Raw genomic sequence first — 57,671 nt, 5'->3', positions numbered from 1 at the left:
ATTAGAAAGGTTTGAGATAATAAATATTAACGATGGAGAAAAGTACAATTATTTAAGCAACAATGATCTTGTTATAGATGATGAGGGAAATTTCAAGTTGCTTATTATAAATAATAATCAAAGTAAGTTTAGCTTTTTTAATAATAGTGAATTTTTAGAAATACCTTGGGAATATGTCAAAAAGATTGGGGTAAGAACTATAATAGTAGATATAGAGGATAATTTAATGAAAAGAAATAAACTTTAAACATTCAAGGGGGATGAAAAATGAAAGTACTGATTCAAAAATTTGGAGGAACATCTGTATCAACTAAGGAAAGAAGAACTAGGGTAGTAGAAAAAGTTAAAAAAGCTATTGAAGATGGGTTTATGCCTGTAGTTGTTGTATCGGCTATGGGAAGAAAGGGTGAACCTTATGCAACGGATACGTTGTTATCTTTAATAGACAATGAATTTAAAAATACTAATCTGCAATCTGCAGACTTATTACTAAGCTGTGGAGAAATCATAAGTTCTGTAATTATGAGCAATGAGCTTTTTGATTCTAATATAAAAGCACTACCTTTAACAGGAGGTCAGGCTGGTATAATTACAAATGAAAATTTTGGTGATGCAGAAATATTAGAGGTAAAGACTGACAATATAACTAAAATACTAAGAGATGGAATTGTACCGGTAGTAACTGGGTTCCAAGGATGTACAGATAAAGGGTGCTTTACAACTTTAGGAAGAGGTGCTAGTGATTTCACAGCTGCAGTGTTAGGTGTTGCTCTTAAGGCTAAAGAAATACAGATATATACTGATGTTGATGGTATAATGACGGCAGATCCTAGAATAGTTAAGAGTGCGAATTTAATAGACACAATTAGCTATAACGAGGTGTTCCAATTTGCAGATCAAGGAGCCAAGGTAATACACCCAAGAGCTGTAGAAGTAGCAATGAGGGGAAATATTCCTTTAGTTATAAAGAACACCATGTCAGAATCTAAGGGAACTCTTATAAATAGTATAGGAGATGAAAAATCAAATTCAATTCTTACAGGAATAACTCATATGGGAAATAGAGTTCAAATAAATATATTAAGACAAAATAATAAGGACAATGAAAATGTCGATAAGTTACTTGATATATTAGCAGAAAATCATGTGAGTTTAGATCTTATAAATATATTTCCTAGGCAACAAGTCTTCACAATAGATAATAAAGACTTTAAACAGGTTGATGACATAATGAAAAAGTTAAATATAATTTATGAGAGTATAAGTAATTGTAGTAAGTTATCTATAATTGGATCCAGAATGAAGGGTATACCAGGAGTTATGGCTAAAATCTTAAAGTCTTTAAAAGATGAAAATATAGAGGTTTTACAAACTGCAGATTCTCATACAACAATATGGTGTTTAATATATAGTGATTCTATAGAGAAAGCTATAAATGTTATTCATAAAAGTTTTATGCCATAGTATAATACTCTTACTATATGAACAAACTAAGTTTATATAGGAGGGGTAATTATGTGTAATGATTCAAATAGAGAAAGAGATGAAGAGAATAATAAAGAAAATCAGGAGTTAAAGTCAATAAAAGAATTAGGAACAACTAATTTGGTGGATAATGATAGTGATAAAATACAAATTTTGCCTATTATAGGACAAATAGAAGGGCATATAGTATTGCCACCTCAAAGTAAAACTACAAAGTATGAGCATATAATACCTCAACTTGTAGCTATGGAACAAAGTAAAAGGGTAAAAGGTATTTTAATTATGTTAAATACTGTTGGGGGAGATATAGAAGCTGGGCTTGCTATTTCAGAGATGATAAGAAGTTTAAGCAAACCTACGGTATCGTTAGTTATTGGTGGTGGCCACTCAATAGGAGTTCCTCTTGCTACAGCTGCTAGATATTCATTTATATCTCCATCTGCTACCATGATTGTACATCCTATAAGGATGAATGGACTTGTGGTTGGTGCACCTCAAACTTTTGCATATTTTAATAAAATGCAAGAAAGAATAGATGAATTTATAGTGAGAACTTCAAAAATAAATAGAAATAGACTAAAAAATCTTATGATGCAAACTGATGAATTAATGAATGATACAGGAACAATACTTATTGGAGAAGATGCTGTAAAAGAAGGTCTTATAGATGAAGTTGGTGGAGTAAAAGAAGCTTTAAATAAGCTCAATGAATTTATAGAAGATATAAATCAAAATTAAACCATAGGCTTAACCTATGGTTTAATTTTGTCACAAATAAAAAAGGATATTATTTCAACATGTAGAAATAATTAAGGGTGAGGTGAAGATTGTGGTAAAGAAAAAGAAAAAAAAACCTTCATCTAATTCATTAATTGAAAACAATGAAATAAGAGGCATTTTTGCTATAGCATTAGGAATAATATTTTCTATTGCTATGTTTCATAGTAGTGGAGGGTCTTTAATAGTTTTTATAAGGGGAGTACTAATTGCTTTAATAGGAATTGGTGGATATTTAATTCCATTTTACTTGATTTTTTATGGATTTGCCCTTATTACTAAGAAAAAATTAAGCAACATTATTGATAATAGATTTTATTTTATGGTTGGAATTCTTATAAATACACTTGCATTTATACAGTTAATTAATAATGATTTATATTTTTATGATGGATTTTCAAGAGGATTAAGTATATTGGTAAAGGGACAAGAAACATTTCATGGTGGAATTTTAGGAATGATTATAAGTTATCCAATATATAAATTATTAGGAGTAGCAGCATCTTATGTACTTTATATTGCAGTATATATAGTAGCACTGATAATAGTATTTGATTTTTCACTGTATGATATAGGAAGTAACTTTAAAAGCAAAGTTAATTCCAATATTGGAGAAAGAAAATCAGGGCTCGGAAAAAATAAGGGTGACGTCAAACCTGTTATAGAAGCAGAAAATAATAATTTGCAAAAAGAAGATTTTTTAAATGGTGTAAATAATAAAATAAAAATATTGGATTTTATGAAAAACTCAAGCATTCTAGATGAGGAAGCTTTGGATAAAAAAGAAGAAAGTCCAGAAATGATTATTGACGGTAATAATTCAAATAATGAGAGTAAAAGATCCAATAAGAAAAAAGGAAATATTGAAGAATCTATAAAGGAAGAAATAAGTCATGAACTTAATTCTAAATTAGTGACTAATAATTTTGATGAAATTGAATATAAAATGCCAAGTTTAGAATTTTTGAATGAAAATACAATGGCTCAAATGAACAAAGAAGACAAAAAAGAGCTATTAACTAATGCTTCCAAACTAGAGGAAACATTGAATTGTTTTGGTGTTGAAGCCAAAGTATTACAAGTTATAAAAGGACCATCTGTTACTAGATTTGAACTACAGCCGAGTGCAGGAGTTAAAGTTAGTAAAATAGTAAACTTATCAGATGATATAGCGCTTAGTCTTGCAGCTAGAGGGGTTAGAATAGAAGCTCCTATTCCGGGTAAGTCAGCAGTGGGTATAGAAGTTCCTAATAAAGAATTAACACCGGTATTTCTAAGAGAAGTAATTCAAAGTGAAGAATTTGAAAATACTAAAAAAAACTTAGCTTTTTCTCTTGGAAAAGATATTGGCGGAAAATGTGTTGTTGCAGATCTTACTAAAATGCCTCATTTGTTAATTGCAGGGGCTACAGGTTCAGGTAAAAGTGTATGCATAAATACCTTAGTTATAAGTATCTTATATAAGTATTCACCAGAAGAAGTAAAATTATTAATGATTGACCCTAAAGTTGTTGAATTAAATGTGTACAATGGAATACCCCATCTTTTAATCCCTGTTGTTACAGATCCTAAAAAAGCTGCAGCTGCTTTAAATTGGGCTGTAAATGAAATGACAAGAAGATATAAGTTATTTGCAGATAATGGGGTTAGAAATGTAGAAGGATTTAATGATTTGTACGAAAAGGGGAAAATAGATGAAAAGTTACCTTGGATAGTTATAGTAGTAGATGAACTTGCAGACCTTATGATGGTGTGTCCTCGCGATGTAGAAGAGTATATAGCTAGACTTGCTCAAATGGCAAGAGCAGCTGGCATGCATCTTGTTATAGCTACTCAAAGGCCATCGGTAGATGTAATAACAGGAGTAATAAAAGCAAACATACCATCAAGAATATCCTTTGCAGTGTCATCTCAGGTGGATTCTAGAACAATAATAGATTCTGCAGGAGCAGAAAAACTCTTAGGTAAAGGTGACATGTTGTTCTATCCAGTAGGGCAATCAAAACCAGTTAGAATCCAAGGGGCATTTATATCAGAAGAAGAAGTAGAGAAGGTTGTTGATTTTATAAAAGTACAACAAGATCAGTGTCAATATGAGGAAGAAATTATTGAACATATAAATAATGAATCTATGTCAACTGCAAAAGGAAATGACAGTGAAGGGGGAGACGCTTTGATTGACGAAGCAGTTAAGGTAGTCGTAGAGTCTGGGCAAGCCTCTACATCATTACTTCAAAGAAGACTTAGAATAGGGTTTAATAGAGCTGCAAGAATAATGGAAGAGTTAGAGGAGATGCAAATAATTTCTCCTAGAGATGGTAGTAAACCAAGGCAAGTACTAATATCTAAAGATGAAATAAATGAAAATTATAATTAAAATACTTGTTTTAATTAAGAAAGAGATATAAAATTAATGTGTATATTTTTTAGACGTAGGAGGAAGAAAATTGGCTAAGTACAAAGTAGGAATTATAAGCTTAGGTTGCGATAAGAACAGGATAGATACAGAAATAATTTTAGCTAAATTAGAAAACAGTTATGAAATCACAAACAATCCAGAGGAAGCAGATATTTTAATTGTAAACACATGTGGATTCATAGAGAGTTCAAAACAGGAATCAATAGATACGATAATGGATATGGGAGAATATAAGAAAAAACATAATTGCAAAATATTGGTTGCTACAGGGTGTTTAACTCAGAGATATGGAAAAGAGCTTATAGAACTTATGCCAGAAATAGATATACTTTTAGGAGTTAATGACTATACAGACCTTATAAAGCACATAGATAAATTCCTTGTAGATAAGGAGAAAATAGTTAAGTGCGAGTATAGTAATGAAAGTATAAACGAAGGAAAAAGGGTTATAACAACTGATAAACATAGTGCATACATAAGAATAGCAGAAGGGTGCAATAATTTCTGCACTTATTGCATAATACCTAAAATAAGAGGTAAATTTAGAAGTAGAAAACTAGAAAACATAGTAAATGAAGCGAAAGCTCTTTCAGAAAATGGAGTAGAAGAATTAATACTAGTTGCTCAGGATACAACTATATATGGTGAAGATTTATATGGTGAAAAATCCTTAGTGAAATTAATACAAGAATTAAGTAAAATAGATAAGTTAAAATGGGTTAGAATATTATATTGTTATCCAGAAGAAATAAATGACGAACTTATAGAAGAGATGGCGACTAATGACAAAGTATGCAACTATTTAGACATACCAATTCAGCATATAAGTGATAATATACTAAAAAGAATGGCTAGAAAAACTAATAAAGAAACAATAGTAAATACTATAAAAAAACTAAGAAATAGAATGCCGGACATGGTTTTAAGAACTTCTTTAATAGTAGGTTTTCCAGGGGAAACAGAAGAGGATTTTAACGAGTTAAAAGAATTTGTTAAAGAATACAAACTTGATAATTTAGGAGTTTTTACTTATTCACAAGAAGAAGGAACACCTGCTTCAACAATGGAAAATCAGGTAGAAGAGAATATAAAGAAAAAAAGACAAAGGGAGCTAATGATAATACAACAAGATTTGTGTAAATGCCTAAATAAAGAAAAAGTTAACAAGGTATATGAGGTTTTAGTTGATAAAGAAAATGATCAGTACTATGTTGGAAGAACAAAAGGTATGGCTCCAGAAATTGATGGATTAGTTTATATTGAAAAGACCACTAAGATGAACAAAGGAGATTTTGTTAAGATTAAAGTTAATAAAGCCTTAGAATATGATTTAATAGGGGTTGTTGAAGATGAACTTAGCTAATAAACTTACAATTTTAAGAATTTTTTTAGTCCCAGTATTTTTAGTTTTTATAGCTGTAAAGGGTATACCATATGGAACATTTATAGCTACAGCAATATTTATATTAGCGGCATCAACAGATAAGCTAGATGGATATATAGCTAGAAGTAGGAATCAAGTTACAACATTTGGCAAAATAATGGATCCATTGGCGGATAAATTATTAGTTACTGCGGCACTTGTATCCTTAGTAGAATTTCAAATAATACCAGGATGGGCTGCGGTTATAATAATTGCACGTGAATTTGCAGTTAGTGGACTTAGAACTGTAGCTGCATCAGAAGGAATAGTTATAGCTGCAAGTTGGTGGGGCAAATTAAAAACAGTAATTCAAATAGTAGCTATAATATTATTGCTATTTAAAGTTAATATTATAACTACATATGGATGGAGTCAAACAATTGGAGATAACATGTTCTTAGGTACTTTCTTTGACGTGGTTCCCGAAATTGTCTTATATATTGCTGTTGTAATAACTTTAATATCAGGTATAGACTATTTTGTTAAAAATAAAGAAACACTTATAGTAGATAAATAAGTTTAAATATTAAACTTAGGGATATAATTAAATATATAAACAATATAAAAGTTCCTATTAATAGGGACTTTTATATTATTGATAGCAATTGCAAATAGAACAATACACTTATATAGTATTTTAAAATACATATGTATGCATGCTTATATGTATTTAAATCATTACTATTTTATATTGACTAAAATATACACTTAGTATATAATTGAGATAGAACAAACGTTCGGAGAGGTGGTAGCCAAATGGCAGTAGATACAGATAAATTAAAGGCTTTAGAATCCGCTATGGGTCAGATTGAAAAGCAATTTGGTAAGGGTTCTATTATGAAACTTGGAGAAAATAGTATTTTAAAATTAGATTCTATTTCAACGGGCTGCTTAGACCTAGACATTGCATTAGGAATAGGCGGGGTACCTACAGGAAGAATTATAGAAATATACGGACCAGAATCATCAGGTAAGACAACAGTAGCATTACATATAATTGCTGAAGCACAAAAAAATGGCGGAGTAGCAGCATTTATAGATGCAGAGCATGCACTTGATCCAAGTTATGCAAAAAAACTTGGTGTAGATATAGATAACATAATAGTATCTCAACCAGATACTGGAGAACAAGCGTTGGAAATAGTAGAAGCATTAGTTAGAAGTGGAGCTGTTGATGTTATAGTTGTTGACTCAGTTGCAGCACTAGTTCCTAGAGCAGAGATAGAAGGAGAAATGGGAGATGCTCATGTAGGCTTACAAGCAAGGCTTATGTCTCAAGCTCTAAGAAAATTAGCAGGAACAATAAGTAAATCTAACAGTTGTGCTATATTTATAAACCAACTAAGAGAAAAAGTTGGAGTTATGTTTGGAAATCCAGAAACAACTCCAGGAGGAAGAGCACTAAAGTTTTATTCATCAGTTAGAATGGATGTAAGAAGAATTGATTCAATAAAGCAAGGTGATGAGTTCTTAGGAAATAGAACAAGAGTCAAAGTTATAAAAAACAAAGTAGCACCTCCTTTTAAACAAGCGGAATTTGATATAATGTATAATGAAGGAATATCAAGAGAAGGAAATATAATTGATGTTGGTGTAAAAGAAGAAATAGTTCAAAAAAGTGGAGCTTGGTTCTCATACAATGATATAAGATTAGGACAAGGAAGAGAAAATGCTAAACAATATCTAAAGGACAATCCGACGGTTGCAAAAGAAATAGATAGATTAATAAGAGAAAAGCATAATCTCCCAGTTGCTAAAGAGGTTGTAGCCAAAGAAGAGAAAAAAGATAGCAAGAAATAATTGAAAGATAGAACTAAGAAGTCCTTAGTTCTATTTTTGTTTGAATTATGAATAGGTTTTCTTTAAATTTAAAAATTAAAAGAAATATTATTTGTTTTTGGGGTTTGATAGGTTTAAACCTTGACATAAATATAAAATAAATATAAAATAAATATAAAATATATGCAAATACTGGTTTGTAATATTGAGTAAAATTAATTTTATTCTCCTTTGACTTTAACTAAGGTATAGTTTCCCTAAAAGTGGAGGAGGTGTTATTGTGAAGTATATTATACCAGTAATTATTGTAATATTAGCAATCATTGTGCTATTATTTGTATATCTTCAACTGCAAAAGAAAATGAAGATATCTCAAAATAAGATATTAGAGGCAGAAAATGAAACAAAGGCCATCTTAGAAGGAGCCAAAAAACAATCAGAAGCATTAAAAAAAGAGTCAATATTAGAGGCGAAAGAAGAGGTCCATAGACTTAGAAGTGATTTCGATAAGGAAATAAGAGAACGTAGAAATGAAATTCAAAGAATGGAAAGAAGACTTATTCAAAGAGAAGAATCCTTAGATAAAAAAGGTGATGTCTTAGAGAAGAAAGAAGAAAATCTTAGTGAAAAGCTAAAAAATATTGAAGCTTTAGAAGACAATGTAAAAGAGTTATATTCAAAACAAAGAGAAGAATTAGAAAGAATTTCTGGATTAACTTCTGAAGAAGCTAAACAAATATTGCTAGATGAAGTTAATAAAGAAATTAAACATGAAGCAGCAATGATGATTAAAGAAGTTGAGACTAAAGCTCGTGAAGAAGCAGATAAGAGAGCAAAAGAAGTAATAACAAATGCTATTCAAAGATGTGCTGCTGATCATGTATCTGAATCTACAGTTCATGTTGTAGCTCTTCCTAATGACGAAATGAAGGGAAGAATTATAGGTAGAGAAGGTAGAAATATCAGAACATTAGAAACCTTAACAGGAGTTGATTTAATAATAGATGATACTCCAGAGGCTGTAATACTTTCAAGCTTTGATCCTATAAGGAGAGAAGTTGCTAGAATTGCTCTTGAAAGATTAATTGTTGATGGTAGAATACATCCAGCTAGGATCGAAGAGATGGTAGATAGAGCAAAGAAAGATGTAGAAAATGACATAAAAGAAGAAGGCGAGCAAGCCACTTTTGAAACAGGGGTTCATGGTCTACATATAGAACTTGTAAAACTTCTTGGAAGACTAAAGTACAGAACAAGTTACGGTCAAAACGTATTAAAACATTCAATGGAAGTTTCATACTTAGCAGGGCTTATGGCATCAGAATTAGGATTAGATGTTGCTACAGCTAAGAGAGCAGGATTACTTCATGATATAGGAAAGGCATTAGATCATGAAGTAGAAGGACCACATGCTATAATAGGATCAGAAATTGCAAAAAGATATCATGAATCTGCAGTTATAGTTAATGCTATAGGAGCTCATCATGGTGATATGGAAATGATTTCTATGGAAGCAGTGTTAGTTCAAGCGGCTGATGCTATTTCAGCAGCAAGACCAGGAGCTAGAAGAGAAACTTTAGAAGCTTACATTAAGCGTCTAGAGAAACTTGAAGAAATTGCAACTTCTTATGAAGGCGTAGACAAGTGTTTTGCAATACAAGCTGGAAGAGAAGTAAGAATAATGGTTAAACCTGATCAAGTTGATGATGCTGGAGCTATAGAGTTAGCTAGAAGTATGGTTAAAAACATAGAAAACGAATTAGAGTATCCAGGACAGATTAAAGTTAATGTCATAAGAGAAACTCGTGCTGTTGACTATGCAAAGTAAATAAGATTTTATAAAATACATTTTGTTATGCAAAATGTATTTTATTTTTGTTGAAATTTATAAAAGGAATTTTGAAAACCTTTGTAGAATATATATATGTAGTAGTAATAAAAAAAATATATATATTTAGTTAAATATTAAACTATAATTGTATTAAGTAGGGGGTAAAAAACATGGAAGTATTAAAAGTTTCAACAAAATCAAATCCGAATTCAGTGGCGGGGGCTTTGGCAGCAATTTTAAAAGAAAGAAATATAGTTGAGATACAAGCAATAGGAGCAGGTGCTATCAACCAAGCAGTTAAAGCGGTTGCTATAGCTAGGGGATTTGTTGCTCCAAGTGGAAAAGATATAGTTTGTGTTCCTGCATTCGCTGACGTTGAAATAGATGGTGAAGAAAGAACAGCTATAAAGTTAATAGTTCAACCAAGATAAGATATAAAAAAGGCTTGATTAAAATCAAGTCTTTTTATTTGTATTTCTAAGTTAAGGCATCTTCAAAAAATAATAGACCATTATTCTTGTCTATTTGGCATAATACTTCATGGTCAAAAGTCACCCATAGCACTAATATGAATGACTTTTAAATCTTTGTCTTATACCAAATGTACTTGGAATCTGTGTCAAATTATTTTTCAGATGCCTAATAATAACTAAATTTTAATTTAGAAATACAAATAAAATATGTATAAATTAATTATGTGAAATAATGTTTAGTGGATACAATATATTAAAGGTTTAGAGTAAAAAGGATAAATGTTATATTAAAAGTGTGAACTTTATCTTGTATTTTTATGAATAATAGTTATAATAGTATAAAATAAAAAAAATTTATTTTATACTATAGTTGTGTATTAATTAATGCAATATATTATTATTATACAATTTTAAAGGAAGCATTATATATTTATGAAATAAATAGGTGAAAGCCTTTAGTTATAGGGGGAGAATTATGGAATTATCAAAAAAAGCTACAAAAATATCACCATCTTTAACTTTAGCAATAACAGCTAAAGCAAAACAAATGAAAGCTGATGGAATAGATGTAATTGGATTTGGTGCTGGGGAGCCTGATTTTAACACTCCAGAAAATATACAAAAGGCGGCTATAAAAGCTATACAAGAAGGTTTGACTAGATATACTGCGGCATCAGGAATAATAGAGCTTAAAGATGCTATTATAACTAAGTTTAAAAATGATAATAATTTAAGTTATGGTAGAAATCAAATTATAGTATCTACAGGAGCAAAACAATGTTTGGCTAATGTGTTTAAAGCTATATTAAATCCAGGAGATGAGGTTTTAGTTCCTGTACCTTATTGGGTAAGTTACCCTGAACTTATAAAGTTAAGCGATGGAAATCCTGTTTTTGTTAATTGTAAAGAGGAAAATAATTTTAAATATACAGTTGAGGACTTAGAAAAGGCTTTAACTGTAAAAACTAAAGCAATTATAATTAATAGTCCTAATAATCCAACAGGTACAATATATAATAAGCAGGAATTAATAGAAATTGCTAATTTTGCACAAAAACATGATTTGATAATAATATCAGATGAAATATATGAAAAATTAATATATGGGAACAATACTCATATAAGTATTGCTTCTCTAAATGAAGATTCATACAAGCGAACAATTGTAATCAATGGAGTATCTAAAGCATATGCCATGACTGGATGGAGAATTGGTTATGCAGCAGGAGATGAAAAAATAATAAAACTTATGTCTAATATACAAAGCCATACTACTTCTAATCCTAACTCTATAGCACAATATGCATCTGTAGAAGCATTAAATGGCGATAAGACTAAAGTAGAAGAAATGATACTAGAATTTAAGAAGAGAAGAGAATTTATGGTTAAGAGAGTTGAGGAAATAGGAACTCTTACTTGTATAAAACCAGATGGTGCATTTTATGTTATGATAAATATAAAATCTTTAATAGGTAAATCTTTTAATGGAAAGAATATAGTAGGATCTGTAGATTTTTCATCCTTGCTTTTAGAAGAAGAAAAAGTAGCTGTAATACCGGGAATTGCATTTGGATTAGATGAGTACATTAGATTATCTTATGCTACATCACTAAAAAACATTGAAGAAGGTTTAAGTAGAATAGAAAATTTTATAAAAAAATTATCATAATTTAAATAAAGGTTTAAGTTATGATAAAAAATGTTGAATTAAGTCAAAAAAATGTTATAATTAAATAGTTAATAAAAATTAAACATTAAAGAGGTGGAAGTAATGGTATCTAAAGAGGTTATAGTAAAAAATTCAACTGGTTTACATGCTAGACCAGCTACTTTACTAGTAAAGAAAGCATCTGCTTTCAAGTCAGATATAAGCTTAGAGTTCAATGGGAAAAAAGCTAACGTAAAAAGTTTAATAGGTGTTTTATCTTTAGGAGTAACTAAAGATGCAAACGTAACAGTTACTGCTTCAGGAGATGACGAAACTTTAGCTGTTGAAGAAATAGTTAAGTTAATAGCTTCATTAGAAGAGTAATATAATTATTTAAATAAAAATCAAAGGTCACTTATTTTTAAGTGGCCTTTGATTTTTATTATTTCTTTTGAAGTTTTTGTCTGCTTCTAAGCATTAAAATTAATAAGTATATTGCAGCAACACCAACTAAAATGTATATTACTCGTTGTAATGTAGGTATTGAGTGAAATAAAAGACCTACAAGGTCAACATTAAGTAGCCCTATAATCCCCCAATTAAGAGCTCCTATAAGTACTAAGACCATGGCTAATTTGTCTAATGCATTTAGTTTGTACATTTTACATCCTCCCATAAAGATAAAATCATTTTAATAAATTATATTAAAATCTTTTAAAAATATACCTGATATTTTATTTATGTTATGATATAATACGAATAAAGATTAAAAATAAAATTATAATATTCGCGTAGGAGGCTTTTAATGAGAAATACATATAACACACCTTTAAATAGTAGATATGCATCTAAAGAAATGAGTTACATATTTTCAGATAATATGAAATTCACTACATGGAGAAAACTATGGGTAGCATTAGCAGAAGGCGAAATGGAATTAGGGCTTAATATCACCAAAGAACAAGTAGATGAACTTAAGGCCCACATAGAAGATATAAACTATGAAGAGGCAATAGCTAAGGAGAAGGAAGTAAGACATGATGTTATGAGCCATGTGTATGCGTATGGTCTTCAGTGTCCTAATGCTAAAGGAATAATACATTTAGGTGCTACATCTTGTTATGTAGGTGATAATACAGATGTTATAGTAATGAGAGATGCCTTACTTTTAATAAAGAAAAAAATAGTTAATACGATAAAATTACTAAGTGATTTTGCTTTAAAATATAAAGACATGGCTACATTGGGATTTACTCATTTTCAACCAGCACAGCTTACAACTGTGGGAAAAAGAGCAACTCTTTGGATTCAAGATTTAGTTATGGATATAGAAAATATAGATTTCTTAATAAGCACATTAAAATTAAGAGGTGTTAAAGGAACTACTGGAACTCAAGCAAGTTTCATGAATCTTTTTGAAGATAACGAGGAAAAGGTTAAAGAATTGGATAAAAAAGTAGCGGAAAAAATGGGTTTTGAAAAAAGCTATGGAGTTACAGGTCAAACTTATCCAAGAAAATTAGATTCAATAATACTAAACACTTTATCTGAAATAGCTCAAAGTGCTTACAAATTTTCAAATGATTTAAGACTTCTTCAAAGTATGAAAGAAGTTGAAGAACCATTTGAAAAAAATCAAATAGGATCTTCAGCTATGGCATATAAAAGAAATCCTATGAGATCAGAAAGAATGGGAGCTTTAGCTAGATATGTTATAGTTGATGCTTTAAATCCAGCAATAACAGCATCTACACAATGGTTTGAAAGAACATTGGATGATTCAGCAAATAAAAGAATCGCTGTAGCAGAAGCATTCCTTGCTTTAGATGGAGTTTTAAACCTTTATATGAATATATCAGAAAATATGGTTGTGTATGATAAGGTTATAAAATCACATGTTCTTAGAGAACTACCTTTTATGGCTACAGAAAACATAATGATGGAATCTGTAAAAAGAGGTGGAGATAGACAAGAGCTTCATGAAAGTATAAGAATACATTCAATGGCTGCTGCACAAAGAGTTAAGGGTGAAGGATTAGAAAATGATTTAATAGATAGAATAATAAATGATAAGAGCTTCAAATTATCAAAGGAAGAAATATTATCAATAATAGATCCTAATGAATTTGTTGGAAGAGCTCCAAGTCAAGTTATTGAATTTATAAATGAATATGTTAATCCTATACTTGAAAACAATAAAGAAGCATTAGAAGTAAAAGTCGAGATAACTGTTTAATAAAAAAAGAACTGCTAAATGCAGTTCTTTTTTGTTAAATATTATTAAGATTTATCATATCGTCCATATTGTATAATTTAGGAGCTTTTCCAACTATAAATTGAGAGGCTTTTAATGCACCATGAGCAAAAACATCTCTTGAAATAGCTTTGTGAGTAAGTTCTAAAACTTCTCCAGAGCCTGCAAAAATAACTTCATGATCTCCAACTATATTTCCGCCTCTAATAGCATGAATTCCAATTTCCTTCTTTTCACGCTTTTTTATGCTATCTCTTCCATATATAAATTCTGTTTCAGAATTTAATGAATCTTTTATAGAATTAGCTAGTAGTAGAGCTGTACCACTAGGAGCATCAATTTTTTGATTGTGATGTTTTTCAATTATTTCTATATCAAAATTCTCATAAAGAAAAGGAGACGCTTTTTTTAGTAGAGCATTTAAAACATTTATACCTATACTCATATTAGCAGATTTAAATATAGCAATTTTCTTTGAGCAGTCATCTATATATTTTAACTGGTCATCAGAAAAACCGGTGCTACATAATACTATAGGAGCATTTTTTTTTATTGAATAACTCATTAAATCATTAAGAGCATCCGGTCTTGAAAAATCTATTATAGCATCTATTTGTTCATTGCACTGATCTATAGAAGTATATACAGGATAAGTGCTAAGAGATTCTCCACTTTTATCTATTCCAGCCACTATAGATAAATCTTTAAAAGATTTTGTACATTCAGTAACAACTTTTCCCATTTTCCCATTACATCCATTTAATAAAATATTAATCATATCGTTATCCACCTTAAATTAAATCATTATTCTTAAGTTCTTGTTTCAAAAATGCCAGATTGTTGGGTGCCATTTCGCATAAAGGTAATCTTAAGTGACCAACCTTTTGTCCCATAAGGTTTAAAGCTGTTTTAACAGGTATAGGATTTGTTTCAACAAATAATGCTTCACATAAGGAAAGCAATGAAAGTTGAAGGTTCAAAGCTTCTTTAACTTTACCTTCAAAAAACAATTGGCAAATTTCATGAGTTTCTTTTGGTTTTACATTTGCTAAAACAGATATAACACCTGCACCACCAAGTGAAAGTATAGGAATGATTTGGTCATCATTTCCAGAGTATATATCTATTTTATCCTTACATAAATTTTTCATTTTAGCAATTTGAGATATATCGCCTGAAGCCTCTTTTATAGCAACAACATTTTTTAATTCAGCAAGCTTTACTAAAGTTGATGGTTTTATATTCATACCAGTTCTTCCAGGTACATTGTAAAGTATTATAGGAGTGTTAACTTCACTATCTATAGCTTTATAATGTTCTATAAGTCCCTTTTCACTAGTTTTATTATAGTAAGGTGTTATTAATAATAATCCATCAACATCAATAGATTCAGCCCATTTGCTCATGGATATAGAAACTGCTGTATTATTACAGCCTGTTCCCGCTATTACAGGTATTCTTTTCTTTACTTTGTTAACTGTAAATCTTATTGTTTCTTTTTTCTCATCTTCGGTCATGGTAGAAGCTTCTCCAGTTGTACCGCAAACGATTATGGCATCAGTACCTTCTTTTATATGCCATTCTATTAATTCTCCTAGTTTTTCAAAATCCACACCCTTTTGGTTAAAAGGTGTTATTATTGCGACACCTGATCCCTTAAATAATGTCATATAGATACCTCCAATAATTAATTCTAGATACTTACATTATATAATGTGTAAAAGAAAAAATATATATAATTTATGAAAAATAATTTTTTGGAAATACTATAGATATTAAAGATAAAAAGGGGAGAGTAAATATGGGAAAAACACCATTGAAAAAGGTTATAAAAGCTAAAATAAAGGCAAATAAGGAACTAACTCCAGAAGAGTCTATGAGAGAAAAATTAAAATATGAAATAGCTGATGAATTAGGATTAAAGGACAAAGTAGATGAGCTAGGGTGGGGCGGACTTACAGCTGAAGAGACAGGCAGAATTGGCGGGATGATGACTAAAAAGAAAAAAACACTGCATCTTCCTAAAAATGAAGAAATTTTAAGCAAAATAAGAAAATCATAGTTGACTATGCTTTAAAAAGTTTATAATATAAATGGAGAGTGTAAATCCACTATAGGGGGATGGAAATGGAAAGTTATTCAAAATTATCTTCTATATATGATGAGTTAATATATGAAGATATAAATTATAATGATTTTTATAATAAAATAATGGAAAGTTGTAAAGAACATGACATTAAGTTTAATAATTATTTAGATTTAGCTTGTGGTACTGGAAATCTATCTAAAATTGTGTGTAAGCATTTTAAAAACACTTATTTAGTAGATTTGTCAGAAGAAATGCTTATGATTGCATCTGATAAACTTAGAAAACAAAAAAATAATGCAAAAGTTATATGCCAAGATATGAGTAAACTTATTTTAAATAATAGATTTGATTTGATAACATGTTGTTTAGATTCAACCAATTATTTAATAGAGGATGATGATATTAAGAATTATTTTTTATCAGTATATAATCATTTAAATGATGATGGAATATTTATATTTGATATAAATTCCTATTATAAATTAAGTGAGGTTCTAGGTAATAACATATTTACATATAATAGTGAAGACGTGTTTTATACATGGGAAAATATTTTTGAAGATGACATTTTAGAAATGAACCTAACTTTCTTTATAAAAGAAGGTGAAAGTTATGAACGATTTGATGAACAACATTTTGAAAGAGCATATAATGAAAAATATTTAGAAAAGTTATTAACTAGTACGGGATTTAAAATAGTGAGCAAGTTAGATAATTATAATAAAGATACTATAAAAGAGTCTACTGAGAGGATAACCTATGTAGTCAAAAAAGTAGATTAGTTGGAGGAGTCATTTTATGAAGGATAAATTAATAAGAGGAACAGCAAAAGACGGACAGGTAAGATTTATAGCAGCTAGCACAACAGAATTAGTTAATAAGGCTATGGGATTACATAATTGTAGCGCTACTTCAGGGGCAGCCCTTGGAAGGCTTTTAACAGGGGCTAGCTTAATGGGAAGCATGCTTAAAAACGATAAAGATACTTTAACTCTTCAAATGAATGGAGGGGGACCGGCAAAATCTTTAGTAGCAACCTCTTATTCTGATGGAAGTGTTAAGGGGTATATATCCAATCCATTTGTTGATATACCCCTAAATTCTAAGGGAAAATTAGATGTAGGTGGAGCAGTAGGTAAGAATGGAACTTTATATGTTATAAAAGATATGGGATTAAAGGATCCGTATATAGGACAAGTGCCGATATATACAGGGGAAATAGCTGAAGATTTAGCTTACTATTTTACAGTATCAGAACAGACACCTTCAGCAGTAGCACTTGGTGTTCTTGTGGATACAGATCTATCTGCTAAAGCTGCTGGTGGATTTATAATACAAATGATGCCAGATGCAGATCCACTTTTAGCAGACCTGATAACTTATAGATTAGAAGATATACCATCTATTACAGATATGTTATCAAAAGGTATGACTATAGAACAGGTTATAGAAGAAGTATTTGATGGAATGGATGCTAAAATCATGGAAGAGCTTACGCCAATATATACTTGTAATTGCTCAAAGGAAAGAGTAGAGAGAGCTTTTTTAAGTATAGGAGAAAAGGACTTAAGAGAATTATATGAGGATGGAAAAACAGAAGAATTAAAATGTCATTTCTGTAATACTACATATAAATTTACTCATGAAGAAATAGGTGAACTTTTAAAAAGTTTAACTCAAGAGTAAATATTAAAAATCAGGTTTAATATATATTATATATAAACCTGACTTTTTCATTAAAAAGTATTGACAAAATCCTAAAGATATAATACAATATTAAATGTAAGTTAGTTATGGCCCAGTGGCTCAGTTGGTTAGAGTGCCGGCCTGTCACGCCGGAGGTCGAGGGTTCGAGTCCCTTCTGGGTCGCCATAACTTACGGCTCGATAGCTCAGTCGGTAGAGCAGAGGACTGAAAATCCTCGTGTCGCTGGTTCGATTCCTGCTCGAGCCACCAATTTAATAATGGCGCTATAGCCAAGTGGTAAGGCACGGGTCTGCAACACCCTCATCCCCAGTTCAAATCTGGGTGGCGCCTCCAGAAGCATCTAATTTTTTAGATGCTTTTTTGTTTTGTGTAATATATAAGTAGGGTGATTAAATTATAAGTTTTCATTTAAAGAATTAATTAATACATTAAACTAGTTTAATATAAGAGGATTTATAGCTAAGAAAAGGGCTATGTTTACAAGTGAAAAAAGTTGAGCAATAAAGATTATTATTTGTTGACAAAAATATATTGTCAATATATAATAGTTTGCATAGGAACGATATAGTTTGCATGCGAACAATGTGGGGGTGTACTGTGGAGTTTTTCGTAAAATACAAAATTAAGGTTGATAAAAAAACTTTAATATTATTAGCAGGTTGTGTATGGATATTTGCAGGTTCAAAACTATTATCTTTGGGATATAAAGATTTTATGGGAAGTATAGATAGAAATGTTTATTTTCTAGGTATTTCAATAGGAGTATTTTTAATGTTTTACAATTCTATATTTAAAAAAATGGTTAAAAAACATACTGAAAGAATTTTAAATAGTAAGATCAAAAAACATTGTGTTTTTTCTTTCTTTGATGTAAAAGGGTATATAATTATGACTTTTATGATAACTATGGGGATATTTGTTAGGTCATCACATTTATTTGAACCTATATATCTGGGATCGTTTTATATAGGTCTTGGATTTTCGTTATTATTATCAGGTGCAATATTTTTATTTACAGCTATAAATTTTCAAAATAGGAAAATTAATTATATTATAAAATAAATTTATTGAGGATTTATATAAGTGTATTTATTATTAGTTTAATATAAATTTATTTAAATCAAATAAAAGGTTATGTCAGTATTAACGGGGGGAGAGAAGTATATGAGTAAATTTGAATCTTTTGAAATAGCTATGTTAATTAAGGAAGTGTATTCAAGCACTATGAATATAGTAAGTAACAGTTTAAAGGATAGTGGACTAACTCATCAGCAAATAATGATTATAAAGTTAGTAGCACATAATAAAGAAGTTAATCTTTCTAGGCTATGTGAAGAGATGTCTTTATCCAAAGGAACTGTATCAGGGATAGTTCAAAGATTAGAGGATATAGGTTATATAGAGAAAGTTAAGTATGAGAATGATAAAAGAAATACTTATGTAAGATTTTCAAAAAGAGGATTAGAATTTGCAAATGAATTTAGAAATAAGATTAATGAAAGTTTTGATAAGATATTTGAAAATTTTACTGAAGAAGAGGTTAAGGAAGTTAAAGAAGGTTTATTAAAACTAAAGAAAAAGATAAAGGAGAATGAGAACAAATGAATGGAGAATTAATTTTTGCGATTATTATAATTACTCTAGCATTAGTATTTTATACAATAGGAGTATGGGGAGAAAGAAAAAGCAATACACTAAAAAAATCTCATGTAATTACGTTTTGGTTAGGGTTGTTATGTGATACAATAGGAACACTAACTATGGGAAAGATAGCAAGAGAAGGGATTAATCAAATTTCAGCTACGTCTCAAATGATACATGGAGTAACAGGGATTTTGGCAATAGCATTAATGATATTTCATGCTATTTGGGCAACTTGGGTTTTATATAAGAATGATACTAATAAAAAACAGACATTCCATAAGTTTAGTATTACTGTGTGGGGAATATGGTTAGTACCATATTTTATAGGTATGATAATAGGTATGATGAAATAAAAACAGGATTCCGTAAAGGAATCCTGTTTTTTTATTTACAGGTCATTATATCTAATATTAATTTATCAGTTTCATTCATACCTTTAGTGCCTATTATAGCAAGGTTTTGAATTGTTTTTTCTATATCATTATCTATTATACCATCAGTACAACCTATCTCTATTTCTTCTATTGCAAGTAGAGCTGATTGAACAGCTGCACTTACACCAGTAGATACTTTTAAGGCGCATCCAGTTTTGGCACCATCACAAATCATTCCAACTATATTTCCGGCCATATTTTTTATTGCATAATTTACATTCTTTAAGCTTCCGCCTAGTAAATAAGCTATTCCACAGCTAGCTCCAGAAGAAGCTACAACACAACCACATAAGGCAGATAACCTTCCAAGATATGCTTTTATATGTATAGCTACTAAATTAGCTAAAATTAAAGCTCTTGCTAATTTTTCTTCATCTGTGTTTAAATGTTCAGCTACTGCAATAACTGGCATCATTACAGTTATGCCTTGATTACCACTTCCAGAGTTGCTCATAACAGGAAGCATAGATCCAGCCATCCTAGCATCAGAAGCAGCAGCTGTATATGCCATGGCGTAATTTTGAAGATCCTTACTTAATAATCCTTTTTCAATATTATTCATAAGAGTCTTACCAACTTTTAAGCCGTAATTATTATTAAGTCCCTCAAAGGATATTTCTTTATTCATTTTAGCCCCCTCTAAAATGAATTTTATATCATTAAAATCAGCTGTAGTTGCAAAATTATATATTTCTTCTACTGTGGCGAAAACACCAGGGTTTTCATTTGTATCACTGCATATTAGTTCTTCTTGGGATAAATCAAGAAGAATAGAATCATTTAATTGTACAAAAACTATATTAGCGTGTTTATCTTTTATAATAACACGTGATGTATTTTCACCATCAAAAATTTCAGCTTCTATATACAATTTATTAGGAACATCTTTAACAGCAACGGAAACCTTATTTTCCTTTACAAATTGTTTTGATTCATCAATTTGTTTTGTATTTATATCTTTTAAGACTTCAAGTTCAGCATCGGAATTACCACCGATGGCTCCTAGAGCAGCTGCAATATGGAGCCCTACCATGCCTGTACCAGGTATTCCAACTCCCATGCCGTTTTTTAGAATGTTAGCGCTTACAAAAATATTTATTTTTTTTATATCATTTTTAATTAGGCTGCTAGCTTTACTACTGGCAAGAGCAACAGCTATGGGCTCAGTGCACCCAAGTGCTGGAACTACTTCACTTTTAATTAGATTTAAAAAGAAATCTTTGTCTTTAATATTCAACTTAATCAACCCCTTAAATTCAATGCTTCTTTAAGAAACAAATTGAGATAAAAAATTACCCTAATTAATAATACTCTTATTTTATACATTAAATCAATCGTTTGTAGGAATACTATTATAAAGTTAAATTTAGATTATAACCTTGTAAAGTAGATTAAGAAACTAATATATTTTTAATTAAAGTGATAATAAATACAGTTTTAAAGAATAGTTATTATCAATTTAAATATCAATGCACATTAAGCTACCTCTATCAATTAATTTGCCTTTTCGTAGATAAACTGGTTCTACATTATGTTTTTCTAAAAACTTTATCACTTTTGTTCCTTGAGTATAACAATTTAAGTCTCCAAAAAAGGCCATCTTATTTGGAGAAACAAGACCACAACATCCGCCTATAAAACCATGGTCAAGTCCAGGAAGTACAATATCACCATATGGTACATATAATAAATCCATAGAGTAGTTTTTTAAAGAATTAACTATAGATTTATCGCTGGTTATTAATGCATTGTTGGATACTATTGCTGTAGAACATTTTGTATATCCTTGTTTTGTATTTATTAAAGTTTTGTGATTTACAAGTTTTAATAAATTTTTATCTGTATATTTTAAGTTATGAAGAAATAAATTATCTAAATTTACAGCATTCAACATAATATCCCAAGGGTATTTGGAAGTTAATATGTTTTCAGAATAGATGATTTTAATGTTTAGGTTCTTTAATTTATCTATAATTTTCGGGGATATATTTTTATGAACAATTATTTGTTTTGAATCTAAGATATTTAATTGTATATCTGGGTGACCGTTTATAGCATCATATACATCACAACATTTAGGAACGATAATTGGTGAAATTTCAAGTTTTTCAAGAGAAATTAATTCCTCATCAGAAATTCTATAATCTACAAATGCATATTTCATTTTTAATACCTCATAATTATAAAAAAATTAATATATTAAATGTTTCAGTAAATATAATAGAATATTTACTTTAATATATAAAAATATTATAGCAAATATTAGAATAATTTATATGGAAAATATTAAACTGCAGGTGTCGATATTTGTTAAATTTTTTTTGTATATCACAGAAGTTAAAACACATACTATGTTTAGGAAGGGAGTGAGAGAAATGCTACTATTAAAAATCGTTTATGAAGGGGAATTAATAGTTGTAGAGGAACTCCAGCAGTTGAAGCAATATTTTAAAAGAAAAAATATAACATTAGGTATTTCTGAAAGCATTGAAGGTACAACTCACTTCATAAAAGTTTTATGCGATAACGAAATATATGATGATAAAATCAAAAATTCTGTTGATTTAAATGTAAGTAAGATACTATATAAAATAATTGTAGATGTTTTCAAACAAAAGGAAATGTATGGATTTTTAACAGACACTTACTTTTTTTTAAGAAGTGATGAACTTCCTGATGTAAGTGAAAGGATAATTAATGCTTTAACAGGAGATGAAAAAATACAAGATGATGCCTCTATATATTGTATGAATAGAAGAAATAATATAATAAGCAAAATAAAGGAGTGTATAGAAGAAAATAAAGAAATAAATATATCAGGGTTTATAACATTTAGAATGAAGTATTTAATAGAGGATTTTGAAGCTATTGTAGATAAGGTGGTAGAAAAATATTTAGTAGAAAAAGAATATAATGAATTTGTAAAGCTTCTTAAATATTTTGTGGAAGTTCAAGAGAGTAAAATAGATGAGGTAAATATAATAGCGGATAATAAGGGCGAGTATCATATAAAAGATAAAGATGGAAAAGATATTTTAGCTGAGTTTGTAGAAGAACTTGTTGATTGTAAGCTTGGAATGGTTGGAATCAATATAGAAGATGTTATAGTAAGTGGACTTATAACTAATGCACCTAAAATAGTAAAAATTCATGGAGAACAAAATTTTGTAAATAAAGAAATTTTAGAAACTATAAAAAATGTGTTTGCAAATAGAGTGGTTTTCTGTAATAATTGTTTTATGTGCTCACAAAATAATATTTGTGAAGGTATAAGAAACAAAAAAAATGATATAATAAAAGTATGAAAAAAAATTGACAAGTATAAAAGTCTATGATAAGATAAATCTTGTGTTAAATAACTAAGCAGAAACAAGCCGTTTCTCCCCTTACAGTAATTGCTAGTATGGGAATTCTCTAAGACACTTTATTTTCACAATGTGATTATTTTTAGAGATAATATAAATGAGACGGCATAAGCCGTCTCTTTTTTTATATTATATATATTTACATAGACTTAGTGGCTTTTATGCTTAACCGGAGGTGAAGAACATTAGTAAAGATGTATTGTTAAACGAGCAAATAAGAGCAAAAGAACTTAGAGTTATATCTGACTCTAATGAGCAATTGGGACTTATGTCATCAAGAGAAGCTCTTAGTATTGCAGAAGAAAGAGAAATGGATTTAGTTCTAATTTCTCCAAATGCAAAACCACCAGTTTGCAAAATAATGGACTACGGTAAATTTGTTTATGAGCAATCAAAGAGAGAAAAAGAAGCTAAGAAAAAGCAAAAGGTTGTAAATCTTAAAGAAATAAGATTTAGTCCGAGTATAGAAGAACATGATATTTCAATTAAAGCTAATAATGCAAGAAAGTTCTTAAATGAAGGTGACAAGGTTAAAGTCACTGTAAGGTTTAGAGGAAGAGAAGCAGACTATTCCTTTATAGGACACAAAATTCTTGAGAAATTTGTATTAAAAGTAGAAGACATTTGTGTTGTAGAAAAGCCAGCAAGATTAGAAGGAAGAAATATGATAATGATTTTGGCTCCAAAAAAAGCTTAAACTTGAGAGGAGGATTTTATTATGCCAAAAATGAAAACTCACAGAGGTGCTGCAAAAAGATTTAAAAAGACTGGAACAGGAATGTTCAAAAGAGCAAAGGCATTCAAAAGCCATATATTAACAAAGAAAAGCTCTAAGAGAAAAAGAAACTTAAGAAAAACAGCTTACGTTTCAACTACACAAGAAAAAACAATGAGAAAATTATTACCATATCTATAAGAGATACGAATAGGAGGTCTACGTAATGGCAAGAGTTAAGAGAGCAAAAAACGCACGTAAGAATCATAAGAAGGTTTTAAAGCTTGCTAAAGGATACTACGGCGGAAAAAGCAAGTTATTCAGAACAGCTAACGAGGCTGTTATGAGAGCATTAAGAAATGCATATGTAGGAAGAAAATTAAAGAAGAGAGATTTCAGAAGACTATGGATAGCTAGAATAAATGCAGCTTCAAGAATAAATGGATTAAGCTATTCTAAGTTCATGAACGGATTAAAAGTTGCAGGAATAGATATAAACAGAAAAATGTTATCAGAGATAGCAATAAATGATCCAAAAGCATTTACAGCATTAGTTGAAACAGCTAAAAATGCAATAAATGCATAATTAAAAAATAAAAATGCGACTTTAGTCGCATTTTTATTTTTAATTTTTATATAAATAACATATAATATAATTATAAACAAATATTTACCTTTGAGGTGATATCATGCAATATAATTTATCAAAAAAATTAAAGCTTAATGCTGTTCAAATATTAGCATTGGGTTTTGCTGCTGTTATTTTAACAGGAGCCATATTATTAACATTACCTATAGCATCTAAAAGCGGACAAAGAACTGGCTTTATAGATGCTCTCTTTACATCTACATCTGCAACATGTGTTACGGGACTTATTACTTTAGATACCGGAACATATTGGACTTATTTTGGAAAAACTGTAATAATATCACTAATACAAATAGGTGGATTAGGATTTATGTCTTTTGCTACATTATTTGCATTATTATTAGGTAAGAAAATAACACTAAAGGAAAGATTGATATTACAAGAAGCTTTGAATACTTTTAATATACAAGGGCTTGTAAGACTTATGAAGTATATACTAGGCTTTACTTTTTCAGTAGAGTTTTTAGGTGCAGTATTATTATCAACTCAATTCATTCCTGAATTTGGTGTTATGAAGGGTATTTATTATAGCTTATTCCACTCAATATCTGCCTTTTGTAATGCTGGTTTTGACTTAATAGGTAACTTTTCAAGCTTAACATCTTATGCAGATAACTCAGTTATAATACTTACAATAGGAAGTCTTATAATTATAGGTGGTATGGGATTTTCAGTTTGGTCAGAAATTTATCATTGTAAAAGTATAAAAAGACTTTCATTACATTCAAAAATAGTAATATCTATGACTTTAGGATTAGTAGTTGGAGGAGCAATATTAATGTTTTTATTTGAACATAGTAATGCGGCAACTATAAAAGATATGAGTATGAAAGGGCAGGCATTATCATCATATTTTGCTTCTGTGAGTCCTAGAACAGCAGGATTCAACTCAATATCTACATCAGATATGACTATGGCAGGAAGATTTTTAACAATAATTTTAATGTTTATAGGTGGATCACCAGGTTCTACAGCAGGTGGTATAAAAACAACTACAGCAGGAATACTTATTATGACAGTAGTTTCAGTAATAAAAGGTAAAGAAGATACTGAACTATTTAAAAAAAGAATAAATAAGGATATAATATATAGAGCATTCACAGTGGTAACATTAGGTGGATTAATTGTAGTTGTTATGACAATGCTTTTATCAATTACAGAAGTAGGAATGAAGTTTGAAGAATTAGTTTACGAAGTTACTTCAGCCTTTGCTACAGTTGGATTAACCCTTGGAATTACTACTAAGCTTTCTGCAATTGGAAAGGTCCTTGTAGCATTTACAATGTATTTGGGAAGAGTGGGACCATTGACAGTAGTACTTGCATTAACAACAAGGAAGAAAAACAAGTCTATAAGATATCCAGAAGGAAAAATTTTGGTGGGTTAGGAGTGTAATTATGGCTAGAAAACAATTTGTTGTAATTGGATTAGGAAGATTTGGAATATCCGTTGCTAAAACTTTATATGAGTCAGGACATGAAGTTTTAGCCATTGATAAAAACGAAGATTTAATTCAGGAAGTATCTGATAATGTAACGCATGCAGTTCAAATGGATGCAACAGATGAAAATGCATTAAGAACTATAGGAATAAGAAATTTTGATGTTGCAGTTATAACTATAGGATCTAATATACAGTCTAGTGTTATGGTTGCTTTAATTGTAAAAGAACTAGGTGTAAAATATATAATAGCTAAGGCACATAATGACTTACATGCAAAAGTTTTATATAAAATAGGGGCAGATAGAGTAGTTCAGCCAGAAAAAGATATGGGTGTTAGAGTTGGACATAATTTAGTATCCTCTAATATACTTGATTATATAGAATTGTCTCCAGATTATAGTATTATAGAAATTGAAGCACCTCAAATGTGGTGGGGAAAATCCATTAAAGAGTTAAATGTTAGATCAAATTATGGAATAAATATTATGGCAATAAAAAAAGATAATGAAGTTAATATATCTCCGGATGCAGAGGATATAATTGAGAAAAACTTTATAATAGTATCCATTGGATCAATAGATGATTTAAGTAGATTAGAAACTATGATATCTAAATAGAGGTGTAAAGTTTGGATGTAATTAGAATTGAAAGTAAAGAAAATGCTTTTATAAAAGAATTAAAAAAATTAAAAGAAAAGAAATATAGAAAACAAAAGAATCAATTTATAGTAGAAGGTATAAGAAGTGTGAATGAAGTATTAAATTCTTCTTACGAAATAGAGTATCTATTATATAGTGATAAGTTTGAGGATAAGATAGATGCACTTTTAAAAAATGAAAAAATTAAAAATGTACAATTTTACAACGTAACAAATGATGTTTTAAAACTTCTTTGTAGTACTGAAACGCCTCAGGGAGTAGTGGCTATTGTAAATATAAAAAAATTTAACATAGTTGATGAATTAAATGGTTTTTATGTTTTAGTAGATAAGGTGCAAGACCCAGGCAATATAGGTGCAATTATAAGATCAGCACATGCTAGTGGAGCAAAAGGTGTTATACTTACAAAGGGAACAGTAGATGTATTTAATGACAAAGCCTTTAGAAGTACTATGGGATCCGTATTTCACATACCTATTATAGAAGATGATGGAGTTTTCATTAAAAAATTAAAGAATAATAAGTTTAAATTTGTAGTAAGCTCACTTCAAACTGATAAAAACTTTTTTGATGTTAATTTAAAAGATAATTTAGTAATATGTGTAGGAAATGAAGGTAATGGTATAAGCAAGGAGATTTATGATTTAGCAGATATAAAGGTGAAAATTCCTATGCCAGGTGGAGCTGAATCTTTAAATGTAGCAGTAGCATCTACAGTAATGATGTTTGAGATAGTTAGGCAAAATATGATATAATATGTTGAAATTATATTAATAAATATGTATAATGAATAATAAATGAATATTTAAATGCAATGAAAGAGAGAGTAAATATAAAATTTTTATTAAGGGAGAAAAGATCTTAGACTGAAAGTCTTTTTATAAAAATTTATGTTGAAGTTCACTCCGGAGCACTATTGGTGAAGTTTTATTAGCCTTTAGCGGTGAAAATCGTTAATTTTACTAAGAGAATCTTAAATCTTTGATATTTAAGATTAATTAGGGTGGTACCACGGATAATTCCGTCCCTTTATAGGGACGGTTTTTTTTATTTGCATAGAACGAATCTTCATTCAAATGATGTTTTTTCACCATATGAATGTTAGATAAGTTAATAAAAGCAATTTATTAAATTTACATAGTAATTATATACTGTAGATTATTACTGTGGTAAATCTAAAAATGAAAGGAGTAAATTCTATGAAAGAGCAATTAGAATTAATTAAAGAAAATGCTTTAAGTGAAATTAAAAATTGCAAAACAAGTTCCGAATTAGAAACTGTAAGAGTAAAGTTTCTAGGTAAAAAAGGAGAGGTAACTCTAATACTTAGAGGTATGGGAGCACTTTCTAAAGAAGAAAGACCAGTTGTTGGGAAATTAGTGAATGAAGTTAGAGAAGATATAGAAACGGCTTTAGATGAAAGCTTAAAAACAATAAAACAACAAGAAAAGAATGAAAAGCTTAAAAATGAAGTAATAGATATATCAATGCCAGGAAGAAAGCAAAAAATAGGGAAAAGACATCCTATGGAGCTAACTTTAAATAGAATGAAAGAAATATTTATAGAAATGGGTTTTGCAATAGAAGAAGGACCAGAGGTTGAGAAAGATTATTACAACTTCGAAGCATTAAACATACCTAAGAACCATCCAGCAAGAAGTGAACAGGATACGTTTTACATAAATGATAATATAGTACTAAGAACCCAAACTTCACCTGTTCAAGCTAGAGTAATGGAAAAACAACAACCGCCAATAAAAATGATATCTCCTGGAAAGGTGTATCGTTCAGATGCCGTTGATGCAACACATTCACCAATATTTTATCAAATGGAAGGTCTTGTTATTGATAAAGGGGTTACATTTGCAGATCTTAAAGGAACACTAGAGTTATTTGCAAAAAAAATGTTTGGAGATAAGGTTGAAACTAAATTTAGACCTCATCACTTTCCATTTACAGAACCATCAGCAGAAATGGATGCTACTTGCTTTGTGTGTAAGGGCGAAGGATGTAGGGTTTGTAAAAATAGCGGATGGATAGAATTATTAGGTTGTGGAATGGTTCATCCTGATGTTTTAAGAAAATGTGGAATAGACCCAGAAGTTTACTCAGGCTTTGCTTTTGGTTTTGGTGTAGATAGAATGGTTATGTTAAGTTATGGAATAGATGATATTAGATTATTATATGAAAGTGATATGAGATTCTTAAATCAGTTCTAGGAGGTAAGAAAGTATGAAAGTACCAGTTAAATGGCTTAAAGATTATGTTGATTTTAATATACAAGTAAATGAATTATCAGATGCACTTACTTTATCAGGATCTAAAGTTGAAGAAATAATAACTTCAGGAGACGAAATAGTAAATGTAGTTACTGCAAAAATAGAGAGTATAGAGCAGCACCCAGATGCAGAAAAGCTAGTTGTATGTCAGCTTAATGTTGGCAAAGAAGAGTTGGTTCAAATAGTTACTGGAGCTAAGAACATGAAAGAAGGGGACATTGTACCAGCGGCATTACATGGTGCAGTTTTGGCTGAGGGACTTAAGATTAAAAAAGGTAAATTACGTGGAGTACCATCAAATGGAATGATGTGTTCAGAAGAAGAACTTGGAATTGCTGGAGATGAGCAAGTTCACGGACTTATGATTCTTCCAGAGGATACTAAAGTTGGAATAGACATAAAAGAAGCTTTAGGATTAAATAAAGCTACAATAGATTTTGAGATAACTTCTAATAGACCCGATTGCTTAGGGGTAGTTGGAATTGCAAGAGAAACTGCTGCAACATTAAAAACTTCATATAAGATGCCAGAAACAAACTACGTTCCAAGCTGTAATGATTCTATAGAAACTTTAATAAAAGTTGATATTAAGGATGAGTTATGTAAGAGATATATGGCAAGAGGAGTTAAAAATGTAAAAATAGCTCCTTCACCAGCATGGATGCAAGAATATTTAATGGATGCTGGAGTTAGACCAATAAATAATATAGTTGATATTACAAACTTTGTAATGTTAGAGTTAGGTCAACCTATGCATGCCTTTGATAAAAGAGAAATCTCTACAAACAATATAGTTATAGAAAGAGCAGAAGATGGAGAAAAGTTTACAACTCTTGATGAGGTGGAAAGAACTTTAACAAATGAAGTTTTAACTATTAGAGATGGAAATACAACTATAGGATTAGCTGGAATAATGGGCGGGCTAAACTCAGAAATAAAAGATGACACAGCTGAAGTTGTATTTGAAAGTGCTAATTTTGAGGGAACAAACATAAGAATTAATTCTAAAAATTTAGGATTAAGAACAGAGTCATCTTCAAGATTTGAAAAAGAAATAGATCCTAATCTTACTAAATTAGCAATAGATAGAGCTTGTTACCTTGTAGAACTATTACGTTGTGGTAATGTTATGGAAGGCACTATAGATATTTACAATGAAGTTAAAAAAGAAGGAAATATCTTAGTTGATTCAAATTGGGTTAATAAATTTTTAGGAACTGATTTATCTAAAGAAGAAATGAAAAAATGTTTAGATAGTTTAGATCTTAAGACAGAAATTCAAGAGGAAATTTTAAACATAACAGTTCCTACCTTTAGAATAGATATTGCTATAAAAGAAGACATAGCGGAAGAGATAGCTAGAATACACGGATATGACAATATACCAACTACTATATCAAAAGCAATAGGTCTTAAGGGTGCTAAAAATGATAAACTTAAAAATGATGATTTAATTGTAGAAACTATGATTAGCTCAGGACTTAATCAATCAATAAGTTATTCATTTGTAAGCCCTAAATCTTTTGATAATGTAAATATACCAAAAGATAGCTGTCTTAGAAATGCTATAGCAATAAGAAATCCACTAGGAGAAGATTATAGCTTGATGAGAACATCTACTATAGCTTCTATGATGGAAAGTTTAGCTAGAAATTATTCAAGAAACAATGAAGAAGCTAGATTATTTGAAATAGGAAAAATATATATTTCTAAAAAAGAGGATTGCCTTCCAGAAGAAAGAAATATTTTAACTATTGGATTATATGGGGACATAGATTATTTAGATATAAAGGGTATTATAGAGGAAACCGTAGAAGCATTTGGGATAAACAATGGATCATATAAGAGACAAAGTGAAAATGTTTCATTCCACCCAGGCAAAACAGCAGATTTATATATAAATAAAGAAGTAGTTGGAACATTTGGAGAGATACATCCAGATGTATGTGAAAACTATGGAATAGATGTTCCATGTTTTATGGCTGAAATAAACTTAGACTTATTATATAAAAGGGCTAATTTAGTTAAAAAATATAAAGCACTTCCTAAGTTCCCAGCAGTAACAAGAGACATAGCTATTCTTGTAAATGATGAAATACTTGTACAAGAAATAGAAGAAGCTATAAGAAAAACTGGTGGAAACATAGTTGAGCAAGTTAAGCTTTTCGATGTATACAAAGGAAAACAAATACCAGAAGGAAAGAAAAGTGTAGCATATGCTATATTCTATAGAGATGAAAATAAGACATTAACTGACAAAGAAGTTAATAAGGTGCATGACAAGATATTAAGGGCTTTAGAATATAAATTAGGTGCTGAACTTAGATAATTTAACTTGTTTTCTATTAGGAAAATATATGTTAAAATATAGATAACTATATTTTGCATATATTTTCTTGTTATTATATAAAATTATTAAAATATTTAATCAGTATTATTAAATTTTTTGATTTTATATTATAATTTATTATAGATAGAGAAAGTTAAATTAAGAGGGTGTAATAATAATGAATAAAGTAACTGTTAAAATAAATGGGATAGATTACAATCTTAAGGGTGACGAAAGTGCAGATTATTTAACGGAAATAGCTGGATACGTAGATAAAAAGCTTAAAAATTTAATAGATAGTAATAAAAAACTTAGTACGTCATCGGCAGCAATACTTACAGCAATGAATTCAGCAGATGAAATGTTTAAAGAAAAAGAAGATGCAAAAGAAATAAAAAATCAATTTGCACTTCTTAAAAGTCAAATATCTTATTTGGAGAAACATAATAAAGAACTTGACGATAAGGTTTCAGATTTGGACAACCAAATAAAAAATCAAGAAGGAAATATAAATAATGAACTTCAAATTAAAATAAGTAAACTAAATGAAGAGTTAAATAACAAAGAGAATATACTAAATAGTTTAAATAAAGAGAAAGACTCTATAGAAGAAGATCTAAAAAGAAAAATAAAGATTTTAGAAGATGAAAAAATTGAAAGTGAAAAACATAATAATAAGATATTAGAGGGAAATAATAATGAAATTTTCAGCTTAAATGAAAAACTTGAAGAGTTGAAACAATATTATATAAATAAAATAGAACTCTTAGAACAAAATCACAAAGAAGAGATATGTAAAGTTAATAAGAATAATGAAGAATTAGATACTATGTTAATTCATATTAAAAAAGAAGACAATGAATTAAAAGAAAAAGCTATGCAATATAAGAATGAATTAATTTTAAAAGAGAAGGACGAATTAGAATTTAAGAAACAAATCTCAGATTTAGAAATTAAATTTAAAGATTATGAGGAAAATAACAAATTTAAGGAAGCGTCTGAAAAATTAAGCAAGGAAAATAATTCATTCAAAGAAAAAATAGAAAATTTAAATAAGGAAATAGAGTTACTTACTATTGAGGCAAAGAAATATAAAGAATTAAATAAAAAAATTATAGCAAGAAATGAAGAACGCTCATTTAGAGAAAGAAGTAACTTTTATAAGCTTAAGGCTTACGAAGATAAATATACAAACTTGGTAGAAAAGCTTGTTGAAAATCAAATTAAATATATATGTTTAAAAGAGGGAATAGAATATAAATGTCCTATCAATATTTTAAACTCATTAGGTGAAAATGACGATATAGATATAGAAGATGAAATAGTGTTTTTATCAAGAACTAGGAATATGGAAAAAAGAGAGTTGAAAGAAAAAATTTTAATAGACAGTTTACCAAAATAGCTCATGAAATAACATGAGCTATTTTTTACAGTTATAGAAAAGTATATTATGTCCTAGAAGTTTAATTTAGGGTATAATATAAAAAGATACAAAGTAGAAACGACAATGAATAAAAAATTAACATATAATTTATAAAGAACGAAGTAAAAAATGAGGTGCGTGTTATGACAAAAATAGAATTATTAGCTCCAGCAGGTGGACTAGAAAGTTTATATGCAGCTATAAACAAAGGTGCAGATGCTGTTTATATGGGAGGAAGTAAATTTTCTGCTAGGGCATATGCATCTAATTTTACAGATGATGATCTGGAGAAAGCAGTTGATTATGCTCATTTATATGGTACGAAAATATACATAGCTCTTAATACTTTAATAAAGGAAGATGAGATATTTGAAGCATTTGAATACATAAAGGTATTACATTCTATAGGTGTAGATGCTTTAATAGTACAAGATTTAGGAATAGCAAATATTTTAAGAAAGTATTTTAGTGACTTTGAAATTCATGCATCTACTCAGATGACCATACACAACGGAGAAGGAGCATTATTTTTCAAACATAATGGATTTCAAAGAATAGTGTTATCTAGAGAGTTATCTTTAAAAGAAATTGAGTATATATCTAAAGATTTAGGTATAGAGACAGAAATATTTGTTCATGGAGCATTATGTGTATGTTATTCGGGACAATGTCTTATGAGCAGTGTAATAGGTGGAAGAAGTGGAAATAGAGGAAGATGTGCTCAACCTTGTAGGCTTCCATATACAATTATTAATAAAAATACAAATAAAGAGAAAAAAGCATATATTTTAAGTCCAAAAGATATATGCAATATAGAAAATGTAGAAGATTTAATAAATAGTGGAACATCTTCACTGAAAATTGAAGGAAGAATGAAAAGGCCAGAGTATGTAGCTGGAGTTGTAGAAACTTATAAAAAAGCAATAGATTCTTATAATAAAAAACATAAGATAGATAAATTAAAAGAAAAAAGAAAATTAATGCAATTATTTAACAGAGAAGGTTTCTCTAAGGCATATTTTTATGGAAATAAGGGCAAAGACATGATGGCATATAATATACCTAAAAATACAGGGTTATTTATAGGACAAATTTTGAAAGATAATTCAATAATCTTAGAAGAGGATATAGCTTTAGAGGATGGCATAAGAGTTGGAGAAGGCGGTTTTGCACTATCTAAAATAATTAAAGATAAAGAAGAAGTTAAATGTGCAAAAAGAGGAGAAAAAGTAAATCTATATCCTACTAATTATAAAAGAGGAGATAAACTTTATAAAATATTAGATAATGCAATGATGAAAGAATATGGTGTTAGTTATGTAAATCCATATGAAAATAAGATTTCTTTAAAAGCAAATATAGTATTTAATATAAATAAAGAAATAGAGATTTTTGTTAATTTTAAGGGAGAAACTTTTACTGCAACAGGGGAAATTGTCCAGAATGCAATAAATAAGCCTTTATCTCAAGATAGGATAGAAGAAAGTCTTAAGAAAAGTGGAGATACTCCATTTAAAATAGAATATGTAGAATTCAGAAGCTATGAAGAAGGTTTTGTACCAGTAGCAGCTTTAAATGCTATTAGAAGAGATATAATAGAACAAATAGAAAAGTTTTTAAAGAATAGTTATAAAAGAAAAAAACTATCAAAGGCATTAGAAAAGGTTGATTTAAATAGGGAATCTAGTAGTGATATAAATTTATTGGTTAATGTATGTACTGTGGATCAGCTAGATGCATTAAAAGAAGAAGATGTAGAGCATATTGGAATTAATATATTTTATAGAGGAAAAAATGCTTTAAAAGAAGAACATATAAAAGGTATAAGTAAAAATAAGAAAGTATACCTAAAAGTACCTAATATAATAAAAGAAGAGTTTACTAGAGTAGAGGAAATTATAGAAAAGAATCTTCCATTTATAGAAGGTGTTATAACAGCTAATTTTGGGATAATAAATAAGTTTTATAATCGAACTAAAATAATAGGAGATTATAAATTAAATATTTATAACAGTTATTCTTTGGAATACTTAAAGCCATATGTGGATTTATCTTGTTTAAGTATTGAGCTTAATAAGAAGGATATAAATAAAATTATGAAGAATAATTTAAACGCTCAAATTCTTGTTTATGGAAATCCAGAACTTATGGTAAGTGAATATTGCCCTATAGGATGTATGTTAGGTGGAAAAGACTCAAGTCATAATTGTGATATGCAGTGTATGAAGGGAGACTTTGTTTTAAAAGATAGAATGAATGAAGAATTTAAGATAAAAACTGATATATTCTGTAGAAGTTATATTTATAATCCTAAGAGTATTAATTTAATTCCTAATTTAAAAGAAATGACTAACATTGAAAGCTTTAGAATAGATTTTGTAAATGAAGAAGCAAATGAAGTAACAAGAATTATAAAAGCTTTTAATAAAAAGAAATGGGAATATGATTTTACTAACTACACAAGAGGACATTATAAAAGAGGAGTAGAATAAGTGAGGGAATAAAAAGATGAATGAAAAAGCATTAAAAGTTTTAGAATTTAACAAAATAAAAGAAATAATGAAAAAATATACAGCAACATCTGCGGCGAAAGATCTAATAGATGAACTCAAACCGTATTCAAGTGCATATGAAGTTATACATCATTTAAAAGAGACAGAAGAGGCATTTCAATTGTTAGTTAAGAAGGGAAATCCACCATTTGAGGGATTGTACGATGTAAGAGATGGTATAGAAAGAGCAACAAAAGGTGGAGTTCTAATGCCATATCAGCTTCTAAGAATAGCAAACATGTTAAAATCTGCTAGAAGATTTAAAGATTATATAGGCAGAAAAGAAGATGAAGAAAAACATGAAGAACTTGAGAGTCTTTGTGATGGGATTGTAGCAATTAAAGCTTTAGAGGATGAAATTTTTTTAGCGATAATAGGAGAAGAGGAGATAAGTGATAAGGCTTCTTCTACTCTTTATAATATTAGAAGAACATTAAAAGAAAAAAATTCTTCTGTAAGAGATAAAGTTAATGACATGATAAGAAGTAATAGCAAATATCTTCAAGATAATTTATATACAATTAGAGGAGATAGATATGTTATTCCTGTAAAGGCTGAGCATAAAGGTGCAGTACCTGGACTTGTACATGATCAAAGTTCGTCAGGAGCTACCTTATTTATAGAGCCTATGGGACTTGTAAATTTAAACAATGAAATAAGAGAGCTTATGCTAAAAGAGAAGGCAGAAATAGAAAGAATATTAGCTTACTTATCAGAAAAAGTATATGAACATGCATTTGAGGTGAAAAATAATAGTAAAATAATTTGGGAATTGGATTTTATATTTGCTAAAGCGAAATATGGAAGTTCAATAAATGGTATTATGCCTAGTGTAAATGAAAAAGGTATTTTTAATATAATTGATGGTAGGCATCCATTAATAGATCCTAAAATAGTTGTGCCAGCTACTATATATTTAGGTGAAGAGTTTACATCTTTGGTAGTAACAGGACCAAATACTGGAGGTAAAACAGTAACACTAAAAACAGTGGGACTTCTTCATATAATGGCCTTGAGTGGGCTTTTAATACCAGCAAGATCTCAATCATCAGTAGCATTTTATGAAGAAATATTTGCAGATATTGGAGATGAACAAAGTATAGAGCAAAGTCTTTCAACATTTTCATCACATATGACCAATATAGTAAAAATAATAGATAAAGCTGATGAAAATTCACTTGTTTTATTTGATGAGCTTGGAGCAGGTACTGATCCAACAGAGGGAGCAGCACTTGCAGTATCAATTCTTGAATCTTTAAGAAAAAGAAATTGCAAAATAGCTGCAACCACTCATTACAGTGAATTAAAGGCATATGCACTTGAAACTAGTGGTGTTGAGAATGCATCTGTAGAATTTGATGTGGAAACATTAAGACCAACATATAGGTTATTAATAGGTATACCAGGAAAGTCTAATGCTTTTGAGATATCAAAAAGATTAGGGTTACCAGAGTATATAATAGAAGGGTCTAAAAATTTAATTTCAAAAGAGAACTTAAGATTTGAGGATTTAATAGAACAGTTACAAGAAAAAAGTATAAAAGCAGAAAAAGATGCTAGAGCAGCAGCACGTCTAAAAGGCAATATAGAAGAAATGAAAAATGACTATGAAGAAAAACTTCAAGGTATTCAAAATATAAGAGAAAATGCTATAGTTGAAGCAAAACGTGAAGCTAGAAGCCTATTAAGAGATGCAAAGGATGAAGCTGATCAAATACTAAAAGATATGAGAGATCTTGAAAAAATGGGATACTCTTCACAGGCTAGAACTATGTTAGAAGAACAAAGAAAATCATTAAAAGATAAATTAGAAAAACATGAGGAAAAAATAAGTCTTTCTAGCAATGATAAAGGTAAAGAAATAAACGAAGTAACAGTTGGAATGGAAGTAATGTTACCATCATTAAATCAGAAAGTTACAATTTTAACTTTACCAGATAATAAAAAGGAAGTTCAGGTTCAGGCTGGAATAATGAAAGTAAACGTAAAATTAAAAGATTTAAGAATGATAGATGGAAATTCAAGTAGCAAGCAAGTTAAAAGAACTCAAAAGAGGGAAATGAAGTTAAAAGTAAAAAGTGTTGCTACTTCCGTGGATTTAAGAGGTATGGATTCAGAAGAGGCTTGTTATGTTACGGATAAGTACTTAGATGAGGCTTATGTTGCAGGACTTGGAGAGGTAAGCATAATTCACGGAAAAGGCACTGGAATCCTTAGAAATGCAATAAATGATATGTTGAGGAGACATCCACATGTGAAAAATTATAGACTTGGAGAATATGGTGAAGGTGGTAACGGTGTAACGGTGGCCATATTAAAGTAGGTGAGGTTATGATATTAATAAGTGCATGTCTTTGTGGTATAAATTGCAAATATAATGGGAAAAATAATTTGAATGAAAAAATAGAGTCTCTTTTAAAGAAAGAAAATGTAATGGTTATTTGTCCGGAACAATTAGGTGGATTACCAACACCAAGAACTCCAAATGAAATTTGGGGTGGTACAGGAAAAGAAGTTCTTAGTGGAGAAGCAAAAGTTTTAAATAAAGATAAAGCTGACTCAACACACTGTTTTATAAAAGGAGCAGAAGAAGTTTTGAAGTTGGCTAAAATGGTAAATATAGAGTATATAATCTTGAAATCTAAAAGCCCTTCTTGTGGAAAAGGAATTATATATGATGGGACATTTAGTGGTAGAAAAATTCAAGGAAATGGGGTGACTGCGGAGCTTTTAATTAATAATGGATTTAAAGTTGTTACAGAAATAGAATACTTAAATTCACTATAAGAAATTTTATAATGAAAGAAATATAATATTAACTGTCAAAAACACTAATATAGAACTAATCTTCATTTAGGTGGTAGCCATGAGATAAGTTTTGTGTTGGTGTTTCTTTATTTTATTTAAAACAAATTTAAGCTTAACAAAAAATAGTTTGTTACTGATGTAGAGGAATATTATTATTAAATTAAAAATAAAAAAATAAAAGTGACAATTGAATAAAAAATATGATAGTAACAGTTCATTATATATTATTTGTGAACTTGTAATTGACAAACTATATTCAAATTTCAGAAAATATTCTCATTTGAGTTAAAAAGAAGCTTAAAAATTTTCAATCTAAAAAAAATGAAGGAAAAATGTTGTAAAAGAAAAAAATATGTGATAATATTACGAAAACGATATGATAACGTTTAATTAATTAAATAGTAGGGGGAAAAAAATGGAGACAAATCAAAAAAAACTCACATGGTATAACCTAGCGTTAATGGCATTTGTAAGTGTTTGGGGTTTTGGAAATGTAGTTAATGGATATGCAACTCAAGGAATGCAAGTTGTAATATCATGGATATTAATGTTTTCTTTATATTTTGTACCGTATGCTTTAATGGTAGGAGAAATGGGATCTACGTTTAAAGATTCTAGTGGAGGAGTTAGTTCATGGATAAAGGTTACAGTAGGACCTACTTGTGCATATTTAGCAGGATGGACTTATTGGGTTGTTCATATTCCATATCTAGCTCAAAAGCCTCAAGGTATAATGATAGCATTAGGATGGGCTATTAATCAAAATGGAACTCTAGTTAAAAATATGGATCCAAAGATGTTACAACCTATATGTTTAGTAATTTTCTTGTTATTCCTTTGGATATCATCAAGAGGAGTTAATTCAATAAAGAAAATAGGTGCTGTGGCAGGTTCATCTATGTTTATTATGTCATTATTATATATTTTATTAGTAATAGCTGCACCAGCAATAACTAATGCTCATACTTTTAAATTAGACTTTAGCTGGAATTCCTTAGTGCCAAATTTTGATTTTTCATATCTAACAAGTTTGGCTATATTAGTATTTGCCGTAGGTGGATGTGAAAAAATAGCACCCTATGTAAATGATATGAAAGATCCTGCAAAAGGGTTTCCAAAAGGAATGATTGCATTAGCAATTATGGTAGCAACAACGGCACTACTTGGAACTTTATCAATGGGAATGATGTTTGATCCTAATAATATTCCAGAGGACTTAATGATGAATGGTGCTTATTATTCATTCCAAAAACTTGGAGAATATTATGGAGTCGGAAACTTCTTCTTAATAGTTTATGCTATAGCTAACTCATTAGCTCAAGTGTCAGCACTTGCATTTTCAATAGATGCACCGTTAAAAGTTTTACTTGGAGATGCTGATAAGAGATATGTACCAAAATCATTAACAAAAGTTAATAAAAATGGAACATTAATTAATGGTTATAAGATGACTGCAGTATTAGTTGGAGCACTTATTTTAATACCAGCCTTAGGCATTGGTAATATGAACTCTTTATTTACATGGTTATTAAGACTAAATGCTGTTGTTATGCCTTTGAGATATTTATGGGTATTTGCTGCTTATATGGCATTAAAAAAGGCAGTGAAAGGAAAATTTGAATCAACATATCAATTTACTAAAAATAAAGCTTTCGGATTTTTAATGGGATTATGGTGTTTTGGATTTACTGCATTTGCATGTGTAATGGGTATGTTTCCTAAGGGTGTAGAAACCTTTACTAAAGAATGGTACTTCCAAATTACATTAAATATTTTAACACCGTTTGTTTTACTTGGATTAGGACTTATATTACCTTTAATTGCTAAGAAAACAAACAAGCTATCAGGAGAAACACATGATAGTTTAGGAGCTTAAAGAATTATAAGGCTAAGTTTTTCGATAGAAAAACTTAGCCTTATTTACTTTATAGGAATTATAGATTTTCAATATGCAGATAACTTAAAAAATATTAAACATGTATAGTCTTTTTTAGTTGAAATTTGAGAGTGAAGGAAAAAGTATTTTTAAGAAAACATGTGTTTTTAACCTCAACTTGTCACTTAAAAATGGCATAGCCACTTTATATATATTTAGACAAGGTTCACTTTTTCATATATAACATATATAATTATATTTATAAGTTTAAAAATCAGGGGGGGACAAAAAGTGAATTATAAAGATGTTTTAAAAAATGCTAGAGAAAATTTAAATGGAAGTTGTAGAGTTTGTAAAGTATGCGATGGAAAAGCCTGTGTTGGTGAAGTTCCAGGAATGGGAGGGAAATCTACAGGAAGTGCATTTATGGAGAATATTAATGCATTAGAAAAGTATAAAATTAATATGAGAGTAATACATGATGTTAAAGATCCTAAACTTTCAGTTGATATTTTTGGGAAAAATATAAAATTACCTGTATTTGCTGCACCAGTTACAGGTACAGTCTTAAATATGGGAGGAAAGTTAACAGAAAAAGAATACATACATTCTGTTATAGAAGGATGCGTTAATTCAGAAATATATACAATGGTTGGAGATTCAGCTTTAGATTCATTCTTAATTGACAATTTAGAAGAAGTAAAAGAGTTTAATGGACAGGGAATAGCAATAATAAAACCTTGGGAAAATAAAAATGTAATAGAAAAAATAAAAATGGCAGAAGCAGCAGGATGTTATGCTGTGGGAATGGATATAGATGCATGTGGATTAATAACATTAGCAATGCATGGAAAGCCTGTATATCCTAAGACTGTAGATGAAATAAAAGAAATAGTAGAATCTACAAAATTGCCGTTTATATTAAAGGGAATCATGACTATAGATGAAGCAAAGCTTGCGGTAGAAACAGGGGCAGATGCTATAGTTGTATCTAATCATGGGGGAAGAGTCTTAGATCAAACTCCAGGTGTTGCAGAGGTTTTACCTGAAATAGCTAAAGCTGTAAAAGGAAAAATAAAAATATTTGCAGATGGTGGAGTTAGAAATGGTGTGGATATATTAAAAATGATAGCTCTTGGAGCTGATGCAGTACTTATAGGAAGACCATTTGTAACAGCATCTTTTGGTGAAGGTAGTGAAGGCGTAAAATCATATATAGATACGTTGTATAATGATTTGAAAGTTGCAATGATTCTTACTGGATGTAAGTCAATAGAAGATATAGATGAAAGAATAATTTATAAAAATAGATAGCCAATATATAATTTATAAGAGGATACAAATTAAAATTTGTACCTCTTTCTTTTTAAATTACTGAATATTCATGCAATTAATCACATGAAATTTTTTTATTATTTCAAGAGAATGATCTATTTTATCCCCAGTGATTATTAATGGAGGAGCAAATCTTATAGTTTTTGGCACTATAATCACTCACCTCATTTAAAAGGTATTTAGTAGTCTTAAGTGTAATCTCATCCTAAATTTTTATACCTTATAGTACTATTCTAAATAAAAAACGTATATGATACAACGAGAAAACTAAATTTTAAAAATATTTATAAAATTAACATAATTTCAGTGCATGCTTATAATACGGGGATGTATTAAGAAATAAGTGAAGATTTACTGAGTAATATTAAAAAAATAATAAAAAGCTTTAACAGATTAAATTGACAAACTTATTACATATATTATACTAAAAATATGAAATAATAATTAAAAATTACTATAAATAACAATATATTGGAGAAAAATAAACTTGTTTTTGTATTAGAGAGGGGTAATTTTATGATTAAAAGTCTAGAGAATCTTATAGAATTAGCTAAGAATAAAAATAAAAAAATCTTGTCTGTAGCAGTAGCTCAAGATAAGGAAGTTTTAAAAGCAGTTCTAAGTGGGGTTTCTATAGGAATAATTAATGCTATATTGGTTGGGGATAAAGAAAAAATAGAACAAATTTGTAAAGAAGAAAATTGGGACTTAAAAGGATTAGAAATAGTTAATGTTAAAAATGATAAAAAAGCAGCAGAAGAAGCTGTAAAACTTGTAAGTACTAATAAAGCTGATTTTATAATGAAAGGAATGCTTTCTACTGCAGATTTATTAAAGGCTGTATTAAATAAAGAATTTGGATTAAGAGGAAAGAGTTTATTATCTCATGTAATGCTTTACGAAACACAGAACTATCACAAATTACTATTCTTAACAGATGGGGGAATGGTACCTTATCCTGAGCTTAAGGATAAAATTGGAATAATAGATAATGCGGTTAAGGTAGCTAATGCTGTTGGGATAGACATGCCTAAAGTTGCTCCACTTTGTGCTGTAGAGGTTGTGAATCAATCTATGACGGCAACAATAGACGCATCCATCTTAAGTTCTATGAATAAAAGAGGACAAATTAAAGATTGTGTAATAGACGGACCATTAGCTTTAGATAATGCAATATCATTAGAGGCCGCTAAACATAAAGGAATAGTTAGTGAAGTTGCTGGAGATGCAGATATATTATTAGTTCCAAATATTGAAGCGGGAAATTTACTTGGTAAATCATTAACTTACTTTGGAAATGCAGAAAGTGCAGGAATTGTAATGGGGGCAAAATGTCCAATTGTATTAGTTTCAAGAGCAGACACTGCTAAATCAAAGTTATACTCAATAGCATTAGGAGCTATTGTAGAATAAATTAACATAAAAGGTTTATTTATATAAGGGGGATATATATAATGAAAAAAATAATGAGTGGTAATGAAGCCATTGCTAGGGGTGCCTATGAAGCGGGTTGTGTTATAGCTTCTGCTTATCCAGGCACTCCAAGTACAGAAATACTAGAAAATTTTGCATTATATGATGGGGTATATGCAGAATGGGCACCAAATGAGAAGGTTGCCTTTGAAGTTGCATCAGGAGCATCTATTGGTGGTGCAAGAAGCTTAAGTACAATGAAACATGTTGGACTTAATGTAGCAGCAGATCCATTATTTACTATGGCTTATGAGGGAGTTAATGGAGGTTTTGTGGTTGTAAGTGCTGATGATCCAGGGATGCACTCATCACAAAATGAACAAGATAATAGATTATATGCTAAGCATTCTAAAATAGCATTAGTTGAACCATCAGATTCTCAAGAGTGTAAAGACTTTATGATAGAAGCTTACAAAATAAGTGAAGAATATGATACTGTAGTTTTATTTAGAAGTACAACTAGAGTTTCTCACTCTAAGAGTATTGTTGAATTAGGTGAAAAAGTTTCTGTACCAGTAAAAAAATATGAAAAGAATATAAAAAAATATATTATGACACCAGCTCATGCCAGAACAAAGCATTATGAGGTAGAAGAGAGGTTAGAAAAACTTAGGGAATATTCTAACAGAACTCCTCTTAATAGAACTGAAATGAATAACAGAAAAATAGGAATAATTACTAGTGGAATAAGTTATCAATATGCTAAGGAAGTCTTTGGTGATGATGTATCCTATTTGAAATTAGGATTTACTCATCCGCTTCCTGATAAATTAATCAAAGATTTCAGTGAAAAAGTAGAAAAACTTTACGTAGTAGAAGAAAATGAACCTTATATAGAAACATTTATTAAAGCTATGGGAATAGAATGCATTGGTAAGGAAGTTATTCCAATATGTGGAGAATTGAATCCAGAAATAATAAGAAAAGGTATATTAAATAATCAAGTTGAAAAATCATATTCAATAGATGTAAAGGCACCAACAAGACCTCCAGTTTTGTGTGCAGGATGTCCTCATAGGGGAATGTTCTATACTATATCTAAAATGAAGAATGTAATAGCTACTGGTGATATAGGATGTTATACATTAGGAATGGTTGCACCATTAAGTGTAACTGATACAGTTATATGTATGGGAGCATCAATATCAGCTGGACTTGGAATACAAAAAGCTAGGCAAATGGCAGGAGAACAGGCAAAAGTTTTCTCTTTTATAGGAGACTCTACTTTCTTCCATTCAGGTGTAACTGGACTTATTAATTCTGTTTATAATAATATTCCAATAGTTACATGTATATTAGATAATAGAATAACAGGTATGACAGGGCATCAAGAAAACCCAGGTTCAGGAAAGACTTTGCAAGGTAAAGAAGCACCTATGGTTGATATAGAAAGCTTAGTATTATCTATAGGTATTAAAAAAGAAAATTTAAGAGTTGTAGATCCATATAATTTAAAACAAACTGAAGATGCAGTTAAAGAAGCTTATAATAGTTCAGAACCTTTTGTTATAATAACAAAACAACCATGTGCATTAATAAAAGAAGTCTCAAAGAGAAGAGCAAAATTAAAATGTAGAGTTATAAAAGAAAAGTGTGTAAAATGTAAGGCGTGCTTAAAAACTGGATGTCCAGCACTTAGTCAAGATAAAGATGGAAAGACAAGAATAGATCACAATGCGTGTAATGGATGTGAAATATGTAAACAAGCCTGTAAGTTTGGGGCAATAGAAAAGGTGGGTGAATAAAATGGATAAGAGTATATTATTTGTAGGAGTTGGAGGACAAGGAACTATACTTGCATCTAAAATTTTAACACAAGGTGTTTTAAAGGCTGGGTATGATGTTAAAATGTCAGAAGTTCATGGTATGGCACAAAGAGGAGGAAATGTGTCTACTCAAGTTAGATTTGGCAAAAGGGTGTATTCTCCATTAATAGAAGAAGGGACAGCAGATGTAATAGTAGCTTTTGAAAAGAGTGAAGCGGCAAGATGGATAAGTTATTTAAAGGAAGATGGAAGCTTAGTTGTTAATAACTATGAAATATATCCAATTACAGTAACAACAGGAAATGAAAAATACCCTGAAAATGTAAATGAAGCGTTAAAGAATACAGTGAAGAAGACTATTATAATAAATGCAGCTGAAATTGCTGAAAGTCTTGGAAATATAAAAGCACAAAATGTGGTTTTACTTGGAGCTTTAATAAAAGCATTAGAGTTAACAGATATTGATTGGGAAGAAATAGTTAAAGAGAATGTACCATCAAAAATAGTTGACCTTAATTTAAAAGCATTGAAACTAGGACTAGAAGCATAAAAATAAAGCTTGGTATTTTTACTAAGCTTTAGGTACATTCAAAAAAATAACAAGTCAGTATGCTAGCATATTTGACTTGTTATTTTTTTCATGTGCCTTATTTTTATTTTACAACTTTTATATATTCAACTTTTGGATCTTCAGTTCCTTGAACATAAAGACCAACAGATTTTAAATCTTCAACATAATCAATAATACTATTAGAGATAATCTCACCAGGACAAAGCACTGGAATTCCAGGAGGATAAGCAAGTAAGAATTCACCACTTATATGTCCTATTGATTCTCTAAGAGTTAATGATTCTTTTACAGAATTAAATGCATCCCTTGGAATCATCTTTTGTTCAGGAATATCAGGAATATCTAAGAAATCCGGTTTCTTATTTGATTTACCCATATATTCAGAACTTATTTCTTTAAGAGCATTTAATAGTGTATCAATATTTTCTTTGGTATCACCAAATGAACCAACAGCTAAAACATTATATAAATCTGAAAGTTCAAATTGTATATGGTATTTATTTGATAATATCATATCTAGATCATATCCAGTTATGCCTAAATCTCTACATGTAATTGTAATTTTAGTAGGATCTAAAGCATGGACTCCAGGATTACCTATAATTTCTTCACCAAAACAATAAAATCCAGGTATTTTATTTATTTCACATCTTGCATATGTTGAAAGCTCTATAGCTTTATCAAGAAGCTCTTTTCCATTAAGTGCTATTTGACGTCTTGCACAGTCTAAAGAAGCCATTAGTATATATGATGGTGATGTAGTTTGAAGTAAGTTTAATACTTGCTGAACTCTAGCAACATCAATATATTTTGACTTAACTTGAAGAAGAGAGCTTTGAGTTAAAGCACTTATTATTTTATGAGTACTTTGAGCACATATATCAGCGCCAGCCTCAATTGCAGATACAGGTAACTTGTCATTAAATTTTAAATGAGGTCCATGGGCTTCATCAACAATAAGTGGAATATCATATTCATGAACTATATCAGCTATAGTTTTAATGTCCGTAGCTACACCATAATAAGTAGGATTAATAATTAAAACAGCCTTTGCATCAGGGTGTTCTTTTAAAGTATCCTTAACTGTTTCAGGGGTAACACTATGAGCAATTCCAAGTTTTTTATCAAGTTCTGGTTGCATATAAACAGGACTTGCACCACTAAGAATTATTCCAGCAGTAACTGACTTATGAACATTTCTTGGAATAATTATTTTTTCTCCAGATTTAACTACAGACATAATCATAGCCTGTATTGCTCCAGAAGTTCCATGAATTGAGAAAAAAGCAGCATCAGATCCATATGCATCAGCAGCAAGCTCTTGAGCTTTTTTTATAGCTCCAGTTGGATGATGCAAACTGTCAACTAATTTGAAAACAGTAACATCAATTTTAAAAGGATTCTCTCCAATAAAACTTTTAAATTCTTCATCTATTCCTTGACCCTTTTTATGACCAGGAACATGAAATGGTATAGTTTCTCTATTAACATACTCCATTAAAGCATCAAATAATGGAGTTTCATTTTGATTTAATTTATACACCTAAACTTGGCCCCCTCTTCTCTAGATTTTATTTCTGGTGATAAAACAATAGTATCATTATAAGGTAAACATATTAGGAATGCAATAAAAAAAGGATTTTCATAACAGCGGGAATTTTATAAAAATATGAAATTGTATGTATAAGAAAAATGCTTATGGCAACAATACTTAAAAGGAGGGATAAATATGGAGACTTTAGTAATTAATAAGAGAGATAAAAATTCAACTCATAGTGCTAGAAAAGTACGTAGACAAGGAAAAGTTCCGGGAGTTATGTATGGAGCTTTAATGAATAATTTTTTATTTGAAGTAAGTGAAATGGATCTAGATAAAGAAATTGCAAATCATGGAGAGTTTGGAGTTGTAAATGTTTCTTTGGAGGGAAAAGAACATAAGGCTTTAATAAAAGAAGTCCAAAGAGATCCGTTTAGTAAAAAAGTAATTCATATTGATTTAGAAGATATTAATAAAGATGAAAAGATTGAAACAGACATTCCAATAAGATTCTTAAATGAGGATTTAATTTCAAATTACGGTGGAATAGTCCAAAAAGAAAAAGCATCTATTAAAGTGAGGTGTTCTGTAAATAATGTACCAGATCATATAGATGTTAGCTTTAAGAAGGATGAAATAGGAACAGCCATAAAAGTTGGTGATGTAGAGTTTGGATCAGAAATAAGTGTTTTAGATGATGTTAATAGTACAGTTGCATCAATAAGCTATGTAGGTACTAAGGCAGAAGAAACAGAAAAAGAGAAAGATACAAAGTAATGTTTATATAAATTAAGGGTTAGATATATTAAGTATCTAACCCTTTGTACATGTACAGGAAAGTATAAAAAATTTTTATCCTAAAATGCTGATAAAACCTAGGGTTAAAGAGAGTTTTAATTAGTGACAAGTTATAAGTTAAAAGTTAAGGGTGAAATCTTCCTACAGAAGGTTTCTAAAATAAAAAATATTTTAAGAAAACCTGTGGTTTTCAACCATAACTTGTCACTTAAAAATGGCGTATACATTTTTTTAGTGTTATAACATTATAAATCTTGCCCTAGTAGTACAACAGTATTATAATATATTTACGCTAATTAAAATATATGTAAGAAGGTTTCTCTTGTTGATTGAAAACATTTATTGTAAACTATATCTGTAAGCCTTTAGATTAATTATTGTTAGATTTAGGGGAAGTTTTATTTTTAAATAATATGTTCTCAAGAAAAGGATTGTGCTAATTTTGCTAAAGTGTTATAGAGTATATCAATAGGTAAATTTCACTTGAATTATGGAGCTTAAAATTACATTATATTTTCATAGTTTATAGCTTTAATTTATAACAACATATAGAATGAAGTTATACTAGATGTTTATCATTGAGAGAAATTAAAAAAAGCAATGGTATGTCAATAGGAGGAATATTTATGACTTATTTAGACAAATATAATTTATGGTTAAACTCAAACCATATTGATGAAGAAACAAAAAAAGAACTTAAAAGTATTGAAGATAATACTGAAATAGAAGATAGATTTTATAAAGACCTTGAATTTGGTACAGGAGGACTTCGTGGCATTATAGGAGCTGGAAGTAATAGAATGAATATATACACAGTAGGTAAAGCAACTCAAGGTTTTTCAGATTACCTAAATAAAAAATATGAAACATCATCTGTTGCAATAGCTTATGACTCAAGAATAATGGCTAAAGAGTTTGCTAAAGCTGCAGCATTAAACTTTGCTGCCAATAATATAAAGGTTTACTTATTTGATTCTTTAAGACCAACACCTATGCTTTCATTTGCAGTAAGACACTTAAATTGCAAAGGTGGCGTTGTAATTACAGCATCACATAATCCTAAGAAATATAATGGGTACAAGGTGTACGGCGATGATGGTGGACAAGTAACGGATACAGCAGCTAAAGAGATAATAGAATGTGTGAATAGTATAAATGATTTTGAAAATATAATGACTATAAATGAAGAAGAAGCGATATCTAAAAATCTTTTACAATACGTGGGAGAAGAAGTTGATAAGGCATACATAGAAAAAGTTAAGGCTTTATCAATAAGAAAACAGCTTATAAATGAAGAAGCTAAAAATTTAAATATAATATATACTCCAATACATGGATCAGGTAATGTTCCGGTAAGAACTGTATTAAAGGAACTAGGGTATGAAAATCTTAAGGTTGTAAAAGAACAAGAGATGCCAGATGGTACATTTCCAACTGTAGCATATCCAAATCCAGAGGAGCCTAAGGTATTTGAATTAGCGTTAGATATGGCTAAAAATATAAACCCAGATATAATATTTGGAACAGATCCAGACTGCGATAGAATAGGGGTAGTTGCTAAAGATAACAGTGGACAGTATAAGGTTTTAACTGGAAATCAAACAGGACTGCTTTTAACTCATTATATATTAAGTTCATTAAAAGAAGAAGATAAACTGCCAAACAATGGAGTTGTTATTAAGACTATAGTAACAACAGAAGCTGTAAGAAATATTTCTAAGGATTATAATGTTGAGCTTATTGATGTCTTAACTGGATTTAAATATATAGGAGAAAAGATAAAGGAATTTGAAATAAACAAAGATAAATCATATTTATTTGGTTTTGAGGAAAGCTATGGTTACCTAGCAGGAACTTTTGTAAGAGATAAGGATGCAGTAGTAACAGCAGCTTTAATATGTGAGATGACTCTTTATTATAAAAAGCAAGGAAAAAATTTATATGAAGCTCTTACAGATTTATATGATAAATATGGATATTTTAAAGAAAGTTTAGTTTCTTTAGAGCTTCAAGGAAAAGAAGGTCAAGAAAAAATAGCTAATTGTATAGAACACTTAAGACATTCTATGAAAACACAAATTAATGGAATAAATATAATTAAGAAACAAGATTATAAATTAAGCATTGAAAAGGATTTGGTTAAAATTGAAGAAAATATAATTGATTTGCCTAAATCTAATGTTTTGAAGTTTGTGTTAGAGGATGATTCTTGGTTTGTTGTAAGACCATCAGGCACTGAACCAAAAATGAAAGTATATCTTTCAGTTAAGGGAAATTCCTTTGAAGATTCAGAAGAAAAAATAGGAATTTTTAAAGAGAGCATAATGAAAATAATAAAAGAAGGATTAAATTAGAAAAAAGCCCCTCCAATTTTTAAGAGGGGCTTAAGTTTTTATTATAGAAAAAAATTTTCAAAATGGTTATAATAGTATTTGTATTTTATATAAGATTTAAATTAAGGAAGGATTGAACCAAATGAATTATAAATCAAAGCTAAGGGAAAGACTTTCTGGTATGTTATTCTTGCAATTAAAAGAAGAAGCTTTAAAAGATATCTTTAAAGTTGATATTAAAAAATATAAAGAGCTAAATGATATTTTTGTTCCAGTGGATACAAATTACTTAGCTAATAATATAAATGATAAAAACAAAATTAACAATATACCAATTACTACATTTATAGAAGGCATGTTTTTTGCTATGGGAGCAGACATTAATTTTAAATATAATGGCATATACATAGATATATTAAATAATATACCTTCATCTAAAGATTTCATTAAAAAGAAAATAGCGCAAAGTGTAAAAGAAAATGATTTAGAAAAGGCTTTTATACTAATAAATGGTCTTTTAATTATAGATAAAAGTGATGATATATTTGAAAAAGCTTTAACAATTTGTGAAGCAATAAGAGAAAATAATGATAAGTTTACAGAAATAGAAGAAGAAATTATAGAGGAATTTATAAATTATAGCAATATTGCAAGCCCATATTTATATAAATCTATAATTTTTAGAGATAAAGAAGAGTATGAACTTTCATTGATAAATTTAGATAAGTATTTAAATAAAGGTGGAGAAAAAACAGGTGAAATTTTAAATTTTAGAAATTGGCTTGAAAATGCAGTTAATTATGAAAAGGGAAAAAACTTAGTATATGAAGCACCTAAGGAGGCTATAAAACTCCTTTCACCACTAATAGAAGAATTTTCAGATAATCCATTATTATATTATCATTTAGCAGTATCATACAGAGTACTTGGACTTCATGAAAAAGCAATATTTTATTTAAATGATGCATTAAGAATAGATAGTGCCTTTGCAGAACCACTTAATGAATTAGGTCTTAATTATGCATCTTTAGGATATTATGAGAAGGCTATTGAATATTTTAAAAAAGTTTTTCAAGTTACAAAAAGCTTGGAGATATGTACAAACATAGCTATGTGTTATATAAAACTTGGAAATAAAAAAGATGCAAAACTTCATTTAGATATAGCGGAAAAGATAGATCCAGATGATGAAATTGTATCAGAAATAAAAGAAATGATAAAAAATTAGGACTAAAGACTAAAGGAGTGTAAAATATGCTATGTGCATTAATAATGGCAGGAGGAAAGGGAACTAGATTTTGGCCATTATCTACAGAAAATAAACCTAAGCAATTTTTAAGCCTTTTAGGTGAAGAAACAATGATTCAAATGACAGTAAATAGAATCCATAGGGTAATTCCATATGAGAGGATATTTATAGTGACATGTGAAGAGTATAAAAAATATATACAAGAACAGTTGCCATATATACCAGAAGAAAATATAATACTTGAACCTATGGGAAGAAATACAGCACCATGTATAGCCTTATCAGCATTTGAAATAAATAAAAAATTTAAGAATAGCTCAATGGTAGTGTTGCCAGCAGATCATTTAGTAAGAGATGAGGAGAGATTTGTATCAATTATAAGAGAATCCTATGGGTTTGTAGATAATAACCCTAAATCAATTGTTACAATAGGAATAAAGCCTACAAGACCTGAAACAGGATATGGATATATAGAATATGATGCAAAATCATTAAACGGAGGGCTAAAAAAAGTAAGTAGGTTTGTTGAAAAACCGAATATTGATAAAGCTATGGAGTATTTAAAAAATGGTAATTTTCTATGGAATAGTGGTATATTTTTATGGAATAGCAACTATATTTTAGAGCTTATGAGGCAATACTTAAAAGATACTTATAATCTTTTAAAAGATGTTTATGATGGTCCAATGGAGAAATACGATGAGAATTTAAAAAAAGCATATGAAAAAGCAGAAAATATATCTGTAGATTATGCTATAATGGAAAAAATAAACAATATATATGTTATTGATGGTGAACTTGGTTGGGATGACGTAGGAAGCTGGAAAGCTATAAGTAGATATAATCTAAAGGATTTAAGAGAAAATATTAAGATGGGTAAAGTAAAACTTATAAATTCTAAAAATAATATGGTGGTTTCAAGTAATAAGAAGATAATATTAGCAGATGTTGAAGATTTAATTGTAGTTGAAAGTGATGATATGATAATGATAACTAAGATGGATAATATAGACAAAGTATCTTCTTATAAAGATAAAGTTCAGGAGGAATAAATGGATAAAGAAAGAATTAAATTATTAAATATTTATGTAGATAATATAAATATGAAAGAGGCTGTTGATGAGGTTGAAAAATTAGCCAATTCATCTAAGTATAACTATGTTGTAACTCCTAATGTAGCTCATGTTGTTTTTTTAGAAGAAGATAAAGAATTTAAAGAAGTTTATGATAATGCAGATTTAATACTTACAGATGGTATGCCCCTTATATGGATTTCAAAATACTTTAAGTGTCCAATAAAAGAAAAAGTATCAGGATCAGATCTTTTTCCATTAATATGTGAAAGAGCAGCGATAAATGGACATAAGATATTTATATTAGGAGCAGCAGAAGGTGTTGCTAAAACTGCAGCAGATAAGTTGTGTGAAAAATATAAAAACCTTAACGTTGTGGGTACATACTCACCTCCTTATGGATTTGAAGAAGATAAAAAAGAGGTAAAAAAGGTAATAGATATTGTCAATGAAGCTGAGCCACATATTTTATTTGTAGGACTAGGGGCGCCAAAACAAGAGAAATTTATTTATAAATATAGAGATGAACTGAAAGTTCCAGTTTCATTAGGGATAGGAGCTGCTATAGATTTTCAAGCTGGTAATATAAAAAGAGCGCCAAGGTGGATGCAAAGCTCAGGTCTAGAAGGGTTTTATAGATTTTTTAAAGAGCCTAAAAGAATGTTTAAAAGAGTATTTATAGATGATTTTAAAATTTTTCCTTTAGTATTTAAATATAAGAATCAAAGAATGTAGGTGTTAGTATGAGATATTATATGGAATATTTAAAGACAGGTAATGTTAATCTTGTCAAAGATATGGGTATGATTCCATATAAGCTTCACAAAAATTATGGATATGATTCTACGGTAGTAACATATAAAAATGGTGATTATCCTTATTTAAAAAATGAAGTAAAAGGGCTGAAAATAGATTTTATAAAAAAAATGTTTAGAAGTTACTCTTTAGATGGAGCAAGGTATCTTGTTAAGAATGGTAAAAACATAGATGTACTTCAAATATTTCATGTGACATTAAGTTCAGTTTTCTATGCATATTCTTATAAAATGAGTAATAATAAAGGTAAAATTTACTTAAAACTAGATTGCAGCCATAAACTTCCAGATAAAATAAAATCTATGTCTAAAATAGGACTATTTTTTACAAATAAATTTTTCGATAAAATAGATTTAATGAGTGCAGAACAAAAATGTTTACATGAACAGTTGAAAGAATTATTACCAAAACAAAGAAATAAAATAATACACGTTACTAATGGGGTAGATTTTGATTATTTGAATTCAAAAAATATTAAATATGATTTTAATATAAAAGAAAACATTATACTTAATGTTGCAAGAATAGGAGCAGAAGAAAAGAAAACAGATGTTTTACTAGAAGCTTTTGCTCAAATACCTAATATAGAAAAAACTAATTGGAAGTTAAGATTAATTGGCCCAATAGAGCAAAAATTTGAAAAACACATAGAAAGATATTTTGAAAAATATCCCCAAATTAAAGGAAAAGTTGAATTTATAGGTAATATTGAAAATAGAGAAGAGTTATATAAAGAGTATAGAAAAGCTAAAATATTTACATTAACTTCAGACTGTGAAAGTTTTGGTATTGCATTCATAGAAGCGGCAGCTTTAGGTGATGTAATAATTGCAACAAATGTTGGAATTGCAAAAGAATTAGTTGATTATAATAATGGAAAACTTGTTGATATAAATGATATTAATTCCTTAAGTAAGGCATTTGAAGAATATATAAATCTTAACGAGGAAGATTTTAAAGCAAAAAGTGATAAAACATATAACATATGTAAAGAAAAATTTGATTGGAATACAATAATAGAAAAATTAAATTGTGATATAAAAAAAATATTTAATTAAAAAACAGGCATTATGGAGAATGAAGTATAAGAATTTTCTGTAATGTCTATTAATTTAGAATTATGAATAAAATAGGTAATCTAATATTAATATTAATATAATAATAAAAAACTTCAAAAAAATATAAAAAAGTATAAATTTCAAGAATTTTGTATTAATTTATTGTAAAATGAGAAAAAATAATTTATAATATAATTGTTATGAATTTATCAATTGGACTTTAACGACTTAAAATGATAAAACATTAAATAAATTCAGACAATTAAAAACGATTTCAAAGAAGGAAAACTCCTATATAATACAGAATTATTACAATAATCGGAAAATATAGGAGGGTACATTATGAAAAATACAATAATTATAAATGGAGAAACTTTAACATTAGAAGAAATAATTCAAGTAGCTGTATATGGTACAACAGTTGAAATTCATGAAAATGCAATAAAAAAGATAAAAAAATCAAGAACTATAGTAGAAAATATCGTAAAAGAAGGTAAGGTAGTATATGGAATAACAACTGGATTTGGAAAGTTTTCAGATGTTAATATTTCTAATGATGAATGCAAGACTTTACAAAAAAATTTAATTTTATCCCATTCCTGTGGATTTGGAGATATGTTGTCAAAAGAAATAACAAGATCCATAATGTTACTTAGAATAAATGCTTTGTGTAAAGGCTTCTCAGGAATATCCTTAGAAACTTTAAATACATTACTATTAATGTTAAATAAAGGTGTACATCCTTGTATACCAGAAAAAGGTTCTTTGGGAGCATCTGGAGATTTAGCACCATTATCTCATATGGTATTACCTATGATGGGTGAAGGGGTTGCTGAATATGAAGGAAATATTTATGATGGAAAAGAAGCTATGAAAATGGCTAACATAGAAGCAATAGAATTAACATATAAAGAAGGACTAGCTTTAATAAATGGAACTCAAGTTATGACCGGCGTTGGTGCTATAGCGCTTAAACAAGCTATAGATTTAGTAAAACTAAGTGATATAGCAGGGGCATTAACTTTAGAGGCTCTAAGAGGAATAAAGGATGCATTCGACTTGAGGATTCATGAGGTAAGACCACATAAGGGTCAAATTGACACAGCAAAAAACATATTATCCCTAGTTGAGGGAAGTACATCTATAACAAGACAGGGAGAACTAAGAGTTCAAGATGCATATACATTAAGATGTATACCTCAAATTCATGGCGCGATAAAAGACTCAATAAATCATGTCAAAGAAAAAATTAAAATAGAAGTTAATTCAGTAACTGATAACCCTATAGTTTTAGAAAATGGAGATATTATATCAGGGGGTAATTTCCATGGAGAACCTATGGCACTTCCTTTTGATTTTTTAGCAATTGCTGTTTCAGAAATGGGTAATGTATCTGAAAGAAGATTAGAAAGATTAATAAACTATCAGCTAAATGACTTACCAGCATTTTTAACACCTAATGGTGGTTTAAACTCAGGATTTATGATAACACAATATGCAGCAGCAGCACTAGTATCTGAAAATAAGGTATTAAGTCATCCAGCATCAGTTGATTCCATACCATCTTCTGCAAACCAAGAAGATCATGTAAGCATGGGAACAATTGCAGCAAGAAAAGCTTTAGAGGTTATACAAAATACTAGAAGAGTTTTAGCAACAGAAATTTTAGCTGCATGTCAAGCTATTGATTTTAGAGAAAATATAGAATTAGGAAAAGGAACTAAAATAGCTTATAAAACTGTAAGAAATCATATAGAATTTATAAAAGAAGACAAGCTGATGTATAATGAATTAGAAAAATGTACTGATCTTCTAAAAAATGGTGAATTACTTAAAGCTGTCGAAGAAAAAATTAATTTTAATTTATAGGGAGGAAAAAATATGTTATCAGATTTAACAATAAAAGGTTTTGTTGGAGAATTATCATCTAATTCTCCAGCTCCAGGCGGAGGAAGTGTAGCAGCATTAGGTGCATCTATAGGGGCTGCATTAGGTTCAATGGTATTTAGCTTGACTATTGGGAAAAAAGTTTATAATAATTACGATGAAGAAACAAAAAAATTAATAGACGGAAAATTAGTTAAAGCTAATGATTTAAAAAACAAGTATCTACAACTTATGGAAGATGATACAGAAGCTTTTTTAAAGGTTATGGAAGCTTTTAAAATGCCTAAGGAAACTGAAGAAGAAAAAAAGGCAAGAAAAGAAAAAATTGATGAGAGTTATAAAGGTGCTTTAGATGTTCCTTATAACTTGGCTAATCTTTGTTATGAAGCTTATGATGTAATAGAGGTGGCTGTTAAATATGGAAATATAAATGCTGTATCAGATGCTGGTGTAGCAGCACTGTTTATTCAAGCATCATTAGAAAGTGCTATTTTAAATGTTAAAATAAATTTATCATCTGTAAGTGATGAAGAAAAGAAAAAAGTACTAAAAGAAAGATGTAATGAATTAATAAGTACAGGAAGAAATAGAAGAGATGATATTATAAAAATAGCAGATGAGAAAATAGAAGGTTAAAATTTGGGAGGAAAGAAAATGAATAATACTAAGGAGAAAAAGGCCATTACCCTGGAGAGCTTTATATGCTTAGGCCTATTTATAGTGTTTTTTGTAGCTATAGGTACAAAAATGGGAACCGTCAATATGTTTAAAACCATAATGAGTACAGCCCATGATTTGCTGCTGAACACTGTGTTCTTTATAATGGCGATTGCAGTTATAGCAGGTGCTGTAGCATCATTGCTATCTGAATTTGGAGTAATAGCAATCATCAATAAGATATTATCACCATTTATGAAACCATTATATAATTTACCAGGAGCAGCGGCTTTAGGAGTTGTAACAACATATCTTTCTGATAATCCAGCTATAATAACCTTAGCGGATGACAAAGGATTTAAGAAATATTTTAAAAAGTACCAACTTCCAGCGTTAACTAACCTTGGAACATCTTTTGGTATGGGACTTATAGTAACAACATTTATGATGACACAGCAGTCGCCAACTGGTGAAAACTTGGTTAAAGCTGCACTTATAGGTAATATAGGAGCAATACTAGGAAGTATATTAAGTGTTAGATTAATGCTTCATTTCACAAAAAAAGTTTATGGAACAGAAGCAATGGCTATTGAAGTTAAAGACGTAAATAAAGAGTCTTTAGATACTAGAGAAATAAGAGAAGGAAGTACAGGAGCTAGAATATTATCATCATTACTTGATGGTGGAAAGACAGGGGTAGAACTTGGTCTTGCTGTTATACCAGGAGTTTTAATTATATGTACTTTTGTTATGATACTTACTAATGGACCATCAGCTCAAGGATATACAGGAGCAATTGGAGAAGGTGTTGGATTCTTACCATGGATAGGAGATAAAATTTCGTTTATCTTAAAACCATTATTAGGTTTTGAGAACCCTCAAGCAATAGCTTTCCCTATAACATCTTTAGGTGCTGTAGGTGCTGCTATAAGTTTAGTTCCTAATTTCCTTGCCAATGGTATAATTGGAGGAAATGAAATTGCAGTGTTTACAGCAATGGGAATGTGTTGGAGTGGATATTTAAGTACTCATGTTGCAATGATGGATTCATTGAAAT

The 57,671-nt window shown here is 29.4% G+C and carries 51 protein-coding genes, 3 tRNA genes and 1 other annotated feature (2 of these 55 running past the window's edge); of the genes, 48 read left to right on the top strand and 6 right to left on the bottom strand.

All coding sequences use genetic code 11. The annotated features are described in order from the left end of the window. From BM119_RS04620 to BM119_RS04570, 11 genes are all read left to right on the top strand, one after another. Nucleotides 1–247: the 3' portion of a YlmC/YmxH family sporulation protein gene (locus tag BM119_RS04620; RefSeq protein ID WP_177199308.1), read on the top strand. 29 nt of this gene lie to the left of the window's left edge; only the last 247 of its 276 coding nucleotides appear in the window; the start codon falls outside the window, past its left edge; the stop codon is at nt 245–247. Nucleotides 248–267: 20 nt separating this feature from the next. Next, entirely contained in the window at nt 268–1,464 is a 1,197-nt protein-coding gene (gene dapG, locus BM119_RS04615; RefSeq protein ID WP_090039311.1) for an aspartate kinase, read from the top strand. 51 nt (nt 1,465–1,515) lie between these two features. Continuing rightward, nucleotides 1,516–2,223 (top strand): ClpP family protease, encoded by a 708-nt coding sequence (locus BM119_RS04610; RefSeq protein WP_090039309.1) that lies wholly within the window; start codon nt 1,516–1,518, stop codon nt 2,221–2,223. 91 nt (nt 2,224–2,314) lie between these two features. Next, nucleotides 2,315–4,639, top strand: coding sequence for an FtsK/SpoIIIE family DNA translocase (locus tag BM119_RS04605; protein ID WP_242948317.1), 2,325 nt, complete (start codon nt 2,315–2,317; stop codon nt 4,637–4,639). 70 nt (nt 4,640–4,709) lie between these two features. Continuing rightward, nucleotides 4,710–6,044, top strand: coding sequence for a 30S ribosomal protein S12 methylthiotransferase RimO (gene rimO / locus BM119_RS04600; protein WP_090039307.1), 1,335 nt, complete (start codon nt 4,710–4,712; stop codon nt 6,042–6,044). After that, nucleotides 6,031–6,621 (top strand): CDP-diacylglycerol--glycerol-3-phosphate 3-phosphatidyltransferase, encoded by a 591-nt coding sequence (gene pgsA / locus BM119_RS04595; protein ID WP_090039305.1) that lies wholly within the window; start codon nt 6,031–6,033, stop codon nt 6,619–6,621. The genes rimO and pgsA overlap by 14 nt, the downstream gene beginning before the upstream one ends. 239 nt (nt 6,622–6,860) lie before the next feature. After that, nucleotides 6,861–7,904 (top strand): recombinase RecA, encoded by a 1,044-nt coding sequence (gene recA, locus BM119_RS04590; protein ID WP_090039303.1) that lies wholly within the window; start codon nt 6,861–6,863, stop codon nt 7,902–7,904. A gap of 259 nt (nt 7,905–8,163) precedes the next feature. Further along, nucleotides 8,164–9,711 carry a ribonuclease Y gene (gene rny / locus BM119_RS04585; RefSeq protein WP_090039302.1) on the top strand — a complete coding sequence of 516 codons (1,548 nt, stop codon included), beginning with the start codon at nt 8,164–8,166 and terminating at the stop codon, nt 9,709–9,711. Between the two features lie 173 nt (nt 9,712–9,884). Then, a complete protein-coding gene (locus BM119_RS04580) occupies nt 9,885–10,145 on the top strand; it encodes a stage V sporulation protein S (protein WP_090039299.1) in 261 nt (86 codons plus the stop codon). A 517-nt stretch (nt 10,146–10,662) separates the two neighbouring features. After that, nucleotides 10,663–11,856 (top strand): pyridoxal phosphate-dependent aminotransferase, encoded by a 1,194-nt coding sequence (locus tag BM119_RS04575; RefSeq protein ID WP_090039297.1) that lies wholly within the window; start codon nt 10,663–10,665, stop codon nt 11,854–11,856. 102 nt (nt 11,857–11,958) lie between these two features. Next, on the top strand, nt 11,959–12,219 hold the full coding sequence (locus BM119_RS04570; protein WP_090039295.1) for an HPr family phosphocarrier protein: 261 nt from the start codon (nt 11,959–11,961) through the stop codon (nt 12,217–12,219). 58 nt (nt 12,220–12,277) lie between these two features. Here the strand turns inward: BM119_RS04570 and BM119_RS04565 are convergent, their stop codons facing one another. Next, nucleotides 12,278–12,496 (bottom strand): DUF378 domain-containing protein, encoded by a 219-nt coding sequence (locus tag BM119_RS04565; protein ID WP_090039294.1) that lies wholly within the window; start codon nt 12,494–12,496, stop codon nt 12,278–12,280. 144 nt (nt 12,497–12,640) lie between these two features. Here BM119_RS04565 and purB point away from each other — a divergent pair, with 144 nt between their 5' ends. Next, nucleotides 12,641–14,071 (top strand): adenylosuccinate lyase, encoded by a 1,431-nt coding sequence (purB, locus tag BM119_RS04560; RefSeq protein ID WP_090039292.1) that lies wholly within the window; start codon nt 12,641–12,643, stop codon nt 14,069–14,071. Nucleotides 14,072–14,105: 34 nt separating this feature from the next. On the opposite strand, the gene dapB is transcribed toward purB, so the two are convergent. Then, nucleotides 14,106–14,867, bottom strand: coding sequence for a 4-hydroxy-tetrahydrodipicolinate reductase (dapB, locus tag BM119_RS04555; protein ID WP_090039291.1), 762 nt, complete (start codon nt 14,865–14,867; stop codon nt 14,106–14,108). Between the two features lie 13 nt (nt 14,868–14,880). Next, nucleotides 14,881–15,759 (bottom strand): 4-hydroxy-tetrahydrodipicolinate synthase, encoded by an 879-nt coding sequence (gene dapA / locus BM119_RS04550; protein WP_090039290.1) that lies wholly within the window; start codon nt 15,757–15,759, stop codon nt 14,881–14,883. A 131-nt stretch (nt 15,760–15,890) separates the two neighbouring features. Here dapA and BM119_RS04545 point away from each other — a divergent pair, with 131 nt between their 5' ends. From BM119_RS04545 to BM119_RS04505, 9 genes are all read left to right on the top strand, one after another. Beyond that, entirely contained in the window at nt 15,891–16,151 is a 261-nt protein-coding gene (locus BM119_RS04545; protein ID WP_090039289.1) for an alpha/beta-type small acid-soluble spore protein, read from the top strand. A 65-nt stretch (nt 16,152–16,216) separates the two neighbouring features. Further along, the gene (locus tag BM119_RS04540) at nt 16,217–16,960 is read left to right on the top strand and encodes a class I SAM-dependent DNA methyltransferase (RefSeq protein WP_090039287.1); all 744 of its coding nucleotides are present in this window, start codon (nt 16,217–16,219) and stop codon (nt 16,958–16,960) included. A 16-nt stretch (nt 16,961–16,976) separates the two neighbouring features. Then, nucleotides 16,977–17,864, top strand: a complete 888-nt coding sequence (gene hslO / locus BM119_RS04535; RefSeq protein ID WP_090039285.1) for an Hsp33 family molecular chaperone HslO — start codon at nt 16,977–16,979, stop codon at nt 17,862–17,864. A gap of 109 nt (nt 17,865–17,973) precedes the next feature. Continuing rightward, nucleotides 17,974–18,050, top strand: a tRNA-Asp gene (locus BM119_RS04530). An 8-nt stretch (nt 18,051–18,058) separates the two neighbouring features. Continuing rightward, nucleotides 18,059–18,134 (top strand) — tRNA-Phe (locus BM119_RS04525). Nucleotides 18,135–18,144: 10 nt separating this feature from the next. Continuing rightward, nucleotides 18,145–18,218, top strand: a tRNA-Cys gene (locus tag BM119_RS04520). 264 nt (nt 18,219–18,482) lie between these two features. Continuing rightward, nucleotides 18,483–18,947: a hypothetical protein gene (locus BM119_RS04515; RefSeq protein WP_242948315.1), complete on the top strand. Its 465-nt coding sequence runs from the start codon at nt 18,483–18,485 to the stop codon at nt 18,945–18,947. 102 nt (nt 18,948–19,049) lie between these two features. Beyond that, the gene (locus BM119_RS04510) at nt 19,050–19,490 is read left to right on the top strand and encodes a MarR family winged helix-turn-helix transcriptional regulator (protein WP_090039284.1); all 441 of its coding nucleotides are present in this window, start codon (nt 19,050–19,052) and stop codon (nt 19,488–19,490) included. Beyond that, a complete protein-coding gene (locus BM119_RS04505; RefSeq protein ID WP_090039282.1) occupies nt 19,487–19,882 on the top strand; it encodes an HsmA family protein in 396 nt (131 codons plus the stop codon). Before BM119_RS04510 ends, BM119_RS04505 begins: the two co-directional genes overlap by 4 nt. Nucleotides 19,883–19,913: 31 nt before the next feature. On the opposite strand, the gene BM119_RS04500 is transcribed toward BM119_RS04505, so the two are convergent. Together BM119_RS04500 and BM119_RS04495 are read right to left on the bottom strand one after the other, a co-directional pair. Further along, nucleotides 19,914–21,200 (bottom strand): L-cysteine desulfidase family protein, encoded by a 1,287-nt coding sequence (locus tag BM119_RS04500; protein WP_090039280.1) that lies wholly within the window; start codon nt 21,198–21,200, stop codon nt 19,914–19,916. Between the two features lie 222 nt (nt 21,201–21,422). Then, complete coding sequence (locus BM119_RS04495; RefSeq protein WP_090039279.1) at nt 21,423–22,127, bottom strand: DUF6873 family GME fold protein; 705 nt, start codon at nt 22,125–22,127, stop codon at nt 21,423–21,425. Nucleotides 22,128–22,338: 211 nt separating this feature from the next. Between BM119_RS04495 and ytxC the strand changes: the two genes are divergently transcribed. The 18 genes from ytxC to BM119_RS04405 all read left to right on the top strand — a co-directional run bounded on the left by ytxC (nt 22,339) and on the right by BM119_RS04405 (nt 45,185). After that, nucleotides 22,339–23,268: a putative sporulation protein YtxC gene (gene ytxC / locus BM119_RS04490; protein WP_090039277.1), complete on the top strand. Its 930-nt coding sequence runs from the start codon at nt 22,339–22,341 to the stop codon at nt 23,266–23,268. 235 nt (nt 23,269–23,503) lie between these two features. Continuing rightward, nucleotides 23,504–24,025: a translation initiation factor IF-3 gene (gene infC, locus BM119_RS04485; RefSeq protein ID WP_090039275.1), complete on the top strand. Its 522-nt coding sequence runs from the start codon at nt 23,504–23,506 to the stop codon at nt 24,023–24,025. Nucleotides 24,026–24,046: 21 nt separating this feature from the next. After that, complete coding sequence (gene rpmI / locus BM119_RS04480; RefSeq protein WP_090039274.1) at nt 24,047–24,244, top strand: 50S ribosomal protein L35; 198 nt, start codon at nt 24,047–24,049, stop codon at nt 24,242–24,244. Nucleotides 24,245–24,269: 25 nt separating this feature from the next. After that, complete coding sequence (gene rplT / locus BM119_RS04475; protein WP_090039272.1) at nt 24,270–24,629, top strand: 50S ribosomal protein L20; 360 nt, start codon at nt 24,270–24,272, stop codon at nt 24,627–24,629. A gap of 103 nt (nt 24,630–24,732) precedes the next feature. Continuing rightward, nucleotides 24,733–26,079 carry a TrkH family potassium uptake protein gene (locus tag BM119_RS04470; protein ID WP_090039271.1) on the top strand — a complete coding sequence of 449 codons (1,347 nt, stop codon included), beginning with the start codon at nt 24,733–24,735 and terminating at the stop codon, nt 26,077–26,079. Nucleotides 26,080–26,089: 10 nt separating this feature from the next. After that, nucleotides 26,090–26,752: a potassium channel family protein gene (locus tag BM119_RS04465; protein WP_090039269.1), complete on the top strand. Its 663-nt coding sequence runs from the start codon at nt 26,090–26,092 to the stop codon at nt 26,750–26,752. A gap of 11 nt (nt 26,753–26,763) precedes the next feature. After that, entirely contained in the window at nt 26,764–27,549 is a 786-nt protein-coding gene (locus tag BM119_RS04460; RefSeq protein ID WP_090039268.1) for a TrmH family RNA methyltransferase, read from the top strand. Nucleotides 27,550–27,599: 50 nt separating this feature from the next. After that, nucleotides 27,600–27,826 (top strand) — a binding site (T-box leader). 167 nt (nt 27,827–27,993) lie between these two features. Continuing rightward, nucleotides 27,994–29,013, top strand: coding sequence for a phenylalanine--tRNA ligase subunit alpha (gene pheS / locus BM119_RS04455; protein WP_090039266.1), 1,020 nt, complete (start codon nt 27,994–27,996; stop codon nt 29,011–29,013). A 13-nt stretch (nt 29,014–29,026) separates the two neighbouring features. Beyond that, a complete protein-coding gene (gene pheT, locus BM119_RS04450; protein WP_090039265.1) occupies nt 29,027–31,402 on the top strand; it encodes a phenylalanine--tRNA ligase subunit beta in 2,376 nt (791 codons plus the stop codon). A 178-nt stretch (nt 31,403–31,580) separates the two neighbouring features. Continuing rightward, nucleotides 31,581–32,804 carry a cell division protein ZapA gene (gene zapA / locus BM119_RS04445; RefSeq protein WP_090039264.1) on the top strand — a complete coding sequence of 408 codons (1,224 nt, stop codon included), beginning with the start codon at nt 31,581–31,583 and terminating at the stop codon, nt 32,802–32,804. 164 nt (nt 32,805–32,968) lie between these two features. Then, nucleotides 32,969–35,317 carry a U32 family peptidase gene (locus BM119_RS04440; RefSeq protein WP_090039262.1) on the top strand — a complete coding sequence of 783 codons (2,349 nt, stop codon included), beginning with the start codon at nt 32,969–32,971 and terminating at the stop codon, nt 35,315–35,317. 16 nt (nt 35,318–35,333) lie between these two features. Continuing rightward, nucleotides 35,334–37,700 carry an endonuclease MutS2 gene (locus BM119_RS04435; RefSeq protein ID WP_090039260.1) on the top strand — a complete coding sequence of 789 codons (2,367 nt, stop codon included), beginning with the start codon at nt 35,334–35,336 and terminating at the stop codon, nt 37,698–37,700. 8 nt (nt 37,701–37,708) lie between these two features. After that, on the top strand, nt 37,709–38,164 hold the full coding sequence (locus BM119_RS04430) for a 2-thiouracil desulfurase family protein (RefSeq protein ID WP_090039259.1): 456 nt from the start codon (nt 37,709–37,711) through the stop codon (nt 38,162–38,164). 436 nt (nt 38,165–38,600) lie between these two features. Continuing rightward, a complete protein-coding gene (locus BM119_RS04425; protein WP_090039257.1) occupies nt 38,601–40,061 on the top strand; it encodes an amino acid permease in 1,461 nt (486 codons plus the stop codon). A gap of 291 nt (nt 40,062–40,352) precedes the next feature. Next, complete coding sequence (locus BM119_RS04420; protein ID WP_090039255.1) at nt 40,353–41,375, top strand: alpha-hydroxy-acid oxidizing protein; 1,023 nt, start codon at nt 40,353–40,355, stop codon at nt 41,373–41,375. 537 nt (nt 41,376–41,912) lie between these two features. Beyond that, nucleotides 41,913–42,809 (top strand): phosphate butyryltransferase, encoded by an 897-nt coding sequence (locus tag BM119_RS04415; RefSeq protein WP_090039253.1) that lies wholly within the window; start codon nt 41,913–41,915, stop codon nt 42,807–42,809. 41 nt (nt 42,810–42,850) lie between these two features. Beyond that, entirely contained in the window at nt 42,851–44,614 is a 1,764-nt protein-coding gene (gene iorA, locus BM119_RS04410) for an indolepyruvate ferredoxin oxidoreductase subunit alpha (RefSeq protein ID WP_090039251.1), read from the top strand. 1 nt (nt 44,615) lies between these two features. Continuing rightward, nucleotides 44,616–45,185 carry an indolepyruvate oxidoreductase subunit beta gene (locus tag BM119_RS04405; protein WP_090039249.1) on the top strand — a complete coding sequence of 190 codons (570 nt, stop codon included), beginning with the start codon at nt 44,616–44,618 and terminating at the stop codon, nt 45,183–45,185. A 103-nt stretch (nt 45,186–45,288) separates the two neighbouring features. On the opposite strand, the gene BM119_RS04400 is transcribed toward BM119_RS04405, so the two are convergent. Continuing rightward, nucleotides 45,289–46,749: an aminotransferase class I/II-fold pyridoxal phosphate-dependent enzyme gene (locus BM119_RS04400; RefSeq protein ID WP_090039247.1), complete on the bottom strand. Its 1,461-nt coding sequence runs from the start codon at nt 46,747–46,749 to the stop codon at nt 45,289–45,291. 186 nt (nt 46,750–46,935) lie between these two features. Between BM119_RS04400 and BM119_RS04395 the strand changes: the two genes are divergently transcribed. The 9 genes from BM119_RS04395 to BM119_RS04355 form a co-directional block, all read left to right on the top strand. Continuing rightward, nucleotides 46,936–47,520, top strand: a complete 585-nt coding sequence (locus tag BM119_RS04395; protein WP_090039246.1) for a 50S ribosomal protein L25 — start codon at nt 46,936–46,938, stop codon at nt 47,518–47,520. A gap of 647 nt (nt 47,521–48,167) precedes the next feature. Further along, a complete protein-coding gene (locus tag BM119_RS04390; RefSeq protein ID WP_090039244.1) occupies nt 48,168–49,895 on the top strand; it encodes a phospho-sugar mutase in 1,728 nt (575 codons plus the stop codon). A 121-nt stretch (nt 49,896–50,016) separates the two neighbouring features. Next, nucleotides 50,017–51,102, top strand: a complete 1,086-nt coding sequence (locus BM119_RS04385; protein ID WP_090039242.1) for a tetratricopeptide repeat protein — start codon at nt 50,017–50,019, stop codon at nt 51,100–51,102. A 26-nt stretch (nt 51,103–51,128) separates the two neighbouring features. After that, the gene (locus tag BM119_RS04380) at nt 51,129–52,175 is read left to right on the top strand and encodes a mannose-1-phosphate guanylyltransferase (RefSeq protein ID WP_090039241.1); all 1,047 of its coding nucleotides are present in this window, start codon (nt 51,129–51,131) and stop codon (nt 52,173–52,175) included. Continuing rightward, nucleotides 52,176–52,931 carry a WecB/TagA/CpsF family glycosyltransferase gene (locus BM119_RS04375; protein ID WP_090039239.1) on the top strand — a complete coding sequence of 252 codons (756 nt, stop codon included), beginning with the start codon at nt 52,176–52,178 and terminating at the stop codon, nt 52,929–52,931. Between the two features lie 20 nt (nt 52,932–52,951). Next, on the top strand, nt 52,952–54,070 hold the full coding sequence (locus BM119_RS04370) for a glycosyltransferase family 4 protein (RefSeq protein WP_242948313.1): 1,119 nt from the start codon (nt 52,952–52,954) through the stop codon (nt 54,068–54,070). Between the two features lie 342 nt (nt 54,071–54,412). Next, entirely contained in the window at nt 54,413–55,939 is a 1,527-nt protein-coding gene (gene hutH, locus BM119_RS04365; protein ID WP_090039235.1) for a histidine ammonia-lyase, read from the top strand. 12 nt (nt 55,940–55,951) lie between these two features. Then, nucleotides 55,952–56,593 (top strand): cyclodeaminase/cyclohydrolase family protein, encoded by a 642-nt coding sequence (locus BM119_RS04360; protein ID WP_090039234.1) that lies wholly within the window; start codon nt 55,952–55,954, stop codon nt 56,591–56,593. Nucleotides 56,594–56,611: 18 nt separating this feature from the next. Then, nucleotides 56,612–57,671 carry the 5' portion of a CD0519/CD1768 family membrane protein gene (locus tag BM119_RS04355; protein WP_090039232.1) on the top strand. It continues 95 nt past the right edge of the window, so the window shows 1,060 of its 1,155 coding nt (coding positions 1–1,060); it begins with the start codon at nt 56,612–56,614; its stop codon lies off the right edge, out of view.

Origin of the sequence: Clostridium frigidicarnis (assembly GCF_900111985.1) — a bacterium.
GTDB classification, from domain to species: domain Bacteria; phylum Bacillota; class Clostridia; order Clostridiales; family Clostridiaceae; genus Clostridium_Z; species Clostridium_Z frigidicarnis.
Note: the sequence above shows the minus strand (reverse complement) of the source record. Positions and strands in the feature narration are given on the sequence as shown.

Bases quoted from the DNA above. Each gene is read 5' to 3' on its own strand.
- dapG (WP_090039311.1), top strand. From the start codon at position 268: ATGAAAGTACTGATTCAAAAATTTGGAGGAACATCTGTATCAACTAAG.
- BM119_RS04610 (WP_090039309.1), top strand. From the start codon at position 1,516: ATGTGTAATGATTCAAATAGAGAAAGAGATGAAGAGAATAATAAAGAA.
- pgsA (WP_090039305.1), top strand. From the start codon at position 6,031: ATGAACTTAGCTAATAAACTTACAATTTTAAGAATTTTTTTAGTCCCA.
- recA (WP_090039303.1), top strand. From the start codon at position 6,861: ATGGCAGTAGATACAGATAAATTAAAGGCTTTAGAATCCGCTATGGGT.
- BM119_RS04580 (WP_090039299.1), top strand. From the start codon at position 9,885: ATGGAAGTATTAAAAGTTTCAACAAAATCAAATCCGAATTCAGTGGCG.
- BM119_RS04575 (WP_090039297.1), top strand. From the start codon at position 10,663: ATGGAATTATCAAAAAAAGCTACAAAAATATCACCATCTTTAACTTTA.
- BM119_RS04570 (WP_090039295.1), top strand. From the start codon at position 11,959: ATGGTATCTAAAGAGGTTATAGTAAAAAATTCAACTGGTTTACATGCT.
- BM119_RS04565 (WP_090039294.1), bottom strand. From the start codon at position 12,496: ATGTACAAACTAAATGCATTAGACAAATTAGCCATGGTCTTAGTACTT.
- purB (WP_090039292.1), top strand. From the start codon at position 12,641: ATGAGAAATACATATAACACACCTTTAAATAGTAGATATGCATCTAAA.
- dapB (WP_090039291.1), bottom strand. From the start codon at position 14,867: ATGATTAATATTTTATTAAATGGATGTAATGGGAAAATGGGAAAAGTT.
- dapA (WP_090039290.1), bottom strand. From the start codon at position 15,759: ATGACATTATTTAAGGGATCAGGTGTCGCAATAATAACACCTTTTAAC.
- BM119_RS04545 (WP_090039289.1), top strand. From the start codon at position 15,891: ATGGGAAAAACACCATTGAAAAAGGTTATAAAAGCTAAAATAAAGGCA.
- BM119_RS04540 (WP_090039287.1), top strand. From the start codon at position 16,217: ATGGAAAGTTATTCAAAATTATCTTCTATATATGATGAGTTAATATAT.
- hslO (WP_090039285.1), top strand. From the start codon at position 16,977: ATGAAGGATAAATTAATAAGAGGAACAGCAAAAGACGGACAGGTAAGA.
- BM119_RS04510 (WP_090039284.1), top strand. From the start codon at position 19,050: ATGAGTAAATTTGAATCTTTTGAAATAGCTATGTTAATTAAGGAAGTG.
- BM119_RS04505 (WP_090039282.1), top strand. From the start codon at position 19,487: ATGAATGGAGAATTAATTTTTGCGATTATTATAATTACTCTAGCATTA.
- BM119_RS04495 (WP_090039279.1), bottom strand. From the start codon at position 22,127: ATGAAATATGCATTTGTAGATTATAGAATTTCTGATGAGGAATTAATT.
- ytxC (WP_090039277.1), top strand. From the start codon at position 22,339: ATGCTACTATTAAAAATCGTTTATGAAGGGGAATTAATAGTTGTAGAG.
- rpmI (WP_090039274.1), top strand. From the start codon at position 24,047: ATGCCAAAAATGAAAACTCACAGAGGTGCTGCAAAAAGATTTAAAAAG.
- rplT (WP_090039272.1), top strand. From the start codon at position 24,270: ATGGCAAGAGTTAAGAGAGCAAAAAACGCACGTAAGAATCATAAGAAG.
- BM119_RS04470 (WP_090039271.1), top strand. From the start codon at position 24,733: ATGCAATATAATTTATCAAAAAAATTAAAGCTTAATGCTGTTCAAATA.
- BM119_RS04465 (WP_090039269.1), top strand. From the start codon at position 26,090: ATGGCTAGAAAACAATTTGTTGTAATTGGATTAGGAAGATTTGGAATA.
- pheS (WP_090039266.1), top strand. From the start codon at position 27,994: ATGAAAGAGCAATTAGAATTAATTAAAGAAAATGCTTTAAGTGAAATT.
- pheT (WP_090039265.1), top strand. From the start codon at position 29,027: ATGAAAGTACCAGTTAAATGGCTTAAAGATTATGTTGATTTTAATATA.
- zapA (WP_090039264.1), top strand. From the start codon at position 31,581: ATGAATAAAGTAACTGTTAAAATAAATGGGATAGATTACAATCTTAAG.
- BM119_RS04440 (WP_090039262.1), top strand. From the start codon at position 32,969: ATGACAAAAATAGAATTATTAGCTCCAGCAGGTGGACTAGAAAGTTTA.
- BM119_RS04435 (WP_090039260.1), top strand. From the start codon at position 35,334: ATGAATGAAAAAGCATTAAAAGTTTTAGAATTTAACAAAATAAAAGAA.
- BM119_RS04430 (WP_090039259.1), top strand. From the start codon at position 37,709: ATGATATTAATAAGTGCATGTCTTTGTGGTATAAATTGCAAATATAAT.
- BM119_RS04425 (WP_090039257.1), top strand. From the start codon at position 38,601: ATGGAGACAAATCAAAAAAAACTCACATGGTATAACCTAGCGTTAATG.
- BM119_RS04415 (WP_090039253.1), top strand. From the start codon at position 41,913: ATGATTAAAAGTCTAGAGAATCTTATAGAATTAGCTAAGAATAAAAAT.
- iorA (WP_090039251.1), top strand. From the start codon at position 42,851: ATGAAAAAAATAATGAGTGGTAATGAAGCCATTGCTAGGGGTGCCTAT.
- BM119_RS04405 (WP_090039249.1), top strand. From the start codon at position 44,616: ATGGATAAGAGTATATTATTTGTAGGAGTTGGAGGACAAGGAACTATA.
- BM119_RS04395 (WP_090039246.1), top strand. From the start codon at position 46,936: ATGGAGACTTTAGTAATTAATAAGAGAGATAAAAATTCAACTCATAGT.
- BM119_RS04390 (WP_090039244.1), top strand. From the start codon at position 48,168: ATGACTTATTTAGACAAATATAATTTATGGTTAAACTCAAACCATATT.
- BM119_RS04385 (WP_090039242.1), top strand. From the start codon at position 50,017: ATGAATTATAAATCAAAGCTAAGGGAAAGACTTTCTGGTATGTTATTC.
- BM119_RS04380 (WP_090039241.1), top strand. From the start codon at position 51,129: ATGCTATGTGCATTAATAATGGCAGGAGGAAAGGGAACTAGATTTTGG.
- BM119_RS04375 (WP_090039239.1), top strand. From the start codon at position 52,176: ATGGATAAAGAAAGAATTAAATTATTAAATATTTATGTAGATAATATA.
- BM119_RS04370 (WP_242948313.1), top strand. From the start codon at position 52,952: ATGGAATATTTAAAGACAGGTAATGTTAATCTTGTCAAAGATATGGGT.
- hutH (WP_090039235.1), top strand. From the start codon at position 54,413: ATGAAAAATACAATAATTATAAATGGAGAAACTTTAACATTAGAAGAA.
- BM119_RS04360 (WP_090039234.1), top strand. From the start codon at position 55,952: ATGTTATCAGATTTAACAATAAAAGGTTTTGTTGGAGAATTATCATCT.